Genomic DNA, 57671 nt, shown 5'->3' on the forward strand with positions numbered 1-57671 from the left:
CTACAGGTTTAGCTGCTGCTTTGGCTGCTGGCTTCGCTGCTGCTTTTTTCGCTACAGGTTTAGCTGCTGCTTTGGCTGCTGGCTTCGCTGCTGCTTTTTTCGCTACAGGTTTAGCTGCTGCTTTGGCTGCTGGCTTCGCCGCCGCTTTTTTCGCTACAGGTTTAGCTGCTGCTTTTGCTACAGGTTTAGCTGCGGCTTTGGCTGCTGGCTTCGCTGCTGCTTTTTTTGCTGCGGGTTTAGCTGCTGCTTTGGCTACTGGCTTCGATGCTGCTTTTTTCGCTACAGGTTTAGCTACTGCTTTGGCGGCCGGCTTCGCTGCTGCTTTTTTCGCTACAGGTTTAGCTGCTGCTTTGGCTGCTGGCTTCGCTGCTGCTTTTTTCGCTACAGGTTTAGCTGCTGCTTTGGCTGCTGGCTTCGCTGCTGCTTTTTTCGCTACAGGTTTAGCTGCTGCTTTGGCTACTGGCTTGGCTGCTGCTTTGGCCGCTGGCTTGGCTGCTGCTTTAGCTGCGGGCTTGGCTGCTGCTTTAGCTGCGGGCTTGGCTGCTGGCTTTGCTGCTGCTTTAGCTGCTGCTTTAGCTGCTGGCTTGGCTGCTGCTTTAACTGCTGGCTTTGCCGCTGCGGCTTTCTTGTCCACGGATGGTTTTGGTGCTGTTGCCATTATGTTTCTCCTTCATGTGAGATGGAAAAAATTAAATAAAAAATTAAAATCCGCTCAAAATCCGACAAGCGGATTATTCATCGGCACAAACACGAGGTCTGTTTATGCCAGTGAATTTGGCACCGGCTGAACTGCTGCATCCCCTCTATTGATGCAGCGCTTCAGCCATATGGTTGTTCAGTTCCTTGAAAAAAAGGACATACATTTCAGATGTATCAAGGGTTAGGCCTCAATGAACTATGCTAACAACCAAAAACGCCCGCATAAAAACGCCGGCGCCGGTATGCTGTGAAAAAAAACTGTCCCCAAAACACAAACGCGCAATACCCAGCCTCGCCGGGTATTGCGCTACAAATAGTTCAGAACCTATCGGTCTATAACTGTTCATTCAGTTTGGTGAAACCTCTCGTGTTTTACGAAAGTGTATCGTGAGTAAAACCTTTTGAGATCCACCGGGAATAAATTATTCCCAGTTTAATGCCCCGCCGGTTTGATACTCAATCACACGCGTCTCAAAAAAATTCCGTTCTTTTTTTAGATCGATCATTTCGCTCATCCACGGGAAAGGATTTTCTTCGTGTGGAAACAATGCGTCGAGACCGATTTGCTGTGCGCGGCGATTTGCGATGAATCGTAAATAGCCTTTAAACATTGGCGCATTCAAGCCTAGCACTCCTCGCGGCATTGTATCCTCTGCGTAACGATATTCCAACTCTACCGCACGTAAAAACAACGCTTTAATTTCATCGCGAAATGCCGGAGTCCACAAATGTGGATTTTCCATCTTGATGGTGTTGATCAAATCAATTCCAAAATTGCAGTGCATCGATTCGTCACGCAAAATATATTGATATTGTTCAGCCGCACCCATCATTTTATTTTGACGACCTAGCGCTAAAATTTGCGTAAAGCCGACATAGAAAAACAGCCCTTCCATCAAGCATGCAAACACAATTAAAGAGCGCAACAATGTCTGATCATCCTCGGTGGTACCGGTCTTAAATTCAGGATTGGTCAGCACATCGATGAAGGGAATCAGGAACTGATCTTTATCACGAATCGATTCTACTTCATTATAGGCGTTAAAAACTTCGCCTTCATCCAAACCAAGTGATTCAACGATATATTGATAGGCATGCGTATGTATCGCCTCTTCAAATGCTTGGCGCAACAGATACTGACGACATTCTGGCGCAGTGATATGGCGATAAGTTCCAAGCACAATATTATTCGCAGCCAGTGAATCTGCGGTAACGAAGAAACCTAAATTGCGCGTGACCAATCTGCGCTCATCATCGGTCAGACCATTGGGACTTTTCCAAAGTTCAATATCGCGCTGCATATTGATTTCTTGCGGCATCCAGTGGTTTGCGCAACCGGCCAGATATTTATCCCAGGCCCATTTGTATTTGAATGGCACCAGTTGATTTACATCTGTCTTGCCATTAATAATCCGCTTATCGCTGGCATTGACACGACGCGCCAAATCTTCAGCGGTAGGCACAAACTTATCGGCTGGCTGCACCGGATTGAGTACCGCATCCATCAGCGGCAACGGTGCTTGCGCAGGTCGCGCTATTGGTGCTGCAGTTACAGCTTCATCATCCCAAGAAAGCATTTTTGTCCTAAATATTTATTTACTGATTAATACAATTGTTCACAATTATTCATACTGCTGAGATCAAATTGTATGACGCTGGCGCTAACGGCGAATTGACCAGCGTCACACGATTTCCCGGCGGATCGATTACTGACAAGCTTCACACTCTTCAAAGCCAGCGTCACCCGGACGCAGATAGCAAGCAGCGCCGTCTGCTTCCGGCGCACTTGCCGCCATCCCGCCATTGCCACCGTCAACCGCGACCGCATTCAAGGCGCCAGTCTTACTTGTCGATTTCTCGGTGTGCGTGGCACCCATAGTACGAAGGTAATAAGTGGTTTTCAAACCGCGTAGCCATGCCAGTTTATAAGTTTCATCGAGTTTTTTACCTGAAGCACCAGCCATATAGATGTTCAACGACTGCGCCTGATCTATCCATTTCTGGCGACGCGATGCCGCTTCAACCAACCAACTAGGACTCACCTCAAACGCGGTGGCATACAACTCGCGCAATTCTTCAGGAATGCGGTCAATTTTCGCCAAACTGCCATCAAAATATTTCAGATCAGAAATCATGACTTCATCCCACAAGCCGCGCTGCTTCAAATCCCGCACTAGGTGCTCATTGATCTCGGTAAATTCGCCAGACAGATTCGACTTCACGTACAGATTTTGATAAGTTGGTTCTATACAAGCTGAAACACCAATAATGTTAGAGATCGTCGCCGTCGGTGCGATCGCCACACAATTAGAATTGCGCATACCGTGTTGCTTAATGCGTTCACGCACTACCGTCCAATCCATCGCCGACGACTCATCTACTTCCAGATATCCACCGCGCTCCTCCGCCAATAACTTGACTGAGTCTTGCGGCAGGATGCCTCTATCCCATAAAGATCCGCGATACGAGCTATAAGTACCGCGCTCTTCAGCCAATTCGCTAGAGGCCAAATAAGCGTAATAACACACCGCTTCCATCGAGGTATCGGCAAAAGCCACCGCATCCATACTGGCGTAAGGCACACGCATCATATGCAGGCAATCCTGAAAACCCATGATGCCAAGACCGACCGGACGGTGACGCATATTTGAATCGCGCGCCTTATCCACTGCATAGTAGTTGATGTCGATCACGTTATCCAGCATGCGCATCGCAATACTGATGGTTTTTTTCAATTTAACGTGATCGAGTTTGCCATCCTTCATATGCGCTGGCATATTCACCGAGCCCAGATTACAAACCGCGATCTCGCTTTCATTGGTATTGAGCGTAATTTCTGTACACAGATTCGAGCTATGCACCACGCCTACATGCTGCTGCGGTGAGCGGATGTTGCATGGATCTTTAAAGGTAATCCAAGGATGGCCAGTTTCAAACAGCATAGACAGCATCTTGCGCCACAAGTCGAGTGCCGGGATTTTCTTGGATAAACCCAATTCGCCGCTGGCTGCCTTCGCTTCATAAGCGGTGTAAGCCAATTCGAATGCTTTACCAAACTTATCATGCAGGTCGGGGACATCGGATGGCGAGAACAAGGTCCAGTCGCCTTTTTCCATGACGCGCTTCATGAACAGATCCGGGATCCAGTTGGCGGTATTCATATCATGCGTACGACGTCTGTCGTCGCCGGTATTTTTACGCAAATCAAGAAATTCTTCGACGTCCATGTGCCAGGTCTCGAGGTAGGCACATACCGCACCCTTGCGCTTACCACCCTGATTCACCGCGACCGCAGTGTCGTTGACGACTTTCAGGAAAGGCACCACGCCTTGTGACTTACCGTTGGTACCTTTGATGTGTGCACCCAGCGAGCGCACTGGTGTCCAGTCATTCCCCAAACCACCAGCGTATTTGGCCAATAATGCGTTCTCTTTGATGGCATCATAAATTCCACCCAGATCATCAGCGACCGTTGTCAGGTAACAAGATGACAGTTGCGAACGCAAAGTCCCTGAGTTAAACAAAGTCGGTGTAGAACTCATGAAGTCGAACGACGACAACAAGTTGTAAAACTCTATGGCCCGCGCTTCACGGTCAGATTCATTTAAAGCCAAGCCCATCGCAACACGCATATAGAAAGCCTGAGGCATTTCTATGCGGCTGCCGCGTATGTGTAAGAAATAGCGGTCATACAGAGTTTGCAAGCCGATGTACGAAAACTGCAGATCACGATCAGCCACCAGCGCTTGTGCCATTCTGGCCAGATCGAACTGACCTAGCTTCACATCGAGCAACTCGGCATCTATACCCTTTTGGATAAAGGCAGGGAAATAAGTCAGGTATTCAGCAGCAGCGTCTTTTTGCGCCACTTCCTTACCAAAAACTTCTTTACGGATCGTATGCAACAGCAAACGAGAAGTTACCTGGCTATAGGCCGGCTCTTTTTCCATCAGCGCACGTGCCGCCAAAATTGCTGACTTATGCAATTCTTCGACCGGTACGCCGTCGTACAAGTTTTTCAGCGTCTCTAACAGAATGGCTTCCGGATCGGCTAATTTGTCGAGGCCAACACAGGCTGCGGTAATTAAAGCACGCACTTGCGTCACATCCAGCACCTGCGGTTGACCATCAACCATCACGCGTATCTGCAGTTCACTGGCCTTGGTATTGGATAATTGTTGCGCCTCGAGTTGCAGACGACGCTCTTCCATATGCTTGGCACGGTACAAGACGTAGGCACGCGCCACGTCGTGTTCGCCGGAACGCATCAGCGCCAGTTCTACCTGATCCTGCACGTCTTCGATATGAAAGGTGCCACCGGCCGGTTGTCTGCGCATCAGGGCAGCCACAGCGACGGCGGTTAACTGCTCAACCAATTCCCGGATACGAGCCGATGCGGCACCCTGCCCACCATTCACCGCAAGAAAAGCCTTAGTCAGGGCGATCGCGATTTTAGAAGGTTCAAAACCAACGACCGCACCGTTACGGCGAATAATTCTGTAGTCGCTGTAATTTACAGTGCTAGAAGAAAACGCATGTGTCGCTATGCCAGATTGCAGGGGTGCCAGATCAGACAGGCCAGACGAAGATGATTCCAGGGGAGAGTGCATTTGAACTCCAAATTCAAAATTTATCGATATTGCCAGGGCGAGGTTGCCACTGTTTTTTTAATTCTGGTGCTGCTTGTTTTTTATGTTTTTACTGCTGTTTTTATTGCTATTTCATCTCTCGCTTACTTGATTTCCTCAAATAATGGAAGCCTAAATTGGCTTCAGCGAGAAATAAACAAAACCACTAGATGTAGTGCGTATTTTTTTATTTACACTAATTCTAGTGGCACAGGCCGATACACGCAACCGCTATTTTGTTAAAAAAGAGGATTTTTTACCAACAGATAAATTATTTATTTGATTGACTTTTTTAGAGCTTCAAAGAGTGCTTGCTACAGTGTGAGTAAGCACTAACAAATCTTAAATTTCTGGGAAAGCGAAAATCACCTATTTCTCAAACCGCACAGTCCGACTTCCCCATCCTCGCGGGTCAAGCGGTCGCCAAGCCAATACGGTCAGGGTCCTTTTCTTCAATACGCCTCAACTTGCGATGTATATGCTGCAGCAATGATCAATAAGTGGGTTACAAGATGCAGCTTTCTCTTTTTTTGTCGATGGCGGCGTTCGCCATGGTCTCTTCGATTACGCCTGGTCCGGTTAATCTCATCACCTTGTCCGCGGCGGTAAACTTCGGTTGGCGGGTGGCATTACGCCATGTCTGGGGTGCCACCCTGGGTTTTACCTTCTTATTGGTTTTGCTGGGTTTGAGCGTGCATGTGGTATTGCATTTTCTGCCGCAATTGAGTCTGGCCTTGCAGTGGGCGGGCGTGGCTTTCCTGGTTTACCTGGCGCTCCGTCTGGCTAGCTCACAGAGTCAAATCGAACGTCAGCAGAATGCGCCTGCACCTAGTTTTTTGTCCGGGGCATTATTGCAGTGGCTTAATCCTAAAGCCTGGATCGCTTCCATTTCGGGGGTAGCCGCATTTACGGCTGAGGGTGCGACACAAACGCTGTGGTGGTTTGCGCTGATTTATTTTGTGGTGTGTTTTTTATCGCTGGCGTGTTGGGCTGTGGCTGGCATTTTTTTGAGCACTTATCTGCGCCAGCCACAGTATCTGCGAGCATTTAATCTCTGCATGGCAGCGCTATTGCTTGCCAGTGCCGCCTATCTACTCATGTCCTGAGATATAGCCCCGGGGTGATAGCGACGTGGCGCTTGAAAACGCGCTGAAAATGGGCTTGATCGGCGAAGCCACAATCGGCGGCGACATCAGCAATCGCCCGCCCTTTTTTCAACAGACCTTGTGCACGCTGCACTCTTTGATTGAGTAAAAAGGCATGCGGCGTCAAGCCGTATTGCCGCTTAAAGGCGCGTATCAAATACGAGCGCGAGAGTTGGCTTGCCGCGCAAATATCTTGCAGGGCAATATCATCCACACAATGGGCGGCGATATACTCGGCAGCACGACTGAGTCTGTGATTGCTTTTTAGATCTAACTTTACGGTATCAAACTCTTGATGCAGGCGAATTAAAAAATCCACCATCGCGCTCTCTTTGGCGAGTCGTTCAGCCGGTTGCCACAAGCTCGCCAGCAGATTATTCAAACCCTGGAACACCCGACTCTCCTGGCTTAAGGTTTGCGAAAACATCTGCAAATCTTGATGCAGACTCACGCCGATTTCACGCTGCACTCCAGCCAACCAGGCGCTATCGATGAACAACATGCGATACGCCCAGACACTGTCGTCGCGCGGATTACAAGCATGCACGTCGCCAGGATTAATCATCACCACACTGCCAGCGCCAGCCAAGGCACGCCGGCCGCGATTCAGGTATTGGGCTTGGCCGTTTAAGACCGTGCCTATGGAAAATGTGGCGTGAGTGTGCGGATCGTAACAGGCGCGGCTACCCGAGACCGCCCGTGTTTCTATAAATGGCAAGCTGGGGTCGCGCCAAAAAGTTCCCTGAGTTGCCATACATCACTCCCGATTCAAACAAGACACAAGGCCAGAAAAAATATCCGACTAAATGCGATTAGTCGTCAAACCAGATAATCACAAACTCGACCGTCACCCTGAGACCATCACAACACTCTTCAATACTGGTTTGAGCCCAGCATAGCGGCCCCAGTTATGTCCGCATAAATACATCATGCGCATCCTGGTCATACAAACCATCTATTTGTCGCGGCCCGCCTAGAAGGCGTTCAGCCATAGCCGGATAGGGTAAAGCGCGGTATAAAATCATTGCGCGTTGTACATTTTACCTGCAAGCCGCAGAAGTTAACGCTGAAGATTAATTTGCATTAAATGTGGATTAAAAATAAGCTTACGACAGCGGACTCGCTTCATAAGCTTTTTTCATACGAAGATCATCAAACTCGATGAAGTACCAAAAACTTTACTTCACACTACTGCTGTTGGCCAACGTCACGGCGGTGCGCGCCGATTACCAGCAGGGCTTGCTCGCGTTTCAACGTCAGGATTATGCCACTGCCTTAAGTGGCTGGACCCAAGATGCGCTCTACGGCGACACTCTCGCTTGCGTAGGAGTAGCTGAGATTTATTTACGCGGTTTAGGGGTTAAGGCCAATCCTAAGCAAGCGGCAGAATGGTATCGCAAAGCAGCTACGCTGGGCGATGCCTCGGCCCAATACCAATTGGCCAACCTGTACGAGCAAGGCAAGGGCGTGATACAAAGCGATGAAATGGCGATCGAATGGTATCAAAAAGCCGCCGAACAGGGAGTACCCGGTGCCCAGTATCAACTAGGCTTGCATTATTACGATGGCTTTGGCGTCACGCAAAGTTATCAAAAAGCCGGAGAGTGGTTTAACAAGGCGGCGCTGCAAGGCGATGCCAGAGCGCAATACCGCGCCGGTATTTTGTATAAAAATGCGCAAGGTGGACCACAAGACCTCAAACAAGCCAGAGACTTATTTCTACTCTCTGCGACTCAGGGACATACCGACGCCCAGCTAGAATTAGCCCAGTCATACGCCAGCAATAAGGGACAAAAAACCGATTGCGAGCAAGCTCTGGTCTGGTACAAAAAAGCCGCTCAGCAATGCAGCATCAATGCCCAGTACGAATTGGCGACCTTGTATAAGAGCGGCACTTGCGTCAATAAAGACTTGGTAAGCGCGGTAAGCTGGTTGCAACGCGCATCCGATCAGGGTCACGCACGCGCCCAGTACACCTTAAGCGGCATGTACCAACATGGTCTGGGAGTAAAAGCGGATCCGCTAGCAGCACTCAAATGGGCCATGATTGCACATAAAAGCGGCGCTGCAAAACCCGACGCGACACTCGCATCAAATAAAAAAATCAGCGCCAAAGAACATAAGAAATTAAAAAAAGAAGTCGAGCTATGGCATCCCAAAATACCAAAGTGCGCGCGCACTTAAATGTTAACGGCGCTGCTGCGTCTCAGCGTAGAAAAAATCGACACAGCCTCGCGCACTATCCATGCGCCTTTCCAAGCCATATTGGCCGGCAAGCCGCATGGGGGCTGCGTGTTCCTTTAATGATTTTAGAACCCGTTTAGCCCCTGCCAGATGAACAAAAGCCAGCACGCTTGGCAGGACTCATGAAATAATGCGCCTCACCTCTCCCTCCAGTAAAGCAAACAGATGAATCACGAACTACTATTAGAAGCAGCCTTAAGTGCACGTCAGGCGGCATATGCGCCATATTCACAGTTTAAAGTCGGTGCCGCCGTGCTCACTAAAGACGGCAAGGTATTTCGCGGCTGCAATGTAGAAAATGCCTCTTACGGCCTATGTAATTGCGCCGAACGTACCGCCTTGTTTAGTGCCGTGGCCAGCGGTTACCGTCCGGGTGACTTTTCCAGCATGGCCGTGGTCGGTGCCACGGACGAGCCTATCGCGCCTTGCGGTGCCTGTCGCCAGGTAATGCTGGAGTTGGGCGGTCCTGAGCTGATAGTCATATTGAGCAATTTGAACGGTGACATCAAAAAAACCACAGCAGGCGCGCAATTACCAGATGCGTTTTACCTCAAACCGGCAGAGTCGCACTAGTCAAAACCTGAAGTGCAATGGCAAACAATCAGCAGAGATTGCTGATTTCGCTTACTCTAACGCTGCAATATATATTGTAGGAAACGACAATGTACTAACCGGCAATACATAATCACTCATAGAGGAGAGTTATATGCTGCACCAACAGGATTTCGATAGTTTGTTAGGATCATCCCTATTTGACGAGGGCAATCGTCGCCGCACTTTTATCCAGACTGCCATCGGTGCCGGCTTTGCTGCTGCCACCCTGCCGATCTGTGCTCAGACCGTCGTCAAGACCGACACTTCTGGATTAACTGCCGGCGTGATCATGTTGGAAGTCAATGGTCAGCAAGTACCTGTGTATAGGGCTCAGCCGGAAGGAAAAACCAATCTACCTATCGTGCTGGTGGTCTCAGAGATTTTTGGTGTGCATGAACATATCGCCGATGTTGCACGCCGCTTTGCCAAGCAAGGTTATCTGGCCTTAGCGCCCGAACTATTTGTGCGTCAAGGTGATGCTAGCAAATACGCCAACATGGCTGAGTTAATGAAAGAAGTCATTTCAAAAGTACCCGATGCCCAAGTCATGCAGGATCTGGATGCCACGGTAGCCTGGGCCAAAACTAATGGCGGCAATATCGATAAACTGGCGATCACCGGTTTTTGCTGGGGTGGTCGTATCACTTGGCTGTATGCAGCGCATAACCCACAAGTGAAGACCGGTGCCGCCTGGTATGGCCGTCTGACTGGCACACCTAGCCCGCTGGCACCACAAAATCCACTGGATATCGCCACCAGCATCAAAGCACCGATACTTGGGCTGTATGGCGCCAAAGACGGCGGTATTTCGCTCGAAAGCGTCACGCAAATGAAGGACGCACTGGGTAAAGGAAAAAGTGGTTCAGAACTGATGGTCTACGCCAATTCTGGGCATGCCTTCCACGCCGACTACCGACCAAGTTATGTAGAAGCAGACGCCAAAGAAGCCTGGCAACGCTGTCTGGCCTGGTTTAAAACCCATTTAGCCTAAGCACAAGGCCTTCTGAGCAGGCCGGTAAAAACTGAAAATGTTTTCTCCGGCGCTGCCCCAGGGTAATTCCGGCATCGCCTTGATCTACTCAGGACAGGGGTCTATGTGGCGCTAGGCTGGTAGCTGTAACCGTGCCAAAGCCGAGCGCAACAACGCAGGTATAGGCTGCGGCCGTTGCGACTCACGCGCCACGAACACATGGACAAAACGTCCGGCCGCGCACGCTGTCGTTTCACCCGTTTTAAAGATCGCCAACTCATACGTGACCGAACTATTTCCCAGCTTCGCGACGCGCAGTGCGACCTCAATGCGCTCAGGAAAAGCAATCGCGGCGAAATAATCACAGCTAGAACTAACCACAAAAGCCACGACCTCGCCTTGATGGATATCTAAGCCTCCGGCCTCAATCAGGTAGGCGTTTACCGCGCTGTCGAAGTAGCTGTAATACACCACATTATTCACGTGACCATAAATATCATTGTCATGCCAACGCGTTGTGATGGGCTGAAAATGCAAGTAGGCACTACGCAATGGCGCGCTCTGATTCATCGGTTTATCCTCGGTATGCGGCGAAACCTGTATTGTATGCCGAGCCAGCCCTGACAGAACTGGCTCAGCCAACACTAGCGCATCATCTTGCCGTTTTGATCGACGATACTCATCTCAACAAAGTTTGAGCCATTATGCTGCGAGCTGCCATACTGCAGCGTAATCCCGCCCAGATCAAAATCATTCATAGACTCTAGCGCGCTCACCAGTTTCTGTGGACTAAGATTGGCACCGCTGCGGCGTATCCCTTCAGCTAATAGTTTGGCAGCGATAAAGCCTTCCAGCACCGCAGAGGTCACCGGCGGCGGATTACTGCTAGCCTTTAACGCATGCTGAAACTCGCGTACCACGGGCACGCCGATATTGCGGGGAGCCGGCATCACCTGTATCACCCCAACGCCCCGTCCCAGCTTGCCTAAAGAAGAAAAAAACTCTTCCGAATTGACATTGGAGAGCATCATAAATTGTGGCAAGCGCCCGGCAGTTTTCACTTTTTTGATGAAATCAGCGCAGGCGCTGGGCGTGCACGCCATCAAGATGGCAGCTGGGTTAGCCGCCATAATTGTCGTTACCGCGGCATCAACATTGAGATCTTTGCGGTCGTATTTAGCGATAGCACTTGCCTTGATTTGCCGCGCGCCCAGATGCTTCTCAAACCCGGCCAGGCCATCTTTGCCGAAGGCATCGTCCTGATACAGGATGGCGATATTTTTGATCTGCATCAGCGCCACTGACTCAACCATCTTGGCGGCCTCGTCCTGATAACTGGCGCGCAGGTTGAAGACATAAGGATGCATGGGTTTATACAGCGACTGCGATCCGGAAAACGGCGCCACCAACGGTATTTTATTTTTTTCTAGCAAAGGCAACACCGCTTGCACAGTCGGGGTACTGCGGTAACCCAGTAGCGCCACCGCGTGATCATCCTTTATCAGCTTGAGGGTATTATCTTTCGTCTTTTGCGGATCGCGTTGATCATCGTAAGTAATCAACTCAATCTTCCGGCCATTAACACCACCCTGACTAGTATTGATCCAGTTAAAGAACAACTGAGCCCCTAACATCCCCTCTTTACCAGTGGCCTGTCCCGACAACTCAACCGACTGACCCACCACAATTTTATCCGCTAGGGCTAATGCTGGCACCGCCAACCCTGCCAAGATCAAACCCACAGCTGACTTAAACACAAAATGACTAACAACACGCATAAATGATTCCCGATAAATTTTTTCCAAATATATCGGCTCAAACTTTCAATTTGCTTTCTGCAACAATTGAAAATGTAAGCATGCTTACATCTTATAAATTGAAGCTTCCTCAATGATAAAAAAATGGTTTGTTGTTGTCAGGCGCATGGATAGGCTACTGTTACTATTTTTAACAACATAAATCGCCTGTCTTGATTGACTAGTCAGACACTTCACGAGATAGTTCGGGGGTAAAATTCGCCAACGCTTGTCCTACTGCTCACCCACCAATTCTATATGCTGGTGCGAGTGCTTTAACGATAGACATGTTCCTGATTCAAACCACTATTACTGATGTCTATTTCTGATCCCGCCCAACTATTGCAACGTATTCCAGAGTTACTACAACTCGTCGATGTGCCGCCCATCCGTCGGGCGATTGAGACTGGCGACGCGTTCAAGGTATATCGTGCGCTAATTTTGGCGCGCCTGTTCCGGCGCTTGCCCGAGCATCGCGAACTGCTGAAAATGCTCACCAGCGAACGTCGCCTATTTGCCAAAGCGTATAAAAACAAACCCTATTTTGGCGGCCTGAAATATTTTGGCTTTGGTTTTCTGGGTGCCGCAGAAGGCGATAGCGACAACAGCCACATCGCCCTGCATGCTTTGAGCTTAGGCGCTCGGATACCGCTGATACCGCTCGGTTGTTACGTTGTTAAAAGCACGGGCGAGCGCCAGTGGCACATTTATGCGCGTGCACCTTTGGGCATTTTCATCTGGCTGTACACCCGGGCTCTGGCCCTGGGCCTGGTGACCCTGATTATTTTTGGGGCGGTGCATAACTATCATCAATACAGCACCCAAGACGTGCTGGTACTCAACGGTTTTGACGTTGCCTTAAACGTCAACTTAAACGGCAATAAAATCAAACTTCCGGCGCAAGGACGCGCCTACATCAACGTCAAGCACGGGCTGGTGACGGGTAGCACCGAGATCGATAAAATCGGCGTGATCGATCATTTCAAGCAAACCGTCCGCAGCGGCACCCATTACAATATCTGGAATATCGCTGGTGCCGCCCCGCTGCTTCTCAACACCAGCAGCTACTCCGCTAGCTCGGCCGGGCCGGCACAACAAACCGTGTATTGCGGCAACCGCTATATAGAATTGCCCAAGATCGACTATGCCTTTGTCGAGCTGCCTGCCATCAGCAGTTTTAACCAGCTAAAAGATGGCCAGACGGTGCGCCAACTGATGATAGAGAAATCTGATGCACTGCCTACTCCTGCCGGTGTCACACTGTGTGTCGATTATGCATTTCGACATTCGCAAGAAAAATCTATGGCCGGCGCGCTTGAGGTCTTGGCCATGTTGCACGATTGGGATGCTAAACATGCGCAAGCAGCAATCGCAGCAGCACAACAGGTGTCGAACGCAGAAGCAATACGGGTCGCAACGCTAGCCTTACAAGCAAACCCTGAGAATGTTGATGATGAAAGACGCTATCAAGACGTGATGATAGAAGCTGGTCAGTACCAAACCCTGCTCAATGAATACGCGGAAAAAGCACGTATTCACCCGGAATCGGCCTCGGCACAGTATTTGCACGCGTCGTTGTTGCCCGGAGTCCCGGGCATAGCTGCGATGCAGGCGGCGCACCTGCGATTTCCACAAGACCCCGCCATCTTAAGCAGTCTGGCACGGCGTAAGGCTATACATGCAGATTATTCCGGAGCCTATCAAGATATTCTCAAATTACGCCAGCTCTCGCCTAAGCATGCTGATGCCTTATTTGATACCGAGGTCAGAACCCTGCTGGCGCAAGGACGCAAGTTGGATGCGCTTAATCTCTTAAACGCTGCGGCCCGCGACAAAAGAGCCAGCACCAGAGCCGCTCGCGCGGCTGATTTTGCCTTGGTGGCAAGGCAAGCCAGCGCTGATCCCGAATTCTGGTTCAAGCAATTGACGCCTACTCTGGACAACGCCAATAACGTCGATTTTTACCGCATACGTGCAGGCTTAGCACCGAAACAGGCCGCCAAAACTCACGACACCTTTGTGCAACTGGCGCTAGCATTGAGGAATAATCCTAGCCTTGCCTTACAACTGGCGCGTGCTGTAGATCCTTATCAATTAAGCAGTCTGGCGACTGATCAAATGATTTTGGTGTACGGAGAAGCACTCAGAAATCAGGATGCAAGTCTGAGTAAAATAATGCAAACTGCGTTGCATTTATCTAAAGATGAAAACAATTTACTTTCCAAATTTATGCAGGGCGAGGTAATCGATCTGGATCAGTTCGATCTGGCGCTAGAGATGCAGGCGGCCGCGTATCTAATACGCTCACGCAATCCGCAATTGAGCGATGCCGAAAGAGCTGGCTTACGGAGTATGGCGGCAAGGACTGACTTTATGCGTGGCCCGGTCACTACCGCATTGACGCAATGGCCAGCGAGGAACTAGTCATGACTATCTCGACCAATACAAACAGAACAGCGCCCTCAAGCTCTAAAGCCTATCTGAATAACAATAGCAAAGTACGGCCGCGCGCGATTCTGGTATTAGGCTTATGGCTGGGATTTTGGCTGTTAGCGCTGGGCCTGATCGTGCTGTTATTATCGCTACCCTTCGCCCAACTTTACTATCGTTCTTCACTAGAATTGTCCGGCTTTGTCGCCGCTTTCGCGGCACTTTGCCTGGCCTATGCACTGCGACCGCGTTGGCGCTTTTCCAAGCGCGTCAAAACCAGTTTGCCACCGCTGGACAGAAGCAAGGCCGAACCCTTGTATGCGATGGTCGAGCACATCGCCGGCAAATTAAAAATTAACACGTCTATCGATATCCATTTAATCGGTGCCGCCAGTGCCTTTATCAGCTGCGAGCGCAACTGGTATGGCAAGCTGTTAGGCTTACGTGTCGGCATCGGCCTGCCCTTGCTAGGTAACCTCTCGAACGCGGAACTGGGCTCGGTGTTAGCGCATGAGTTCGGGCATTTTGTAGCCGGTGATCTGGCGCTTGGCCCCTGGGTGTATCGCACCCGCAAATCGCTCACTACCACGGTGAATAATCTGGATGACTCGCTGTTTTTTCTCGATCTGATTTTTCGTTATTACGGACAATGGGTATTGCGACTGTCTAGCAGCGTATCGCGGGCTCAGGAGTTTTCTGCCGATGCGTTTGCAGTGCAGTGTTTCGGGGTTAAAGCGACCCGCGCGGCATTGGAAAAAATCCATTTAATCGAACCGATGTGGAGCGCCTATTTGGATCACGAATTGCGCCCGGCCATCACACGCGGCTCACGTCTGCCGGTGTTTGAAGGTTTCCGCCGTTTCTGCAAACCCAGTCTAAAACGCCCCGAAGTGCAGGCCAGCATCACCCATGCCGAGGCACGCCCGACCGCATTCGGCGACAGCCATCCCTCGCTGAGCGAGCGCATCGCCGCGATACAACCAGGCGCAAGTCCGAGCTTTCCGCCACTGGCCGATTGCCTGCAATTAGTCGGCGGCGAACTCGCCGCAGAAACTGCCTGGTACAGCATGTTCGAACACGAAGCCCTGATCACTAGCGACTGGGATAGTTACGGCAGTCAGATTTTGCAGCGACAGATAGAACAGCGTTTCGCCAATAGCTGGATGGCACCGGATAAACTCCCCTTCACCGAACTGGTGGGAATGGCGCAACAAGCCGAACAGTTATGGGAAAAATTGCGGCCAGAAGGCGTCAGCTTTTTATCGCGTCTGGGCAAGCGTAATCACGTTTTGGAAATTCTCGAAGAATGGATCACCGCCAGCCTCTGCCATCGCGGTTTCGCGCTGCAAGTCAGACCAGGCCAAGCCCTACTCTTAAGTCGCGGCACACAAACCGTGCAGCCAGTCGAGCTATTAAATGCGGCACTCGACTGCAAACTGAAATCGGCATCCCTGAAACAATATGAGATCCCTGAACAAGCTAGATGAGCTGCTGAAACATGTTTTTCAAACCGTGTGCGCAATCACCATGCAGGTTTACAGGGCTTTTGCTGCTGCGAGCCGCATGTGGACTGCGTTTAGCTTTTACAAAGTCTCTTTTTGAATATCTACGGCGCGGCGTAGCGGAGACTCAAGGAGCAAAGTACGCGCGAAAAAAAAGCGCATTGTGCATGCGCTTTTTCACGTCTTGTTGCGTCTCAGACTAAACGTTGCCAGATCGCGCTGGTGGCGGCGGCTTGATTGAGTGAGTAAAAATGCAGGCCAGGTGCGCCGCCAGCCAATAGGCGTTCGCACAGATGGGTGACCACATCCAGACCGAAGGCCTTGATCGAGGCGCTGTCGTCACCGTAACTGGCTAATTTTAAGCGTACCCAGCGCGGGATTTCCGCGCCGCACATTTCTGAGAAACGCAGCAACTGATTACTGTTCGTGATCGGCATAATACCCGCCACGATAGGTGCAGTCACGCCAGCCTTTTGGGCCAGCTCTACGAATTGAAAATACGCATCGGCATTGTAGAAATATTGGGTAATAGCGGCATTCGCGCCAGCCTGCATCTTGCGCACGAAGCTGTTCAGATCGTCTTGCGGCGAGCGCGCTTGCGGATGCATTTCCGGGTAAGCGGCCACTTCGATATGAAACCAGTCGCCGGTTTCGGCACGGATAAATTCTACCAGTTCATTGGCATAGCGAAATTCACCACCCATGCCGTAACCGCTAGGCAGATCGCCGCGCAAGGCCACTAGCCTACGAATATCGTGCGCCTTGTATTGCTGCAAAATATCGCGTATCGAGGCGCGGGTACCGCCTACGCAAGACAGATGCGGGGCGGCGTCATAACCCTCGTTACGAATTTCCACCACAGTGTCTAGCGTGCCTTGCTGCGTAGTACCGCCAGCACCGAAAGTGACTGAGAAATACTTGGGCTGCAAAGCGGCCAGCTTGGCGCGCGTGATGCGCAGTTTTTCTGTGCCTTCCGTCGTCTTCGGCGGAAAAAATTCTATGCTGAAATTGTGAGCTGACATTATTTTTGCAGAAGTAAAGTAGTGAGTGTCCAGGAGATCACGCTATACAGCAATGCACCGCCGACCGCCGACCAGAATCCGGCCACATGAAAACCGTTGACCATATTGGCCACCATCCAAAACATCAAACCGTTGATGATAAAGATAAACAGACCCATGCTCAGCAAAGTCACCGGCAAGGTCAGCAATAACAAAATAGGACGCAAGATGGTATTGACGAAACCGAGTACCACGGCCACCAGCAAGGCAGTCCCGAAGCTATCGATTTTTACGGAATGGATCAGGTAGGGTAAGGCGAGCAAGGCAAGCGCATTGATCAGCCAGGTTGCTAACAGCAGCATGAAGTCTCCTAAAAACGTAGTCGAATCAAACAAGGGATAAAACCCCGGGCCAGTAAAGACCCGGGGTTTTAAGGCATCAATAACGGTAGTGTTCAGGCTTGTAAGGGCCAGATTTGGCAACACCGATATAGTTGGCTTGCTCGTCAGTCAGAACGCTCAATTGTGCATTGAGTGTTTTCAATTGCAGACGCGCGACTTTTTCATCCAGATGCTTAGGCAGAGTGTAGACGCCGACCGGATACTGCTTGGTGTTGACGAATAACTCGATCTGGGCAATGGTTTGATTCGCGAACGAAGAACTCATCACATATGATGGGTGACCGGTACCGCACCCGAGATTAACCAGACGGCCTTCTGCCAACAAGATGATACGTTTTCCGTCAGGGAAAATCACGTGATCGACTTGTGGCTTGATATTATCCCACTGATACTTCTTGATGGAAGCGACGTCGATCTCATTGTCGAAGTGGCCGATATTGCAGACGATGGCGTTATTCTTCATCTTCAGCATATGATCGTGGCTGATGACGTGGTAGTTACCGGTCGTAGTGACAAAGATATCGCCAAATTCGGCCGCGTATTCCATCGTCACAACACGGAAACCTTCCATTGCGGCCTGCAGTGCGCAGATCGGGTCGATTTCTGTGACCCATACTTGTGCCGACAAGGCACGCATGGCTTGGCTGCAACCCTTACCGACGTCACCGTAACCGGCGATCACGGCAACTTTACCGGCGATCATGACGTCAGTAGCGCGCTTGATACCATCGACCAGAGATTCACGGCAACCGTAGAGATTGTCGAACTTCGATTTTGTCACGGAATCATTGACGTTAATCGCCGGGAAGGCCAGTTTGCCGTCTTTATGCATTTGATACAAACGGTGCACACCGGTGGTGGTTTCTTCGGTCACGCCCATGATATGCGGCAAACGTTTCGAGTACCAGTCCGGTTCCGTTTTCAGGTGCGACTTAATCGCATTGAACAGGCAGATTTCTTCTTCGGAACCAGGATTGGCCAATACCGAAATATCTTTCTCGGCACGGCTACCCAGATGCAGTAGCAACGTGGCATCGCCGCCGTCATCCAGAATCATATTCGAGAAAACGACAGAGCCGTTTTCATCGTTCGGCCATTCAAAGATGCGATGGGTGAAATCCCAGTATTCGTCCAGATTTTCGCCCTTGAAAGCGAACACTGGTGTGCCGCCGTCGGCAATCGCCGCAGCTGCATGATCTTGGGTCGAGTAAATATTACAGGAAGCCCAACGCACTTGCGCGCCCAGTGCTTTCAGGGTTTCGATCAGCACTGCGGTCTGTATCGTCATGTGCAAAGAGCCGGTAATACGGGCGCCGCGCAAAGGCTGAGTAGCAGCGAATTCTTCGCGGATTGCCATCAGGCCAGGCATTTCGGTTTCGGCGATACTGATTTCTTTGCGGCCCCAATCTGCCAGGCTGAGATCGGCAACTAGGTAGTCTTGCGTCGTGTGTTGAGTAGTCATTGTGGTGGCGTTCATCACGCCCTCCTTTCGATTGAAAAAAGTAACGTGAGCGCGGTTTTCTGATTCCAAGCCTGGCAAAATAGCAAGATTTTGTCGCAGCGCTCCTTGGAAGACCTGAAGTATAACGCAAATGCCAGAGATGTCGCGTAAAGCTGCCGATTCAATTGACAAATCAAATGCAAATCATGCAGTGATGCGATGCAAGCAGCTCGCCGTAGATATCTAAAAAACAAGACATAAAAAACCAAAAGCCTGAATTCAGTTGCGTACTGAGTTCAGGCTTTTCGCTGCGGCCAAGCACCGTATAATAGGATAATTATAGGGAGTATGCTTAAAAACACTAGGTATTGCGCATATGTATAAAGCGCGTTAAAAATATACTCACCCTAGTATATTCGATACCCCATTAACTCAATGGCCGTCGAAATTACATACAGTGTAAAGCGGCAAGCCACTCGCTTTAATTAATTCTGAGCCGCCCAACTCTGGCAGATCAACGATCACGGCTCCCTCTACCACGGTCGCACCGAGTCGCTCCAATAATTTACGTCCCGCCATCATGGTGCCGCCAGTAGCGATCAGATCATCGATCAAGACCACGCGATCACCTGCTTTGCAGGCGTCGGTATGCAACTCTACCGTGGCGCTACCGTATTCAAGTTCGTATTGTTCAGACACCGTGGTGAACGGCAATTTGCCTTTTTTACGGATAGGCACAAAACCGAGATTGAGTTCATAAGCCACAACCGAACCGATGATGAAACCCCGTGCGTCCAGGCCCGCAATCATGTCGAGCTTGGCATCCATATAGCGATGTACGAACATATCAATCAACACCCGGAAAACTTTGGGGTTTTGCAATAAAGGGGTGATATCACGGAACATGATGCCTTGTTGCGGCCAGTTTTCCACCGTGCGGATATGCTCTTTAATGTAGTCAGATGGGTTTTGCATAGTGTCTGGTTTCTTCATAGTGTAAAAAAATAAGCCGCTATTTTACCAGCCGCAGCTCGGCTCTAGCGACGCTTTCGGCGCTGCCGCGCAACACGATAACATCGGCCTCCTGCAAGATCAGACCTAACTCTGGCGGTAAGCGATTTTTACCTCTGCGTATCGCCGTTACATCGACTTCCAGTTCAGCCAGATTGAGCTCTTCCAGACTCTTGCCCAGGCTTTTAGAGTGCCCACTAAGCACCACAGTATGCAGACGCAACTGCATATTTTCGGGACCGTCGGCGATGTCGCTGGCACCATGAAAAAATCCACGCAAAGATTCGTAACGCTCATCTCTGGCGGTCTGCACCTTATGCACCACGCGCCGCAAAGGTACACCCAACAAGACTAGCGCATGCGAGGCCAACATCAGACTGCCCTCCATCAACTCGGGCACCACCTCGGTCGCACCAGCGGCACGTAATTTATCCAGATCGGTATCGTCGTGACTACGCACGATGACAGGCAAACTGGGATGCAGCTCGTGCACCAGATGTAAAATTTTCAACGCCGATTGGGTGTTGGTATAAGTGACCACCAAAGCTGCGGCACGATTGATACCGGCCGCCAGCAAACTTTCGCGCCGTGCCGCATCACCATACGAGACATTGGCACCGGCAATTTGCGCCTCGCGTATCCGGTCAGGGTCGAGATCGAGTGCATGATATTCAATGTTTTCTTCCGCCAGCAAACGCGCCAGACTTTGACCGCTACGTCCAAAGCCCGCAATAATCACATGTTTTTTGGCGCTCATGGTACGTGCCGCAATTTGGGTCAATGCCAGCGATTGCATCATCCATTCATTGGCCGATAATTTCATCACAATCGCATCCGATTTTGCCAAAATAAACGGTGAGATCAACATCGATAAAACCATAGAGGCGAGTATCAATTGCAATAGCAGCGGATCTAACAATTTCAGTGCGCCCGCCTGATTGAGTAAGACGAAACCAAACTCACCGGCCTGCGCCAAACCTAAACCAGTGCGCAAGGCGACGCTGGTGGTATTGCCGAAAAGCCGGGCCAAAGCAGTAATCAAGCCGAATTTCAACAACACGGGCACCACCAACAACAGCAACACCAGCCAGCCATGTTCGATCACCAATCGCAAATTAAGTAACATCCCGACCGTGATAAAAAACAAGCCTAGCAACACATCGCGAAAGGATTTGATGTCCTCCTCTACCTGATGCTTGTATTCGGTTTCAGAAATCAACATACCGGCGACGAATGCACCCAGTGCTAGCGACAAGCCAGCGCGCTCAGTCAGCCAGGCAGCACCCAAGGTAATGAGTAGCAGGTTTAACATGAACAGCTCTTGGGAGCGGCGCTTGACCACGATGCTAAACCAGCCTCGTACTAATTTCTGCCCCAAAAACAACAGCAAAAACAATACTAAGGCAGCCTTGCCACCTGCCCATGCCAAGGTTTCAAGCAGGTTGCCGCTATGCGCCGCCAAAGCCGGCACCAAAATTAACAGCGGCACCACGGCTAAATCCTGAAACAGGAGCACGCTGATTATCTGTTTGCCGTGCGGGCTTTCCAGCTCCATCTTCTCCGTGAGCATCTTAGAGACGATCGCGGTGGACGACATTGCCAAAGCGCCGCCTAAGGAAAAAGCGGCCTCCCAACCTATCTTGAACTGTCCTGGTAAGTAATATGCCGCGGCCAAGCCACACAACATCGCCATCACAATAGTAAGTATTACCTGCGCCATTCCCAAGCCAAAGACGGCACGCCGCATAGCCATCAGCTTGGGCAAAGAGAACTCCAGGCCGATAGAGAACATCAAAAACACGACACCAAACTCCGCCAATTCATGCGTGGCCGAACTTTCTTGCGCCATGCCCAGACCATGCGGACCGACCATCACCCCAACTACCAGATAACCTAATATAGGAGGCAATTGCAGCATGCGAAAAGCCACGACCCCAAGGACGGCGGCGCTTAAAAGTAGAAGTGTGGTGTCAAGTGCAGTCATATTTCTTATTATTGCCGATTTAGAGTGTGTCCAGACCAACAAATAACGAACAATATTCATTCTTCCGTAACTGGCAGAGTTCTTGCTTAGTCATTTTGGTTTATACTTAGCGGATGAGTACACAAGCCACCCCAACTCGCCCAACCGCCCCCCTCGCCCAGGCCGATGCCGCCGCGCACGCCTTGCAACTGGCGTGCGAGACACTGCAGATAGAAGCCGACGCGATACTCGCTCTTAAACAGCGACTGAGTGGCATTGATGCCGCTGCATTTACTCAGGCAATGTCACTCTTACTCCAATGCGAAGGCCGTGTAGTGGTTTCTGGTATAGGAAAATCCGGCCATATTGCGCGCAAGATTGCCGCCACTTTCGCTTCCACCGGCACTCCTGCATTTTTTGTTCATCCCGCTGAAGCCGCCCACGGCGACCTTGGTATGGTGACGCGTCAGGATGTGTTTATCGCGATCTCGTATTCTGGCGAAGCATCAGAATTAATGTCGATATTACCGACTATCAAACGTCTGGGCGTGAAACTGATCGCCATGACTGGCAAGCCTGATTCTAGTTTGTCCAAACTAGCTGACGTCCATTTAAACGTCCATGTAGATAAAGAAGCCTGTCCCTTGAATCTGGCACCGACCGCCAGCACAACGGTGACGCTGGCCTTAGGCGATGCACTGGCCGTTGCAGTCCTGGATGCACGCGGTTTTCGCGAAGAAGATTTTGCCCGCTCACATCCGGGCGGCACGCTGGGCCGCCGCCTGCTCACTCATGTGCGTGATGTCATGCGTACCGGCGAGGCTATTCCCCAAGTGGCGCCCGAAACTAAATTAACCGCTGCGCTGCTGGAGATCACTCAAAAAGGCATGGCGATGACGGCCGTGGTCGATCCCGAGCAACGCATCATAGGCGTATTTACCGATGGTGACTTACGCCGACTAATGGAAAAAACCCAGGATTTTTCACAAGTATGCATCGCCGACGTGATGCGCAAGAATCCACGCAGCATACGCCCCGAGCAACTCGCAGTAGAGGCGGTAGAAGTCATGGAAACCCATCGTATCAACCAATTATTAGTGGCCGATGACAGCGGTAAGCTGGTCGGCGCCCTGCACATTCACGATCTGACTCGCGCCAAGGTGATTTAATGACACTCGCTGCCCTGAAAAAAGCTGCCCAGGTAAAATTGATGATTTTCGACGTCGATGGCGTCTTAACCGATGGCTGCCTGCATTTTGGCCCAGAGGGCGAAATCATGAAAAGCTTCAATGTGCTCGACGGCCAAGGCATCAAATTATTGCAACAATCTGGCGTAATCACCGCCATCATCAGCGCACGCCAGTCGCCGATTGTTGCCAGACGCGCTGCCGATCTCGGCATTACCCATGTCATGCAAGGCATACATGAAAAAAAAGCGGCGTTTCTGGAGTTAATCTCTATTTTGGGTATCAAAGCTGAGCACTGCGGCTTTATCGGTGATGACGTGATCGATTTACCGGTGTTATCACGAGTTGGTTTTTCTGCCAGCGTACCGAATGCGCATGCCGAAGTAAAGTCACGGGTTCATTACCTCACATTGGCCCACGGCGGCAATGGTGCTGCGCGTGAAGTTTGCGATTTTATTTTACAAGCTCAGGGCCGCTACGATAGTGTCTTAGCTAATTTTCTGGCATGAAATATCATTTAACCGCTGATCAGTTTCGTATTTGGTTAGGCGTAGTCTTGCTAGCCTTAGTGGCACTTGCTAGTTTTTGGATACTCAAAACTCTGCGTCAAAATGGCGATGATGCAAACGCCCGTAGCAGTGTGCGTAGCGAACCTGATTACTATGTCGAAAAATTTAATTTTATACGCCTGCCAAATAATGGCCAGGCCAATGTCAGCATAGTCGGCGACAAGCTCACCCATTATCCTCGCAGCGACGATCTTGAAATCCAGCAAGCACGCATCAATAGTTTTTCCGCTGATAAATCACCGGTTAATATCCGTGCTTTGCGTGCAGTGATCGAGCAAAAATCAACACAAACGACCCCAATTCGCGAACATGATCAAATACATTTACTAGGCGACGTGCAAGTTGAGAGACCGGCTACTAGAACTTCGAGCTTCATGCAATTAAATTCAGATTATCTTTTAGTCTTACCAGATGAAAATACAATGAAAACCGATACTGCCGTGACGATGATCACAACAACATCGGAAATTCACGCGGTCGGCATGACGGCGGACAATAACACCCAGCAAGTACAATTACTTAGCAAAGTAAGGGCGCGCTTTAGTCGTGCCGGTGCCGCGCAAAAACCTCTATCGTGAAGTAAACAGGAAAAATTTTATATGTATGCCACCCGCAATTCAGGCTTGAGCTATCTTGGCCAACTAGCGATAACATTTTGCTTTCTAGCACCTATTTGTTCGGCCTATGCGGAAAAAGCAGATAGCCAGAAAGAAACCAATATCGAAGCTGAACTATCCAATTCAGATGGTAAGAGAAACATCACTACATTAACTGGCGATGTAGTACTGACACGTGGCACTCTCATCGTCAAATCGGACCGCGCCATCATTACGCAAACTGCGGACGAGCACATGAATGTAGTGTTAACCAGCAATCCGGGAAAGCAAAATTTTTTCCGGCAAAAACGCGATGGTGGGGATGATTTGTGGGTAGAAGGTGTGGCCGATCGCATTGAATACGACGATAAAACTGAGTTGGTCAGGTTTATCTCGAAAGCCCGTGTCAAGTATTTAGAAGGCAAAAAAGTCACGCAAGAGCAAGAAGGGGAATTTCTTTCCTACGACAGTCTCAATGATGTGTTTCTCGCCACAAATACCACTACCGGCACCCATGTGCCTGGGGCTGGGCGTGTGAAATTGACGCTGCAACCTAAACCGGCAAAGCCAGTCAACATGAATACTCCAGCCAAATAATTATGACTAGTACACTCGTCATCCAGGGTTTACAAAAACGCTATGGGGCGCGCCAGGTAGTGCGCGATGTTTCTTTAGAAGTAAAAAGTGGCGAAGTAGTCGGCTTACTAGGCCCGAATGGCGCTGGTAAAACCACGTCCTTCTACATGATCGTGGGCCTGGTCCCCTCAGATGCAGGAAAAATCGATATCGACGGCGTTGATATCTCGCGCATGCCGATACACCAGCGCGCCAAACTCGGCTTATCTTACTTACCGCAAGAGGCTTCAGTATTTCGCAAGTTGTCGGTGGAGGACAATATCCGCGCTGTACTCGAACTACAAACCGATGAACACGGAAAATCTCTGAGCAAAGCTGCCATCGAGCAACGTCTCGATGCCCTACTCGACGACTTACAAATCGAAGGTTTGCGAGAGAATCCAGCGCTATCGCTATCTGGTGGTGAGCGCAGACGGGTAGAAATTGCCCGCGCACTGGCAACCAATCCCCGTTTCGTCCTGCTTGATGAACCGTTTGCCGGGGTCGATCCGATTGCCGTCATAGAGATACAGCGCATCGTGGTTTTTTTAAAAAATCGCGGCATAGGCGTCTTGATCACAGATCACAATGTGCGCGAAACCTTAGGCATTTGTGACCACGCTTGCATCATTAATCAGGGTGCCGTATTAGCCAGCGGTAGTCCAGAAGAAATCATCAGCAACGAATCGGTCAGGCGCGTCTATTTGGGAGAGCATTTCCGCATGTAGCGGAAATCACACTCAGCATGAAGCAAAGCCTGCAGCTACGCACCTCGCAACATCTGGCACTCACGCCACAATTGCAACAATCGATACGGCTACTGCAATTGTCCACGCTGGAACTGCATCAAGAACTAGAAAACTTGCTGATAGAAAATCCCATGCTAGAGCGCGTCGATAATCCACTCGATAGCGCGGTACGCTTGTTGGCGGACGGCGCCATTGGCAGTACTGAATCACGGTCTGAAACGGAGTTCGGCGTCAGTTCTGCTGAAGATCAGAGTAACGCCAATACCGACTCCAGCGAGATCTCAGAAGTTAGCAACGCGGCCGATAGTGTCAGCCCTAGCGAAACCGAGTGGAGTTTTGACGATGCTCCGCAAGGCAGTAAATCCTCGGAAGAGGATGAGGGAAGACCGCAGTTAGAAGCGGCGCATATTTCACTTAAAGAACATTTGCTGGAGCAAATGCGTCTGAATCTGCGCGAACCGCGCGATCTGGCCTTGGTGGAACTGGTAATCGACGCCCTCGATGATAGCGGTTATCTGATAGAGAGCCTGGAAGATATTCATTCCAGCATCCCTCTAGAACTATTGGTTGAGCCTGAAGAGCTGAGTTTTGCCTTGCTCATGGTACAAAGTTTTGATCCTGCCGGTGTTGGCGCACGTAACTGCTCCGAGTGCCTGGCGCTGCAGATCAAACGCCTGCCCAAAATCGCTTTCGTCACCCGACGCCTCGCACTTGCCATCGTAGAAACACAATTAGGTTTATTTGCACAACGCGATTTTGCTCGCTTAAAGAAGGTTTTTAATTGTGACGATGAGGATTTGCGCGAGGCACAGGTGGTGATACGTTTATGCAAACCCAAACCTGGCGCCGAGTTTGCAGTCAGTAGTTCCGACTATGTGGTGCCGGATGTAATAGTCAAAAAATCTGCTGATGGATGGCAAGTGTTATTGAACCAGGACATCATGCCTAAGCTGCGTGTCAATAGCATGTACGCCAATATCATGAAGCAAAATCGTGGGGATGGCAGTCTTAATCCCCAGTTGCAGGAAGCACGCTGGCTGATCAAAAATATGCGGCAACGTTTCGAGACGATTTTACGGGTTTCGCAAGCAATAGTCGAAAGACAACGGAATTTTTTCACACATGGAGCGGTCGCGATGCGCCCTCTTGTTTTGCGCGAAATTGCTGATACACTGGGTTTACATGAGAGTACAATTTCTCGTGTGACCACTCAGAAATACATGCTGACCCCACATGGTATGTTTGAGTTGAAGTATTTTTTCGGTAGCCATGTCGCCACTGAAACAGGGGGTGAAGCATCATCGACGGCGATACGAGCACTCATCAAACAATTGATAGGAGCAGAAAACCAGAAAAGCCCACTCTCTGATAGCAAGATTGCAGACATGCTGGGTGAACAAGGGATGGTCATTGCGCGCCGCACAGTCGCCAAGTACCGCGAAGCCCTTAAAATTCCACCGGTCAGTTTGCGAAAATCTTTGTAAAAATTGTTCTTGAAATTTTGCGTTAGATTGCTATATATGATTTAGCTCAAACAGGTTTTTCAGATTGGGCGCATAGTAATAGCGATAGTGTCATCAAGTAACATCACCATAGGAGCGTTTTATGAATCTCACCATCAGTGGTCATCACCTTGAAGTAACTCCTGCAATTCGTGAACATGTACAAAACAAGCTAGAACGTATCAGGCGACACTTCGATCAAGTCATTGATATCGCCGTCATCCTGACGGTCGACAAGCTCCGAGAAAAGGACAAACGTCATAAAGCAGATATTAATCTGCACATCAGCGGTAAAGATATTCACGTTGAAAGTCTGGCGCAGGATCTGTATGCTGCCATCGACACACTGATAGACAAACTAGACAGGCAAGTCATTAAACACAAAGACAAAATTCAGGAACATCCGCATCAAGCGATCAAACATATTCCTGATCCAGCCTCAGTGTAAAACTATCAACCCACAAAGGGAACCCAAAACTAGGACGCTTCAGCGTCCTTTTTTGTTGGCAAAAGAGATATGTGCATCTGCAAAAAAAACATCTTGTGCAATCGTTTTTGTAGGGCTGCGATTGTCTCTTTGCACCTTTCGAATCTCTTCACAGATTCATTTGATTAGCGGACAAATTTCGATAAAATGGCAATCTAAAATTTCGATAAAACATGGGCACAAGAACATCCTGCACTCGCTGCTGATTAAATTTCAAAATGGCAGCATGCCTAACACGCACTATTCATGCGGGTTTCCAGCCTATCTCGGCTGCAAGCCGCATGCAGATTGCGTGACCAGGCTGGCACTAGTTGATTTTTCTTATCCCATCCCAATCACCTTCACTAAATACCAGATCCTATGAGTAATCATATATTAAGCTCAATACAGAACCGCATAGGGTTCATCACCCTAGATAGACCGAAAGCCCTCAATTCTTTGTCCCTAGAAATGGTACGCAACATCACCGCCACACTGTTACAGTGGCAAGAGAATGACGAAGTTGCGGCTGTTTTCATTCATAGCAGCAGTGAAAAATCATTTTGTGCCGGTGGTGACATACGCTTTTTTTACGATGTTGGTACTGCCACCCCAAAGGGAGACAGCGCCCTGTTAGAAGATTTTTTCAGCGAAGAATACGCCTTAAATCATTTAATCCATTTCTATCCTAAACCTTATGTCGCATTACTAAACGGTGTGGTCATGGGCGGTGGCATGGGGATCGCCCAGGCAGGAAAAAACTGCCGCCTGCGGATAGTCACAGAGCGTACTAAGATGGCGATGCCAGAAGTGAATATTGGCCTATTCCCGGATGTGGGCGGCAGCTACTTCCTAGCGCGTAGCCCTGGCGAAATTGGTACTTATTTAGGGATGACTGGTGACATCATCAATGCGGCCGATGCCATGTATGCAGAATTGGCAGATGTGTATATTCCTACGACTGCCTTAACCACTTTGATGGACTTACTGCGCACTACTAACAGCGACGATATTCGTGTGCTGATCCGTGAGTTTGCGACGCAATATGCCGATCAGGCAATACCAGAACAAAGTACGCTGGCGAAAAATCGTGCTGCAATAGACTTGCACTTTGCAGGCAAAGATGTAAAAAAAGTCTTGCAATCACTAGCACTCGATCAAAGTGAATTCGGCTTACAAGCCAGCGCACTGATGCAGAAACGCTCGCCCTTGCTGATGGCTGTCACATTAGAACAATTACGTCGCGGTGCCGATATGACAGTAGCAGAATGTTTGCGCATGGAGCGAACTATGGTGCGCCATTGCTTCAAACATGGCGAGGTGCTGGAAGGAGTAAGAGCCTTGGTGGTGGACAAAGACAATGCACCACGCTGGTCTCCAGCAACGCAGGAGCTAGTCGATGAATCCTTGATACTCGGTTTTTTTGAGCCGGTTTGGCCAGACTACGCTCACCCTTTGCGCGATCTGCTATAAGCGATCAGTCAATCGCAATGCGTGGGAGTTTCTATGCGCGTTGCGATTGATGCTAGGGCAGCTTGAATTGCGTTGCGGAAAGCCTGGCAGCCATCACTTCAGCAAGCCAAATACCTTGCCTATAATTTTACTGCCCGCACCGATAGGATCCTGACGTATCGCTTTTTCTTCTTCAGCGATCATCAGATACAAGCCATCTAAAGCGCGTTGCGTCACATAGGTTTCGACACTGGCTTGCTGTGCGGGGACCACACCAAATTTATGCGCTTGTCCCATTACAGTATTGTACTGAGCAGAGAGCCCCGCCTTATCGGTAACGCCCTTCACCATAGGTAAAAATTTCACACCCAAAGCGCTTGCGGTTTTTTGCTTGAAAAAATCTGTGACGGAAGTATCGCCGCCGGTGAGTATGTTCTTGGCATCCGTCACCGACATAGATTTGACCGCATCGAGCAACAAGGGCTTCGCCATAGGCACGGCAGCCTCGGCTGCACGATTCATAGAAACGACCAATTCATCGAGTTGCTTGCCTTGCCCGGTCATCCTTAAGATAGGCAAAGCTTGTTCTAGCACCGAGGGTAATGCTATTCTGACCTTATCATTATTATAGTAACCATTTTCAGCCCCAAGCTTGGCAACTGCCAGCTCTGACCCTTTATTTAAGGCGGCCTTTAAACCGGCGCTCGCATCTTGATTACTCAGATCGTCGAACGAGAAAGCCCAGGCCGACATTGCCACACTAAGCAAAGCACCCGCCAGCAAAAATCCTGAGTTTTTCACATTAAATAAATGCGCTAATTGCATAGGAATCCCAATCAAAAAAAATACAGTTAAGTGTAAAAACGACCTAGATTTCTTCAATAGAAAACAGTCGTCGATGTTCTCTGATCGCATAGCGGTCGGTCATGCCTGCAATATAGTCTGCGATTTTGCGTGCCTGCAGGGCACGGGCATCCGACGCGCTAGACTTAACTTGATAATCCGGGGGCAGCAAGATAGGTTCAGCCATCAGGGCATCAAATAATTCTCTAACGATGCTCCTGCTTTTACTGGTCATGCGATTTACTAAATAATGCCTGTACAAATTTTCCCGCAAGAACTGCTTTAGGATGAGTGCCTCTTGATACATGCTGTCGGAAAAAGCGATCATCTTAGCGTGCGCCCTGACTTGGTCTACCGATGTCGGGGCACAATCTGCGATACGCTGCTCGGAAGTCTGAATTAAATCAACGATCAAACGATCTATCATCCGCCGTATAGTTTCAGAAATTGCACGTCGACCGTTGATTCCAGGATAGGCCAAATCAACCTCATGCCTATGCCGTCCATAAAAATCCAATTCCATCAATTGCGACTCCAGCAATAAACCGGAGCGTAATCCATCGTCTATATCGTGATTATTGTAGGCAATTTCGTCTGCCAGATTGGTTAACTGCGCTTCCAGTGTAGGCTGAGTCTTATCTATGAAACGCTGCCCTACGTCACCGAGATTTCTAGCATGCGCTAAAGAACAATGTTTAAGTATGCCCTCACGCGTTTCGAAACTAAGATTTAAGCCATCAAAAGCGCCATAACGCTCCTCCAGAGCATCGACCACCCGCAAGCTCTGCAAGTTATGCTCAAAGCCATCGAATTCCTGCATACAGGCATTTAATGCGTCTTGCCCCGCATGCCCAAACGGTGTGTGACCAAGATCATGTGCCAGCGAAATCGCCTCCACCAAATCTTCGTTTAGGTGCAGATTGCGGGCAATTGAACGCCCTATCTGCGCCACCTCCAGGCTATGCGTGAGACGGGTGCGAAACAGATCGCCTTCGTGATTGACAAAGACTTGAGTTTTATATTCTAGCCGGCGAAACGCGCTGCTGTGTATGATCCTATCGCGATCGCGTTGATATTCAGAGCGGGAACCAGGCTTGGGCTCAGCATGAAGTCGGCCGCGTGAAGTACCCGATTGGGCCGCGTAGGGAGCGAGTCGGGCGTCGGAGAACATAGGCTAGCAATCTAAAAGCAACTTTTAAATACTGGCTCGCAAGCAAGCGAGTAAGGTTTCTTTCGGCACTCCGGTGATAATTGGTGCGCCCAAGGGTTTAAGTAGAATAAACTTGATTTGTCCATTCTCATTTTTCTTATCGACTTCCATCAACTCCAGCCAGCGCTGCTCGCCCAGATCGGGAGCTAGCGTAGGCAGACCGGCCGCCTCCACCAACTTCTGCACTCTGACTTTGCTAACGTAATCGATATAACCCATACGACAGGATAAATCTGCCGCCATCACCATACCGCAACCTACTGCCTCACCATGCAGCCATTTACCGTAACCCAAACCAGATTCAATCGCATGCGCAAAGGTATGTCCAAAGTTGAGTATGGCACGCAAACCGCCTTCGCGCTCATCTTGGCGCACCACGTCGGCCTTGATCTCGCATGAACGTGAAATTGCATAGGCCAGCGATTCCGGATCTTTATTGCGTAACTGAACGATATGCGACTCTATCCATTCAAAAAACGCGGCATCGATAATTGCACCGTGTTTGATCACCTCAGCTAACCCGGCTGATAATTCACGATCTGGTAAGGTATTGAGCGTTGCGGTGTCGGCAATCACTGCCTGCGGCTGATAAAACGCGCCTATCATATTTTTACCGAGCGGATGATTGATGCCAGTCTTGCCACCGACCGATGAATCTACCTGTGATAGCAGTGTAGTCGGAATCTGTACAAAGGGCACACCGCGCATATACGAGGCGGCTGCAAAACCCGTCATATCGCCAATTACACCACCACCTAAAGCCAGCAAAGTAATCTTTCTATCGCACTTAGCAGCCAGTAAGGCATCAAAAATCAGCATCAGGCTAGCCCAGGTTTTATGCTCTTCGCCATCCGGCAAGATGATGCTGATTACTTGCTTGCCCAAGCCACGCAAACGTTCTTCCAGCGCAGCCAGATACAAAGGTGCGACCACGGTATTAGTGACTATCGCGACGCGTTGGCCCTTAATGTGCTGACGCAAAACATCGCTAGCTGCCAGCAAGGTAGCACCGATTGCGATCGGATAACTACGTTCGCCGAGTTCAACTCTGAGGGTTTGGAAAGAAGCTTGTTGCTGCATGAGTAAAACGTTTTCTGAAGAGAGCGCACCGGGTATCAATGCCAGTTGCGTCAAAATGGACTGCACAAGAAATTGCACATTGGGTCTGCCGGTTTCTATTACCAAATGGGCGATTTGCTGATACAGAGGTTCGCGTTGTGCTTCGAGTTCTTCTAGCTTCTTACGTGGATCAGCGGTACGCAGTAGTGGCCGATTTTTATCATGGCGGGTACGCTGCAAAATACTGTTAATGCCGGCTCGTAGATAAATTACAGTACCGCGCTCATGCAAAAAGCGGCGACTAGCCTCGTCGAGGATAGCACCGCCGCCTGTTGCAAGAACTACACCGTCTTGCGCCGTCAGATCCTTTACCACTTCAGCTTCACGCTGGCGAAAACTAGCCTCACCCTCGACCTCAAAAATCACAGGAATCGAGACCCCGGTACGGGACTCGATTTCATGATCAGTATCAATAAAGCGTTTGTTAAGTTTCTTCGCAAGGGCCCGGCCAACCGTAGTTTTGCCTGAGCCCATGAGACCGACTAGAAAAATGCTGCTCAATTTTTATTGCGACCTAAATTCAAAGGAAGTAATTGTCCCGCGCGGTGTCGCCACCTTGATCGTCACAAATCCATGAGCACAGTTGGCATCCGCTTTCACTGTCACTGCGTGCTGTGTGCCACCAACATTACTGGTAGAAGGAATCGGAGCCCCATATATCGCTAACAATGACAATTTATCGGCATCACCGGCGGTCACAGTGGTACCAGATGGCATTGGATTATTATTCAAATCAGTTAAACGAAAATCTAAAGATTGACTGCTACAATTGGCACCAGCAACACCCGCAATTACCCTTGACGATGCCCCAGTCCAATCGACACAAGTTGACCCACTACAATTCAAGCGTATTAACCTAGCATCTGATCCGCTAAATGTAAATTCAACTTGCCTACGAATATAGTTGAGACCCCACCTCCCATCCCCAGCGCTAGTATAATCAACGTGATTGTATGGTATAGGACGATCCTCATTTGCAAACTGGTAAACCCCATCAAAAGTTCCTCCTGATAGGCGACCTGTAGTAGCTCCAAGCGTGCCCGCATCCAAAAATGCATCCCCCATATCGCTGAAGTTGTCATTTCCTGCGTTAGGTGGGCAAACATCGACTAAGGGCCGATAAGCTGCTTGCGATACAGGATTACCAGCAGCATCAATTGGGGCTACGCAATAGTATTGGGATGTGCCCTTTTGACTAACGAAATCCTCTACCCCTTGAGCATAAGCCATAACAGTAACTCGTCCATTTAAAGGCCTAAATTCCTGACTCTTGAACTCGACACTACATTTACCGTTGATAGTATTACATGCACCTTGCGCAGATGTCCCAATAGCACCACCCTCAGTAATAAAGTTGACAGTGGTACCGTCAGAGACTTTATTTCCATACTGATCTGCCATCGCAACCGTAACAACCGCGATTTCATCGGAATATCCCCATCCCTCTAAGTTATATTTGGTTGCACTGAAATCCATAAACTTTTGAATTGGTAATCCAGCAGAAATTGTTAGTGCATCCGACAATCCAGAGATAGTTTTATTTTGACGTGTGGCAGTCGCCTGCACTTTAACTGGGGTAGGAACGACACCTGACGAAACCGTCGTCGAGACATTGCCGCTTGCATCCGTGACCGCTTTAGCGGGCAACACTGTTAACCCACCCGTGCTAGTTGTGGTAGAAAAATTGACCTCGACTCCTGATAGCCCAACATTATTTTGGTCCACCAATTTAAACGTTACCAATGCCGACTCTTTACGGCCCAAACCACCAGAACCCTTCAAAACCAAAGCGGTCCCAGGACTATCTGTACCAACGAACTGTATAGAACCGATTGCCGAAGGTTCTACAGCTAAAGAGATAGTTTGAGTTGAAGCACCCAAAGACACAGTGACAGTATCGTTACCCAACAGACATCCTAGGTTGGTATATGTGAGCGGATAGGTACCTGATATCGTTGGCACACCTAATTTAAGATCTGCCTTTGTACCGCATAAGGAAGTTACCAGCAAACCTGGTGCACTTGTCGCAGGAGCACCTTTGGACGTAACTGGAATATTTATCAGCACAGTACTAAAGGCCGGCAAAGGAACTGGTGGAGTTGTCGAAAATGATAAGCCCCCCAAAGTAAAACTTGCTGCGCCAACTGTAACTCCACTTGAATACTTAGCAGTTAGCGCGCCACTAACAGCCTGTCCTTCCAGAACAAAAGCGCCACTCGCGCTCAAACTCGAGGGCTGAATTTTGATAGTAGCGATGCCACTTGAATCGGTCAAAGCAGTTCCGGTTGCAGGGATAAATTGCGCCAAACTAGGATCACCAATAATGGTTAACAGCGCGCCGACCAATGGAATGCCTTTGCTATCTACAAATTTTGCGGTAATAGTGCCGGTATCGGTTCCTGATATCATAGTAATTGGCACACCAGCAGCATCAGTTAAAGTCCAGCTTAACAGGGCTGTAGCAGTGCCTGTGCCACCGGTACCACCTGTCGATCCAGCCGACCCGCCGCCGCCGCCACACGCGCTGAGAGTCAACAACAAGGCCGTAGCCAGCATTACATGAAATAATTTACCCACAGAAAACCTCTTACTAAATTGATCATTAATATTCATAATATACCTCAAAGCCTTATTTAGCCGTGAGTTTATCCGTCAGTACTTTTGGAGTAATAAACACTAATAATTCTGTTTTATTGTTTTTCTTAGCCGTTGTTTTAAACAAATAACCGACCAAGGGTAGATCACCGAAGAATGGGACTTTGGCGATATCATCACGCTCTTCCTGAGTGTAGATACCACCTAGAACAACAGTGCCACCATTTTCAACCAAAACCATGGTTTTCACCTGTTTGGTGTTAATTACAGGACCTCCACGAGTATCTTCACCGCGACTATCCTTATGTACATCGACATTCAGAATAATATTGCCGTCAGGTGTAATTTGCGGCGTGACATCCAAGCTCAAAGTCGCTTTACGGAAAGAAATAGAAGTTGCACCACTGCTGGTCGATACTTGATAAGGAATTTCAGTGCCCTGCTCGATATGGGCTGGCAGTTGATCCGCGGTGACGATACGAGGGCTAGAAATGATTTTCCCGTTACCATCAGCTTCTAATGCGGACAGTTCTAAGTTAAGAAAACGATTTGCAGCAGCCGAAAACAAACTGACAGCCAAACTACCTGGGTTTAATCCATTCAGGCCAGCTGCTGGTAAATTAACGAACTGCGTATTCGGCGCATAACTACCATCGGTGACTTTTGCCTGACCGGTTTGCTCACCCACCCCAAGGTAATTACCAGTTACGGCACCACGTTGATTGCCTGAAAGTTGATAACCGGCATCTCCGCCACGGGCATTGCGCAAATCAAGAAAACCAAGTTTAGCACCCAAATTTCGATTAAATTGATCATCAGCTTCAACGATACGAGCCTCAATCAACACTTGCTTGGAAGCGATATCAGTCTTCTGCACCATCCTTCTGACCTCTTCTAACTTGGACGGAATATCTGTTACAAAAAGCTGATTAGTACGAGTATCGATTACAGCGCTACCGCGTTTAGACAACATGCGGTTTCCGGTTGTGCCGCCATCTTGCACAAACACCTGTTTAAATGACTCAGCTTTTTGATAATTCAGTTGAAAAGACTCTGTACGCAAAGGTTCTAGATCTGCGATTTGAGCCTTTTGCTCCAATTCTAATTTTTCTTTTGTCAGCAATTCGTCTTTTGGCGCGATCCACATCACAGAGCCATTTTTGCGCATGTCCAGTCCCTTGGTTTGCATCAGCACATCAAGCGCTTGATCCCAAGGCACATCTTTAAGGCGAAGAGTGGAATTACCAGTGACAGTATCGCTAGCGATAATATTTAAACCACTGAATTCTGCGATAATCTGCAATAACGCACGTACTTCAATATTTTGAAAGTTAAACGACAAGCGCTCACCGCGATAACCCTGAGTACCTTGTGTCAATTTATTCGGATCTTCCTTAATTGGTTTAACTTCGATCACCAACTGCGTATCGCTCTGATAGGCACTATGCTCCCAAAGCCCTTTCGGCTCTATCGTCATGCGGACATTTTCGCCTTGTTGTGTAGTCGTGACGGTTTGCACAGGAGAACCAAAATCAGCCACATCCAGACGCCGACTTAACACTGAAGGCAAGCCTACTTTCATGAAATCGACAACAATTTTTTGCCCTTGCTGACGCACATCAACAGCGACTTGATTACTAGGTAAATCAATCACGACTCTGCCTTCGCCTTGCACACCACGACGAAAATCAATATCCTTCAAATTCTGCTTTACGTTGCCAATAGAAGGAGGCGCAACCGGCAAGCCAACAGAATTAACTGCGGTTGCTATTCCTCCGGAACCGTCTATCGTCATCACAACAACATTACCTTCTATGGTTGTGGCGTAATTCAATGGTTTATTCAAATTAAAGACCAAGCGTGAACGACCGGTAGCTTCTACAACATTCACGTTGCGCAACTCTCCCATGCCCATGTCAATCGAACTTTTTCCCGTTGCATTCGAGGTATCAGCAAAATCCAAAGCAATCCTCGCTGGATTAGATACCGAAAACCCTATTGGCGCTTTACCAATGGGGTTTTTCAAAGCAATCTTAATAATAATATTGACGCCCTGCTGATTTGCAGTAATCGACTCAATACTATTTGATTGGGCATTCGCGATCGCGCTTAGGCTCAGCAAACCCATCAGACATAATTTAAGAAACACAGCGCTCCTTTTGCTAGCATTTATCAAGGTATTCATTTTTTTGTCTCCTGCAACTCTAGGGTGGCTTTACGTTCTATCCATTCTCCTGCAGCATCCTGGACGATTTCTTTAAGTTCCAAATTAGAATCAGTAATTTTAGTGATCAATCCGAAATTGGGACCTATGTAATTTCCCACTTTAGCCTGAAAAACAGATTTGTCGACTTGTATCAAGGCGTGCCGTGCAGTAGAACGCTCTATAACACCGACCATTTTTAATTCGTCGAGAGAGTACCCCTCTAAAACCTCCTTGCGACGCTCCATATCTGGTCGCAGGCCATTATTTGACTCTGCCTTCATTCTTGCAAGCGCAACCAGCAGTTTAGCTGGATTAAAAGGATCCAAATCTGACTTCCCTGCGTAGATCACAGGAACATACACTTTTGGCTCACTCACTTTTGAAACAACAACGTGAGTTTCTTTCTTTACAGATTCCATCCATTGCTGCAATTCAGCTACACCATTGTCACCGCAACCAGCAAGAGTCAGAAGTGTGACTACCGCCATTATTTTGGCACACCAAAATTTGCTCACTTTTTATCTCCCTTTTTCGCAGCTTTTTTCAACTCAGCCTGCGCAGAGATTTCTTCAGGATCCAAATATCGAAAAGTTTTAGCAACCACATCTAACACCAACTTTGCATCCTTGTCCGTACTCAAACTTAAATTATTCAAAGTAACAATACGCGGCAACTTGGCGACATCACTAACAAACTCCCCCATATCGTGGTAATTGCCAGTCAATTTCAGGTCAATTGGCAATTCGGCATAATAATCCTTGGCTACCACCTGTCCTGGTTTGAACAATTCAAATTGCAAACCCCTACCTAAACCAGATTGATTTATGTCTGAAAGTAGAGCGTCCATTTCAGCTTTACTTGGCAACTGTTTTTCCATAGTGGCGACATATTGCAACACCAATTTTCTTTGCTCTCTCAATGCGTCAAGACTAATTGCCTGTTGTATTTTCTGTTTAAAAGTTTCTTTTAACTTTTCCTCTTCGACCTGTCCAGCCTCTTGTTCATCAAGCTGACCACTCCAATAAAAAAACCAGCCGAGCACAACAACCAAGGACAAGGAGGCAACAGCAAGCAAAGCACGCGGCAGTATCGGCCACAAGCCTGGATGCAAGCCACTCAAATCACGAAACTGCGCGTTGATCGAATCGCCCATTTCTTTCAGATTTTGCATATATTAACTTTCATGCGCGCTCAAGGCGTTTTAGGAAGAGAGGGTTGCGTAGCGCTACCTACAGCCACAGCACTTGCGGCACCGGATTCTTGCTCACGCGGCCGCTTGATGGCAACATTCATAGAAAACTCCACGACTCTCTTGGCATCACGCCCCTGCCCTAAGTTTACGGAATGAATTTCAAGCAAATCTGGCTTATAAACCCAAACTGATTTACCGCCTAAATTGCGAATAAAATCTGAAACGCGCTGATTAGATTGCGCGTACCCAGTAACCAAAACACGCTGTCCCTCTTGCTTTAGCGTCTTCAGATAAACACCTTCAGGTGTCAACTTTACAAATTCATCCAACATAAAAACAGGTTGATTTCTATCCCCCTGCAAATCTTCAACAGCTTGCTGCCGCGCCTTCAGACCATCAATTTCCTGGCGCAGAGTCGCAACCTCCTTAATTTTTTCATCCAGCTTTAGATTTTCGGCCTTAATATAATTATTTCTATCAAGTTGGGCTGTTATCTGCCGTGCAAAAACAGCACCAACAACCAACACAACCAAAGCACCTATCACGGCAGCGAACAACAACAGTGAGTAAAAATTACTTTTTAACTGCTTGCGCTTCTCTTCTCGATGAGGAAGTAGATTAATTTTAATCATTATCCAAATCTCCGCATTGCCAAACCACAAGCTACCAGGTAAGAAGGCGCGTCACTACGCAACATTTTTTCACTCACATTATTCGACAAGTCCATCCCCTTAAACGGACTCACAACAGACGCGGAAATTTTTGTGCGCTCAGCAATAAGATCAACCAAGCCGGGTATTACAGCACAACCTCCCGCGAGATAAATCTGATCAACACGGGTAAACGGGGTCGACGTAAAGAAAAATTGTATCGCCCTGGTCACTTCCAGAGATGCGCTCTCCAAAAATGGCTCCAACAACTCCATTTCATAGCTATCAGGCAGATCGCCTTGCTTTTTCTTCGCTTCAGCCTCTTCAAATGAAAGGCCGTAATTGCGAATAATGTCTTGAGTCAACTGATTTCCGCCAAATTGCTGATCACGCTCGTAAATCACTTCACCATTTAGCAAGATAGAAATATAAGTAACTTTTGCTCCGATTTGAAACAGAGCATAAATTTGATCACGTCCGCCATTTGATTGCGCCTCGATCAGTCGGTTAATTGCAGCACGTGCCGCATACGACTCGATATCCATGATTTTCGCTTGCAAACCCGCGGATTCAATGACCGCTACGCGATCTTCAATCTTTTCTTTACGCGATGCTGCCAGCATGACCTCAACATCTTCTTCTGCATTGGCAGCGGGTCCTATGACGCAAAAGTCCAGGCTAACCTCATCCATTGCGAAAGGAATATATTGATTCGCCTCAGACTCAACCTGCACCTCCAAGGCTTGCTCACTCAAATTTCCCGAGAGTATGATTTTTTTAGTGATAACGGCCGAAGCTGGCATCGCAAGAGCAGCGTTTTTTACGCTACAACCACTGGTTTTAATCAATTTGCGAATTGCGTCAGAAACTTGTTCTATATTTTCTATGTTTCCGTCCACAACCGCACCCTTCGGCAATGGCTCTGAGCCACACCGTTCCAGTCGAAATCCTTGCTCGCCACTACGCGAGAGCTCGACAAGTTTGACGTCAGACGTGCTGATATCCAAACCGACCAAGGGCGGATTTTTTCTTCCAAGCAATGATGCCAGATCTAAAGCCAAGGATATCCCCTCAAAAAAACATCATTCTATTCTTAATAGTATTGCGCAAGAAACTATTTGGTAACAAATTATTACTCAAGACAATATTTAACGGCGACGCTAAGAGTATAAATTCTTTTAAAAACAGCGCATTGGCATACAATTATCTGAGCCTACATGAAATCCTAGCAATAAGCCTGTACTAATGTAAAGGATTTTCCGCAAAGCATCACACATATGCGTTGCCAAATATCCACTGGAGCGCTTAAGGTCTTGCAATTTTTACCAAGACATCTGCTAAGGCTATAATAAGCATTGCTCTTTCACATCAACACTATTCATCTATGCCAGTTACCAGACCTCATCAAACAATAGAACATGCAGCAACAAAAACCAAGTCTAGCAACTTGGCATTACGTATTTTGTTAGGCTTAGGTGGGCTTATTCTCGGCGGACTAGTTGCAGTGGTATTGTTAGTAGGTTTTGCCTTGACTATGGCTTACCCCAATCTGCCTGAGCTAGATGCGATTACCAGCTACAAACCCAAGATGCCTTTACGCGTATTTTCTGCGGATAATATGTTGATCGCTGAATTTGGCGAAGAGCGACGCAATGTAGTGCGATTCGCCGACATTCCTGAACTCATGAAAAAAGCGGTGTTGGCGATTGAAGACGATAGATTTTACGAACACGGTGGTGTTGATTATTTAGGCATATTGCGTGCATCAGTCCACAATATGGCTGGCGGCCCAAAGCAAGGCGCATCGACCATTACCCAACAAGTTGCCAGAAATTTTTTCCTATCCAGCGAGCAAACGTTCAAACGAAAAATTTACGAGGTATTACTCGCGTGGAAAATTGAACAAAATCTGAGTAAAGATCAGATCCTCGAGATCTACATGAATCAAATTTATTTGGGGCAGCGCTCCTATGGTTTTTCGTCTGCGGCGCAAATCTACTTTGGTAAAAGTTTGAAGGAAATTAGTATCGCTGAAGCGGCGATGCTGGCCGGACTTCCGAAAGCACCATCGTCCTATAATCCTGTTGCCAATCCCAAGCGTGCGGCAGTGCGTCAGCAATACATCTTGCAAAGGATGAAGCAGCTGGGTTACATCACTGAAGCCCAATATGAATCGGCCAAAATCGAGCAATTACAAATCAAAACCGATAGCGCTGAATTTGGCATCCATGCTGAATACGTTGCTGAAATGGCGCGGCAACTCGTGTATGAACAGTACAAAGAAGAAACCTATACACGCGGCTTAAATGTGTACACAACCATCACAAAAGCCGATCAGGATGCCGCTTATCTGGCGTTGCGCCGCGGTGTGATGGATTACGAACGACGCCACGGTTACCGTGGCCCGGAAGCCATCATAGAGATACCCGCAAATAAAGAAGAAGCCGAAAGCGAAATAGAATCAGAGCTAGCGGATCATCACGATAGCGATGATCTGGTTCCCGCCATGGTACTCAGCGCCGATACTAAGTTAGTCAAAGCAGTACTTTCTTCGGGCGAAGAAATTCAGATCAGCGGTGCTGGCCTAAGCTTCGCCGCGAGTGGTCTACTTGCTACGGCACCGGCAAATAAGCGCATACAACGCGGCGCAGTGATACGCGTGGTACAAGAAGGTGCCAACTGGAGCATTACCCAGATACCTGAGGTGCAATCTGCATTTGTCGCGGCCAGCACCACAGATGGAGCGATTAAAGCTCTGGTCGGCGGTTTTGACTACAACATCAATAAATTTAATCACGTGACGCAAGCATGGCGGCAACCTGGCTCAAGTTTCAAGCCTTTTATCTATTCGTCGTCCCTGGAAAAGGGCTTATCCCCCTCAACCATCATTAACGACGCACCTATCAGTTTCGACGCAGGACAAACCGGTGGGCAAGCATGGGAACCAAAGAATTATGATGGCAAGTATGAGGGCCCGATGAGTATGCGTAAGGGCTTAACCAAATCAAAAAACATGATTTCGATACGCATACTGCAAAAAGTCGGTGCAAAATACGGGCAGGAATACACTAGCCGTTTCGGTTTTTTGCCAGAAAAAAACCCTCCTTATTTGACCCTGGCATTGGGCGCTGGAGCTGTGACGCCATTGCAAATGGCTGGCGCGTATGCGGTGTTTGCGAATGGCGGATACAAAATCAATCCCTATCTGATTTCAAAAATCACCGACACCAGCGGCAAAGTATTGTCACAAGCCATGCCTGATCTGGCTGGCGACGAAGCCAATCGCGTTATCGATGAACGTAATGCCTTTTTGATGGACAGTATGTTAAAAGATGTGGTCCGATATGGTACCGCGACTAAGGCCATGGTTTTGAAGCGCCCTGATCTTGCAGGAAAAACTGGCACCACCAATGATTCTATCGACGCCTGGTTTGCCGGCTATCAAGCGAAATTGGTAGGAATAGCTTGGATAGGCTATGACCAACCAAAAAATTTGGGGAATAAGGAAACTGGCGGCGGCTTGGCTTTGCCGATCTGGATCTCGTATATGCAAAGAGGTTTGAAAGAGATCCCGATAGAAGAGCGGGCGATACCCAAAGGAATTATCCAGGCAGAAGGAGACTACTTCTACGCGGAAAATCCACCAGGCTCAGCAATCCGTAATTTAGGTGAGCCCGAACAAGCGATTATTGAAGAGTAGATAAGTAAGACTTACGCAAAATTGGTGCAGTCAAGTGCCTCGCCTTACCGTACTTTATGTACAGTAAGGCGAGCGCAAAGACGCCCGTGTAATTTTGCTTAGCGTCGACAAAGTAACGCGTTCAGGCGGCACCTTGTTCATTAGCGATAGAGGACAAGGTGCTGAAAAATTCTGAGTTATCGCGCGTGTTGCGCCACACCTGACCATCATGTTTATAGTGAAAACCGCCAGACCTTGCTGCCAGCCACATCTCTTGCATCGCAGCCTGACTATTGACAATAATTTTTGATCCGTTGTTGACGAATTCAATTTCTAAAACATTGCCACTGCGCTTGCAATCCACATCAAGCTCATCATTATCAAAAGCGCGTTCGAAAATTTGCTCAACTTGTTGCAGACACTCATCGGCCATTTTCAAAAATTCTGTTTCGGTCATGTTACACTCCAGCGCATCGATAAACCGCCATTCTATACGCTGTTGAACATTTTGAAAAAACCTACTCTTATTCTGGCCCTGAGCATCTGCAGCGGGATCGCCGCCCTCAGTGGCTGCGGGCAAAAAGGCCCGTTGTATCTATCAGTCAGGCCAACTGCCGTCAGCGCCCCCAAGCCAGCAGCACCAGCAGAAGCACCTAAGGCAACTGCCGCCTCAGCCAGCACGATAGAAGAAAAAAGCGATGAGATAGCAGTGCCGCAAAAGTAAACGCTTTAGAACGCTTTGGCAGTGTGCGTGAGGTGGGCGCGCCAGCGCCAAAAAACCCTGATCGCCAACAAGCTAAAGACGATCACCGCAAACAGCAAGGGCTGCGAGAAATCATGCTTGCCCGCTTTCATCCAAAAATAATGCAGCACCGCTAGCGGCGCAATCACATACACCAGTCTATGCAAGAGCTGCCAGCGCTTGCCACCAATACGTTTGATCATGCCATTGCTACTAGTCAGTGCCAGTGGTATCAGCAACACAAAGGCAGAAAATCCTACTGTAATAAAGGGGCGCTTCAAGACATCGGCCCACATTTCTTCGAATTCAAAGAAATGATCGAACCACAGAAAAGTCATGAAATGCAGGAAGGCATAAAAGAACACATACAAGCCCAGCATGCGCCGCAGACGTATGATCCAGTGCCATTGCAATAGCTTACGCAAGGGTGTCATTGCCAATGTGATGCACAAAAAATACAGGGTCCAGTCACCGGTATTTCGGGTAATAAATTCGACCGGATTGGCACCAAGTTTATCCAGATAGGTGTAGGTCAGCAAACGCAAGAAGGGTAGCAATGCCACGGCAAATAATAGCCACTTGATGCGCGCCAACTGCTGATTAGTCACGTTCATATTAAAAGAATTTCTTCAAATCCATGCCGGCATACAAAGCAGCGACTTCGCTGTAACCGTTAAACATTAAGGTCTTACGTTTGCGGCTGAGCAGACCATCTTCACCGATGCGACGCTCGCTCGCTTGCGACCAACGCGGATGATTTACGTCTGGGTTCACATTCGAGTAGAACCCATATTCAGCAGGTGCAGCGATATTCCATGCGGTGCGCGGCTGCTCTTTGGTAAAGCGTATTTTGACGATGGACTTGGCTGATTTAAAGCCATACTTCCATGGCAAAACAATGCGCACAGGCGCGCCATTTTGATTAGGTAATACTTCACCGTACATGCCTAAGGTGAGTAAGGCCAGAGGATGCATCGCCTCGTCCAGACGCAGACCTTCCACATACGGCCACTCAAGTACAGGGCTACGTAAGCCTGGCATTTGCTTTTTGTCTTCAAGCGTGATGAACTCGACGAAACGCGCATTGCTATTCGGTTCGACCTTCTTGATGAGTTGCGACAAAGAATAGCCCACCCAAGGGATCACCATAGACCAGCCTTCCACACAGCGCAGGCGATAGATACGTTCTTCCAGCGGTGCTAATTTCAGCAAACTATCCAGGTCCAGCGTCATCGGCTTCTTGATTTCGCCCTCAATAGCGATACTCCATGGGCGCGGTTTTAAACTACCGGCAGTCATCGCCGGATCGACCTTGTCAGTGCCAAACTCATAAAAATTATTGTAGGTGGTGGCGTCTTTATACGAGGTTTTTTTCTCCATCAAGGCATAGGCAGGATTGACGGCAGCTGCCAATTTTTGTGCTGTTGGCGATTGCGCAAAAGCCTCACGGTTGGCCATCTCCAGCAAGGAAGCACTGGCAATAGAGCCCACTGCGATTTGTCGAATAAAGTCACGACGCGATTCAAACACCGCACGCGGTGTGATTTCTGAGGAAAATGGTAAATCGATACCATTAGGATTACGTTGGATCAGCATGATGACTCCGTGGGCAAGGCGATGGAAATTCGACAATATCAGCGTGTAGGACAGCAAATATCGTGCTTAGTTTCTCATGAGTCGGGCAGCTCCGCTGATCCTTACATTTTCCCAGATAAAAAGAGCATTCGTATGAAAATTGCTAAAAATCGATATTCCGGAAATCCCCCATCTGATGCGGTATTCTTTTTACCAAGCATTTGAACAACACAGCTAACGGAACGCAGCGCAATTCTGTAGCCCACCATCCCCGCCAGCGCGCATATTCCATGCGCCTTTCAGGCCAGCATGCTTGAAGAAGCGCATGGAATATGCGCTGTGGCATGGGCACCAAGTTATTTCTATACAGCACTTCACCGATGCTTAACGCAGGGCTTTTCCGGTAATCGCGATGCTGCTTGCGGTGCAGCTTTGTCCGGTATTTTTAATGAAATAGATAGCGCGCGTACCACCATGCCTGAGCATGGCGGCATGAAACACCACGCTACTGCCGTCACGCGAGATCAGCACTCCCCTTGAATCGATCCAGCGCCCGGCGATCTCGCAACGCTGCTTACCATTAAGAATTTCCATGGTGCTATAACTACCTTGATCACCGTAGTAGAGATGTTTACGCAGGCAAGTTAAGGGGCTACGATCGGCACATCGAATATCGAAAGTAGTCTTATCCACCAGGGCGCTCAAACCTTGAGGCAGTTCACCGGCGAGATTGCGAAATGCCGGTGGCGTCCACGGCTCTATGATAAAAACAGCATCTTTGATCACATTGACACGGGTTGCGGATCGGTAGCTCATGCCATTCAATATAGTTTTCTCGCTATGCTGAAAACGCTGCCATAGGTTAATGCTATTCTTGGCATCCTGCCCCTCCAGAAACACATAATTCTCGTCGCTGACCTCTAAAGGAAACCGCAGATTGTAGGGACTTTGATAAATCAGCCTGGCGCTATCGTCGCTCAGATTAATTTTTAATAGTTGATTCACCTGCTTATCCCAGGTCGTCACCAAGATCTGCGCATTATTATTGGCGAACGTAGTAGAAAGTGTATTCGGCGGTAAAGCGACTTCGCGAATAGTCGCGACTTCGCTGCCTTTGAGGTCTAGCAATTTTGCATGCAACTTACCTGAACTATCATTCCAGCTAACTAAAAGGCGTTGCCCATTCGGGCTGAGCGCTAATTGGGTATTGTCAGGAATCTCTCTCGAAGTACCGTCGTAAGACGGCGAGACGCAGGCGCTTAAGCTCAGCGTGCACAAGAGAATAAAAATGAGGCGACTCAGATTAAGTTTCAGCGCTGTCTGGCAAAAAAAGGGGAGCTGCATATATCGTCCTCAATGTAGTCGGCCCAGATTCTGGCTTATGTAAAATTTAAACATGCCTGGCCCAGCGCGCATATTCCATGCGCCTTTCAGGCCAACATGCTTGAAGAAGCGCATGGAATATGCGCTGTGGCGGTGCCTGTTTTAAGATTTCAAATACTGCACCACGCGCTATGGCTGCGATTAGCGAGTCAGCTCGCTAATCGCCTTCCCTGCGGGGTCACGCCAAAGTCACATCCGCGTCACATCGCACTCTTATACTCAGCAAATCCGCCTAAGTTTCCCCACCAGGAGAGGATTTCGCCCGCTGCGCTATAGGCGTATGTGGGCTTTTTTTATGGTTTGAACAGTTTGAGTAGTCGTTCGCCCAGGCTATCCTCTATGTCCAGGGCTTTCACCCCATTGCCGCCCTCGGCTTGGTATTCGGCATAACTCCATTTACCATCGATGCTCACCACATTCTCTGGGGTGGCGCGTATCACTTCCGGCTTGCCGGCCAGCGCAGTGCGCATGCTGTCTATCCAGATCGGCAACGCCAGGGTGGCGCCGAACTCACGTCCGCCCAAGGATTTAGGATCGTCGTAACCCATCCAGGCCACCGCCACGATATTGCTAGCGTAACCGGCAAACCAGCCGTCCATGGCATCGCTGGTGGTGCCGGTCTTTCCGGCAAGATCGTGCCGCCCTAGTCGTTGCGAGGCCGCGGCACCAGTGCCGGAGCGGGTCACCTCACGCAGCATGCTGTCCATGATGTAGGCGTTGCGCGCATCGATGACTCTGGCTTCTTCCGGCGCGACGGCAGGTACTTTGGCTTCAAACATAATTTTGCCGCGGCCATCGGTGACCTTCTGTATCAGCCACGGACTAACCTGATAACCACCGTTGGCAAATACCGCGTAAGCGGCGGCCAACTGCACCGGCGTCACCGAGCCAGTGCCCAGCGCCAGCGTCAGATTAACCGGGTGCTTGGCAGCCTCAAAACCAAAGCGTGGCAAGTAGTCGCGCGCATAGCTCGCACCTATGGCTTTTAGAATTTTTACCGAGACCACGTTTTTCGATTGCGCCAGCGCAGTCTGCATGCTGATGGGGCCATCATATTTGTCGTCGTCATTGCGCGGATCCCAGCGCAGGCTTTCGTTGGTGTCGGCCGATAAGGGACTATCGTTAATCATGCTGCCGGCAAAAAACCCCTTCTCCAAAGCTGCCGAATAGATGAAGGGCTTCATGGACGAGCCGGGCTGACGCCAGGCGCTGCTGACATGGTTGAACTTTTTGCGATTGAAATCAAAACCGCCGACCAGCGAACGATACGAACCATCCTGAGCATTGAGGGAAACATAAGCGGCATCGACTTCCGGCAATTGGCTGATCTGCCAGCGCGCCTTGCTCTTACTGTCTTGCATGACACGTATCACTGCACCTGGGCGCAGCTTCAGATCGCGGTTGGCTTTCGCTTGCAGAGCCGCGTTGGCAAAGCGCAAACCGTCGCCAGAAATCTGGATAGACTCGCCTGTGGCTAGTTCGGCTTTCACCAGTTTAGGGTTAGCCTCAGTCACTACTGCGGCGAATAAAAGATCGCTGGCCGGGTGCTTGAGCAAGACTTCATCGATCGCATCGTCGCGCTCATCTTCATCGCCAGGCAACTCGATGAATGCCTCGGGCCCACGATAACCATGGCGTTGATCGTAGGCCATGACGTTGCGGCGCAAGGATTCATAGGCAGCCTCTTGCTCGGCCTTGTTGATGGTAGTGTAGACCTTGATACCCATGGTGTAGGTTTCTTCCTTGTATTGCTCGAAGATACTTTGTCTGACCGTCTCAGCCACATAGGCGGCGTGCGACTCAAATTGCAGGCTGCTGTTGATATGCAATTGCTCATTGCTGGCTTGCTCAAATTGCGCATCCGTGATGTGGCCCAGCCTGCGCATACTTTTCAGTACCAATATCTGGCGCTGCTTAGCCCTTTGCGGATTGACTGCCGGATTATGTCTGGCCGGATTTTGCGGTATCCCTCCCAACATTGCTGCTTCGGCGATACTCAACTCTTTGAGTGATTTACCAAAATAAGTCCGTGCAGCACTCGAAAAACCATGGGTACGCTGACCCAAATAAATCTGGTTCATATACAGTTCAAGGATCTGATCCTTGCTCAACGCCGTCTCTATCCGGTAAGACAGCATAACTTCCTTGAGCTTACGCGACAAAGTTCTTTCCCGGGTTAAGAAAAAATTGCGCGCCACCTGCATCGTAATGGTCGAGGCGCCCTGCTTCACGCCCCCCGTGACGTCCGACAAGACGGCCCGCGTCACGCCGATAAAATCGATGCCACCGTGCTCGTAAAAACGCGAGTCTTCGATAGCCAACAAAGCATTTTTTAGTACATCGGGGATCTCTTTGATCGGTACAAAGTCTCTGTGTTCCTCGCCAAATTCACCGATCAGAGCATTGTCCGCCGTGTAAATGCGCAGAGGTATCTTAGGTTTGTAATCGGTGACCGCATCAAGCGAGGGTAAATCAGGTGCCAGCACCAGCAGAGCAAAAGCGAGCAGCGCACCACAGACAACAGCGATCAAGGCAGCGAGACTAAGTAGCCATTTCATTTTGTTTATTTACCTAAAAAATTTTGATGATTTTTTTAATGCGAAATGCGATTGACGCTTCGGTGGAACTCTATTCTTCCAATGCCTGCAACAGATAAAGTTTTTGATAGATACCTTGATTCAGTACCATTAGTTCTGCGTGGCTGCCCTGCTCGCTGAGTTTGCCGTGATTTAAGACGATGATATTGTCGGCATCACGGATCGTCGAGAGCCGGTGGGCAATCGCAACGATGGTCACCTTGCCGCGTAAATCGGTGAGCGCCATTTGCACGATTTGCTCAGTTTCGCTATCGATATGCGAGGTAGCCTCATCCAGGAACAGGATGCGTGGCTGACCAGCCAGGGCACGGGCAATCGCGATCAATTGTTTTTGTCCGGTCGAGAGTCGGGCACCGCCCTCCCCTAGCGGGGTATCGTAACCGTGTTCCAGCTGCAAAATAAAATCATGGACCCTGGCCGCCTTGGCGGCGCTAATAATATCGGCCTCGCTGATGGCGCGCCCCATGGAGATATTTTCACGCGCATTGGCGGCCAGCAAAAACGGCTCTTGCGGTACCAGGCCAACGCTGGCGCGAAAGTGCTCGTCGCTATAACTGGCGAGTGGCTGACCATCGACATCGATACGTCCGGCTTGTGCGGTATAAAAACGCAACAGCAAACTGAGTAAGGTCGATTTACCACTCCCGGTATGACCGACGATGCCGTAAAAACTTCCGGCCGGAATCGCTAGATTAATATCATGCAATACCGGTTGATCAGGATCATAGCCAAAGCTCAGATGTTGCAGACGCAGTTCACCACGCAAAATTTCTGCATCGCTGTGTACCGCAGTGGGCACCGCTTCATTGAGTAAGGTATTCACACGGGCTGCCGACACCACGGCTTGCTGAATTTGGCCGAACTGCAGGGTAATCTGTATCAATGGATCGACCACGCGTGCAATATAGCTGACGAAGGCATACAAGATCCCGACTTCTATGCCAGAAAAACTGCGCTGACTAAACACATAAATGACTGCAACCAACAGCACGGTATTGAGTAAATCCAGGGCCGGCCGCAATAGCCAGGCATTGGCGCGCAACTCGTCCAGACGCGCACCATAGTGCTGACGATTGGTGTTTTGAAAGCGTTGACCGAAACCGGTTTCGGCATTACAGGCTTGCAGTGCGCTCATGCCGTTGATACTTTCGGCCACCTGGGCATTGATCTCGCTACGCAGCTGTCTGGCACGCGTCACGGCCGGTGCACTCCAGCGCTGATAAAACCAGACGATGATCACCACCGCCGGGATCAGCATCGTCACGATCAGCATCAGCCGCCAATCTAGCCACGCCATTGCCGCCAGCGCGCCTATCACGACGATAGAGCTATCGAGCATTACAAATAAAACTTGTACATACAGGTTCTTGACCGCCTCGGTATCGTTAGTGACTCGGCTCACCAGTTGCCCGGTAATTGCCTTGTCAAAAAATGCCATAGGTAGGCGCAGTACGTGCGCATACACTTGTTCGCGCAAGCGCCTTACCGAACGCATCGCCACCCCGGCCAGACGCACCAGTTGCAGATAACGCAGCCAGGTGGCGATCCAGCCAGTCAACACAAAGCTCAGCAACAGTAACAACACCATGCTGTTATCCATCTGATGCGGCAATAAGTAATTATCGATAAAGGCCTTGCCGAGCAACGGCCCGACCGCCTCCAGACCCGCCGCCAGCACCAAAAACAAAATGCCTAGCCAGACATGGCGTTTTTCTGGCTGCGCCGAATTCAGTAGCAATTGCACTGCCAGTTTTTTTTCTGAGACCGAACTACTCACGCCACTTTTTTTGTCTTTTTTCATCACTGCATCGTCTTTAGGCGGCATCGAGGCTAGCCTCCAATTGTTGGTAGCGCCACTGGCTGGCATACCAGCCGTCTGCAGCCAGTAGTTCGGCGTGCCTGCCTTGTTCAACTATTTTCCCTAGTCGTAGCACCACGATGCGATCGGCGTCCGCTACCGCACTTAAGCGATGACTGACGATAATCGCACTGCGCTCTGGATGCTGTGCACGCAAACCGGCCAGATGCTGCAGGATACGGGTTTCGGTATCGGTATCGACCGCCGACAAGGCATCATCAAGCAACAGCAAGGGGCTGTCTGTCAACAACGCACGCGCAATCGCGACGCGCTGACGCTGACCACCGGACAAGGTCACGCCACGCTCCCCGACCGCAGTGTCGTAGCCCTCCGGGAAACGCAAAATATCTTCATGCACCGCCGCCAGTTCGGCCGCGTGCATGATTTGTGCGCGCGTCGCATCGGGATTGCTCAAGGCGATATTACTGGCGATTGAGGCTGAGAATAAAAACGGCTCTTGCGCCACCCAATTAACGGCATTGCGCAGACTGTTCAAGCGGTAATCAGCCAGGCTATGCCCACCCCATTGCACGCGTCCTTGTTGCGCTTCAAACTGGCGCAATATCAGCCGTATCACACTCGATTTACCCGCACCGGTAGGCCCAACAATGCCCAGTGTCTGCCCCGCAGGCAGAACAATACTGACATCATCGAGCGCAGCATGCTGCTGCCCTGGATAAGCAAACACGATGTTCTCGAAACTCAGGGTGCCGTGCGGCTTCGCCTCTTGCTGGCCGCGATCCTGTATCGCTAAGTCCTGATCCAATACCGGTTGCAGGCGCGCCCATGCTGCCTTACCACGCTCCAGCAAGGACAAGACCCAACCGGCAGCGAACATAGGCCAGATCAATTGCCCCAGATACATGCTAAAACTGGTCAGTACACCAATCGTCATCTCGCCATGCCAGACCAGATAGCCGCCCACTGCCAAGGTCAAAGCGCCTGCCGCGGTCAAGGCACCGCCGACGGCCGGCTCGTAGGCCGCTTCCCAGCTTTGCGACTTCAGGCTCGCTTGCGAGGCTTGCTCAGCCAGTTCAGCAAATTGTGCAGCACTGCGTTGCTCTAAGCCGAGCGCACGCAGAGTGCGCACCCCGGATAAAGTTTCTTGTACCTGATCATTAAGTTTACTAAATCGATCCAGCGAATCGCGTGAGGCATCATGCACATGATGCGTGATGTGCTTAAAGGCCCATCCCATAAAAGGGAAAGGCAGTAGCGCCGCCAGCGCCAGCCGCCAATCGACCCCGAGTAACATCATGCCGATCACCAGCACAAAGGTCATGGATCCATCGAAACCGGCCAGGGCCGCCTCACCGGCAGCCAACTCGATGGCATCGGCGTCGTTGGTGCCCAATGCCATCAAGTCACCGGTGCGCTGGGTTTGAAAGAAGCCTGGACTTTGCAAACTGAGACGCTGGTACAGACGGGTGCGTAACTCCATCCCTAACTGATAAGAAGCGGCAAACAATTGCAAGCGCCAACCCACCCGCAGAAAATAGATTGCCACGCCCATCAAGACCAGGGTCCCTAATTCCAACATCAGGCTAGCGCTATTGAGTCTATGCGCCACCATGGCATCAATCACGGCCCCCACTTTACGCGGGATCAACACGGTGAGTACGGCGACCGTCAGCAGCATGGCAGCGGCCGCCAGATAATGACGCTGATGGCGACGGATGAATTGTCCTAAAAGTTGATACAGGGTCATGCCTTACCTTCAAAATTGTGAGTACTATGCCAGCACTTGTGTTTCCCGGTTTAAAAAACAAACAATCCGCTCCCCCTTGCGAGTGAGCGGATTGTAGTGGATTTTCGAACGAAGAGAAAAAGCTCAGCGCACTATCGCACTACATGTGCCGCATTATCCCACTTCAGCATGTTCCACAGGAAGCTATAGGTAATTGCGCTCATATCGGCGCGCTGCGCATTGTTGGCAGCACCGCCGTGACCGCCCTCGATGTTCTCGTAGTACCAGACGTTCGCATGGCCCTGATCGAGCATTTTTGCCGCCATTTTACGCGCATGGCCGGGATGAACCCTATCGTCGCGGGTCGAGGTGATGAACAGGACGTTAGGATATGTCACCCCGGCTTTGACGTTCTGGTAAGGCGAGTAGCGCTGGATATACGCCCATTCTGCCGGCACATCCGGATTACCGTATTCACCCATCCAGGAAGCGCCAGCCAGCAACTGATTAAAGCGCTGCATGTCTAACAAAGGCACCTGACTGACGACCGCATTGAACAGTTCAGGATGCTGCGTCAGTGCCACACCAGCCAATAAGCCACCATTGCTGCCGCCCATTGCGCCCAGATGTTGCGGGCTGGTGATCTTGCTGGCGATCAGATCTTCTGCCACTGCGGCAAAATCATCATAGGCGCGTTGACGGTTTTCTTTCAGCGCGGCCTGGTGCCAGCGCGGTCCGAATTCTCCACCGCCACGGATATTTGCCACCACGTACACGCCACCTTTTTCCAGCCAGGATTTACCCAGAGCGCCCGAGTAAGACGGCGTCAGGGAGATCTGGAAGCCACCATAGCCGTACAAGAGCGTTGGGTTATTGCCGTCGAATTTCACATCCTTGCGACGTACCATGAAATAAGGCACTTTGCTGCCATCCTTGGAACTGGCGAACTTTTGCACGGTTTCGTAAGCGCTGGCATCAAAAAAAGCGGGCGACGATTTCAGCAATTCGCGCTCATCGCTTCCTGCATGTGCCAATTGGTAGACATTCGGGGTCAGATAATCTGAATAGCTAAGCAGATAGTCATCCGAACGGTAGGCGTCGACTGCACTGATGGTAACTTTCCCCATGGTCGGCAAACTAACCTGACGCGCCGTCCATTTGCCGTCTTTGAATTTCCATTCAGTCAAACTGCTTTTGACATTTTCCAGCGACTGCACCAATAGAAAATTACGGGTGCTGGTGGCGCCGGTAAATGAGGTACTGTCGGATGGTTGAAACAAGATGGTGAAGTTGCGATCGCCTTTTTTAAACGCCTCGAAATCTATCGCCAACACGCTGCCAGAGCTAAAGGTTTTACCGCCGGTAGTCCAGGCTTCATTAGGCGTGACGATAAATTGCGTAGCGAAAAAATCGATACCTGTCTGCGCCGGCACGTCGAGCTTGCTCAGTTTACCACCCTCGCGTAAAAAATTTTCGGCGGTGTAAAAAGTTACGCCCCGGCGCACCAATTCATGATGTACACCGCCATGATCGCTGCTTTGCGCAGAAACGCCCATGTCGGCCTGTTCGCCCTCCAGCAAAGTGCGGGCTGTGCTTAAAGGCGTGCCGCGTTGCCATTCCTTGACGATGCGTGCGTAGCCGGAGTCGGTCATTGTGCCGGTACCGAAATCGGTAGCGACAAACAGATGATCCTTATCGCGCCACTCCACCGTCATTTTCGCTTCAGGCAAGACGAAACCATTCTTGACGAAACGTTTGCCGGCCAAATCAAATTCGCGCAGGCTGACCGCATCGGCACCGCCGCGCGACAACTCTATCAGGCAGCGATCAAACTCAGGCTCACGACAGATACTATTCTTAAATACCCAGTTTTGATTTTCGGCTTTGGCCAATGCATCGATATCGAGTACGGTTTCCCACTTCGGCTGCGCCTTGCGATATTCTGCCAGACTTGTCTTGCGCCACAGTCCGCGCGGATGCTCAGCATCGGTCCAGAAGTTGTAGTAAGACTTGCCCATCTTGCGTATGCCAGGAATTCTATCCTTAGAATCCAACACCACCTGCAAATCAGCACGTAGCTTAGTAAAACCGGCGTCGCCATCGAGTTTGCCGCGCGTAATCTGATTGCGTGCCTTGACCCAATCGAGCGACTTCTCGCCGCCTACCTCTTCCAGCCACTGGAATTGATCGGCAACGCTATCGGCTGGCGCAGATATTTTTACATCCTGAGTATTAGCTTGTGCCTGTGCCAGATGGGCGGCACTCAGCATTAGCGCTAGCGTCATCAGTTTTAATTGTGGTCTCATGGTTTTCCTTATGGTTGATACAGAGCCGAGCGCCGAGCGCATCCGCATCTGATAGTGAGCTGAGACTGGCGGTGCTGGTAATAAGTTCCTGCGCGCGGTAAATTGCAGCGCACCTGCTAACTGATCGTAACTACTTGTAAATCCGTGTTAAAACATACTACCCACTAGTATATTTTCACTGCGCAATATTCATATGCGCAATACGCCGATTTATTTTAAAAATCAGGGGAGTATATGATTTTGCGTATTTGCAAGGCGTATGACGAACTCTCACGACACCGCACCAAACTATAATTTTGGCTGAGTCTTTTGCGCAGCGGGCACATTGCGCCGTATCCAGCTTTGCATATCTAGCCAGATGCGCTGCACCTCGGCGTCGGGCGGCATTCTTAAGGCATTGGGCAGCTCTATCGTGACGACAGGGATATTTTTATGCATGCCGCTGTAATTGCCCAATGAGCCGGGATAGACGCCGACCCGGTTATACCAGAGCCGGCCGAAACTCTTGGGCGGCTTGGCCGGACCATCCAGATCTAGCACGCCAAATGGCGCATGCACCGAGATGATTACATCCGGCTTAAATTTTTCTATCGTGTCGTAGACCCAGCGGCTCTCGGGCTCGGAAATAGGTAACTTGCCAGGATAACGGCGCGGATCGCTACGCGTGGTATTGGCCCAATATTTGGGGGCATCTTGCTGCCAGTTGGGAGTAGGGAAATTGCGGTTCAGATCGACTCCGCGCGCATTCACACGCTTGGGCTTGGCAGCCAGCAAACCGTCGGGATTAATGACCGGCGCGACCTTCCATTGAAACTCTTGCGTATTACTTTTTCCTTGCAGCTGCAGCCACTTGAACACCACCGAAGAGGCGGTTTGCTCATCGCCATGAATACCACCGAGTAGCAAAACTTTGAGCGCCTGCTTGTGACGCGGATCGGCCGCGACATCTTTAGTCAAGATCGGAAAACCATTGAAGGAAGAGATACCTGAGGTCTGCAACTTACTAGCCAGGCATTCGTTCTCGCTGACCTTAGGCAAACGTGTCGCCAGCACTGCGCACCAGTCAGTGACTGCTGCTGGCTTGCTGGTGGGATTTGAGCTTGATGCGGCATTAGACTGGAGAGGCAGTGTCAAACTAAGACTTAACACTGCCACCCGCAAGACTGCAATGGACTTACCGCTTACTTCACACCATTGCATCTAAGTTTTCCAAAAATTAAAGTCCTGCAGCAGCACGCAACAAAGTCACTTTATCTGTGCGCTCCCAAGTAAACTCAGGCTCTTCGCGACCGAAGTGGCCATAGGCAGCAGTCTTGGTGTAAATCGGACGCAACAAATCGAGCATCTGAATAATGCCTTTTGGACGCAGGTCAAAATATTCGTTGACCAGTGCAGCCAATTGCTCATCCGGGATAACTCCTGTGCCTTCTGTGTACACGGTAACGTTCATAGGACGCGCGACACCGATCGCATACGCCACCTGAATCTGACATTGTTTGGCCAGACCAGCGGCAACAATATTCTTCGCCACATAACGTGCCGCGTAGGCTGCAGAACGATCGACCTTAGTAGGATCTTTACCGGAGAAGGCGCCGCCGCCGTGAGGGCAAGCACCACCGTAAGTGTCAACGATAATTTTACGGCCAGTCAGACCGCAATCACCTTGCGGACCGCCGATCACAAAGCGACCGGTAGGGTTGATGAGAAACTTGGTATCTTTTAACCATTCTGCAGGCAGCACAGGACGGATAATTTCTTCAATCACCGCCTCGATGAAAGAAGGCTTCATCTTCTGCCCATCACTCTGCTCCGGGCTATGCTGAGTCGAGAGCACCACAGTATCGATACTGTGCGGTTTGCCATCGACATAACGCATAGTGACCTGACTCTTGGCATCCGGACGCAAGAAAGGCAGGCGGCCATCCTTGCGCAACTGCGCCTGACGCTCCACCAGTCTGTGCGCGTAGTAAATCGGCGCAGGCATCAACTCTGGAGTTTCATCACAGGCGTAACCAAACATCAGGCCCTGGTCACCGGCACCGATATTAAGATGGTCGTCATGTGCGTGATCAACGCCCTGGGCGATATCATTCGATTGCTTGTCATACGCAACCAGCACCGCACAGCCTTTGTAGTCAATACCGTATTCAGTGTTGTCGTAGCCAATACGCTTGATGGTATCGCGTGCAACCTGGATGTAATCGACGTTGGCGTTGGTGGTGATCTCACCAGCCAATACCACTAAACCGGTGTTGACCAGAGTTTCGGCAGCGACCCGTGAACGTGGGTCTTGCTCAAAAATGGCGTCAAGAATCGCATCAGAAATCTGATCAGCTACTTTATCGGGGTGACCTTCAGAAACCGATTCTGAGGTAAAAAGAAAATCATTAGCCATCGCAAGCTCCTAAAATTAAATGACCGTATTGACAATGCCGCAGTCAGGTAAAGAACCTGCGACGCTTTAGCGAAATTTATTACCCGTCTCGCAAGTTGTCTGTATTAACTCGGCGGGGGCAGCTCTCGTTGTTCTCAACGCGCTGCCAATATGTGATATTTTACGCCTCTTATTCACGCCTTGTCGAATACCCCTAATTTTTCTTAGCTTTTTTCCTAATTTATTGAGCGGCGTCATGCTTGTTATTCTTTTTCGATTTTTATCCATTTTCCCGTTGCCGGTACTCCATACCTTAGGCAGCGCGCTGGGCTGGCTGGTGTACTTGCTCTCGGGCGGCTACCGGCGTCGCATGAAAGAGAATCTGGCACGGGCCGGCTTTAGCGACAGTCTGAGCGAGGCGATTAAGGAAGCCGGCAAGACCCTGATGGAGCTACCTTTTATCTGGTGTGCCAAACCTGCGCGCGTATTACGTACCGCCAGCGTAGAGAATTGGGAACTGGTACAAGCCGCCCTAGACGCAAAAAAAGGCGTGATTTTTTTGACACCGCATCTGGGTTGTTTTGAAATCGTGGCGCAGACCATCGCCGCCAAGACGCCGCTCACGGTGCTGTATCGACCGCCGCGTAAAGCTGCACTCAAACCTCTGATAGAAGGCGCGCGCGCCAGAGATGGC

General features: G+C 49.7%; 47 protein-coding genes and 1 riboswitch (1 of these 48 only partly in view). Of the genes, 17 read left to right on the plus strand and 30 right to left on the minus strand.

Translation table 11 applies throughout. The features are described 5' to 3' along the window. The 3 genes from ACO0K8_RS16830 to ACO0K8_RS16840 form a co-directional block, all read right to left on the minus strand. The coding region (locus tag ACO0K8_RS16830) for a hypothetical protein (protein WP_422947817.1) at positions 1-658 on the minus strand (658 nt) is incomplete at its 3' end. 463 nt (positions 659-1121) lie between these two features. Further along, on the minus strand, positions 1122-2276 hold the full coding sequence (locus ACO0K8_RS16835; RefSeq protein ID WP_422947818.1) for a ribonucleotide-diphosphate reductase subunit beta: 1155 nt from the start codon (positions 2274-2276) through the stop codon (positions 1122-1124). 129 nt (positions 2277-2405) lie between these two features. Next, positions 2406-5309 carry a ribonucleoside-diphosphate reductase subunit alpha gene (locus tag ACO0K8_RS16840; RefSeq protein WP_422947819.1) on the minus strand — a complete coding sequence of 968 codons (2904 nt, stop codon included), beginning with the start codon at positions 5307-5309 and terminating at the stop codon, positions 2406-2408. Between the two features lie 530 nt (positions 5310-5839). Here ACO0K8_RS16840 and ACO0K8_RS16845 point away from each other — a divergent pair. Then, positions 5840-6433 carry a LysE family translocator gene (locus tag ACO0K8_RS16845; RefSeq protein ID WP_422947820.1) on the plus strand — a complete coding sequence of 198 codons (594 nt, stop codon included), beginning with the start codon at positions 5840-5842 and terminating at the stop codon, positions 6431-6433. Here the strand turns inward: ACO0K8_RS16845 and ACO0K8_RS16850 are convergent. Beyond that, entirely contained in the window at positions 6423-7226 is an 804-nt protein-coding gene (locus ACO0K8_RS16850; protein ID WP_422947821.1) for an AraC family transcriptional regulator, read from the minus strand. The two genes, ACO0K8_RS16845 and ACO0K8_RS16850, sit on opposite strands and share 11 nt — an antisense overlap. A gap of 407 nt (positions 7227-7633) precedes the next feature. Between ACO0K8_RS16850 and ACO0K8_RS16855 the strand changes: the two genes are divergently transcribed. The 3 genes from ACO0K8_RS16855 to ACO0K8_RS16865 all read left to right on the plus strand — a co-directional run bounded on the left by ACO0K8_RS16855 (position 7634) and on the right by ACO0K8_RS16865 (position 10301). Then, the gene (locus tag ACO0K8_RS16855; protein ID WP_422947822.1) at positions 7634-8656 is read left to right on the plus strand and encodes an SEL1-like repeat protein; all 1023 of its coding nucleotides are present in this window, start codon (positions 7634-7636) and stop codon (positions 8654-8656) included. A 225-nt stretch (positions 8657-8881) separates the two neighbouring features. After that, entirely contained in the window at positions 8882-9289 is a 408-nt protein-coding gene (locus tag ACO0K8_RS16860; RefSeq protein WP_422947823.1) for a cytidine deaminase, read from the plus strand. A 133-nt stretch (positions 9290-9422) separates the two neighbouring features. After that, positions 9423-10301, plus strand: coding sequence for a dienelactone hydrolase family protein (locus tag ACO0K8_RS16865; RefSeq protein ID WP_422947824.1), 879 nt, complete (start codon positions 9423-9425; stop codon positions 10299-10301). Positions 10302-10412: 111 nt separating this feature from the next. Here the strand turns inward: ACO0K8_RS16865 and ACO0K8_RS16870 are convergent, their stop codons facing one another. Next, positions 10413-10850 (minus strand): acyl-CoA thioesterase, encoded by a 438-nt coding sequence (locus ACO0K8_RS16870; protein ID WP_422947825.1) that lies wholly within the window; start codon positions 10848-10850, stop codon positions 10413-10415. Positions 10851-10924: 74 nt separating this feature from the next. After that, a complete protein-coding gene (locus ACO0K8_RS16875) occupies positions 10925-12058 on the minus strand; it encodes an ABC transporter substrate-binding protein (protein WP_422947826.1) in 1134 nt (377 codons plus the stop codon). A gap of 333 nt (positions 12059-12391) precedes the next feature. Here ACO0K8_RS16875 and ACO0K8_RS16880 point away from each other — a divergent pair, with 333 nt between their 5' ends. Both ACO0K8_RS16880 and ACO0K8_RS16885 read left to right on the plus strand, forming a co-directional pair. After that, complete coding sequence (locus ACO0K8_RS16880) at positions 12392-14500, plus strand: hypothetical protein (protein WP_422947827.1); 2109 nt, start codon at positions 12392-12394, stop codon at positions 14498-14500. Positions 14501-14502: 2 nt separating this feature from the next. Next, the gene (locus ACO0K8_RS16885) at positions 14503-15993 is read left to right on the plus strand and encodes a M48 family metallopeptidase (RefSeq protein WP_422947828.1); all 1491 of its coding nucleotides are present in this window, start codon (positions 14503-14505) and stop codon (positions 15991-15993) included. Positions 15994-16202: 209 nt separating this feature from the next. Here the strand turns inward: ACO0K8_RS16885 and metF are convergent, their stop codons facing one another. From metF to ACO0K8_RS16910, 5 genes are all read right to left on the minus strand, one after another. Next, positions 16203-17030 (minus strand): methylenetetrahydrofolate reductase [NAD(P)H], encoded by an 828-nt coding sequence (gene metF, locus ACO0K8_RS16890; RefSeq protein WP_422947829.1) that lies wholly within the window; start codon positions 17028-17030, stop codon positions 16203-16205. Further along, positions 17030-17371 carry a phage holin family protein gene (locus tag ACO0K8_RS16895; RefSeq protein ID WP_422947830.1) on the minus strand — a complete coding sequence of 114 codons (342 nt, stop codon included), beginning with the start codon at positions 17369-17371 and terminating at the stop codon, positions 17030-17032. Before ACO0K8_RS16895 ends, metF begins: the two co-directional genes overlap by 1 nt. A gap of 76 nt (positions 17372-17447) precedes the next feature. Further along, a complete protein-coding gene (ahcY, locus tag ACO0K8_RS16900; protein WP_422947831.1) occupies positions 17448-18887 on the minus strand; it encodes an adenosylhomocysteinase in 1440 nt (479 codons plus the stop codon). 25 nt (positions 18888-18912) lie between these two features. Next, positions 18913-18985: riboswitch (S-adenosyl-L-homocysteine riboswitch) on the minus strand. Positions 18986-19283: 298 nt separating this feature from the next. Continuing rightward, complete coding sequence (locus ACO0K8_RS16905) at positions 19284-19826, minus strand: adenine phosphoribosyltransferase (RefSeq protein ID WP_295760094.1); 543 nt, start codon at positions 19824-19826, stop codon at positions 19284-19286. A 37-nt stretch (positions 19827-19863) separates the two neighbouring features. Next, positions 19864-21846 carry a cation:proton antiporter gene (locus ACO0K8_RS16910; protein ID WP_422947833.1) on the minus strand — a complete coding sequence of 661 codons (1983 nt, stop codon included), beginning with the start codon at positions 21844-21846 and terminating at the stop codon, positions 19864-19866. Positions 21847-21959: 113 nt separating this feature from the next. On the opposite strand from ACO0K8_RS16910, the gene ACO0K8_RS16915 reads away from it, so the two are divergent. From ACO0K8_RS16915 to ACO0K8_RS16950, 8 genes are all read left to right on the plus strand, one after another. After that, the gene (locus tag ACO0K8_RS16915) at positions 21960-22994 is read left to right on the plus strand and encodes a KpsF/GutQ family sugar-phosphate isomerase (RefSeq protein ID WP_422947834.1); all 1035 of its coding nucleotides are present in this window, start codon (positions 21960-21962) and stop codon (positions 22992-22994) included. Continuing rightward, a complete protein-coding gene (locus ACO0K8_RS16920) occupies positions 22994-23521 on the plus strand; it encodes a KdsC family phosphatase (RefSeq protein WP_422947835.1) in 528 nt (175 codons plus the stop codon). The genes ACO0K8_RS16915 and ACO0K8_RS16920 overlap by 1 nt, the downstream gene beginning before the upstream one ends. Then, positions 23518-24159, plus strand: coding sequence for an LPS export ABC transporter periplasmic protein LptC (gene lptC, locus ACO0K8_RS16925; protein ID WP_422947836.1), 642 nt, complete (start codon positions 23518-23520; stop codon positions 24157-24159). The genes ACO0K8_RS16920 and lptC overlap by 4 nt, the downstream gene beginning before the upstream one ends. Before the next feature lie 21 nt (positions 24160-24180). Further along, positions 24181-24774: a lipopolysaccharide transport periplasmic protein LptA gene (gene lptA / locus ACO0K8_RS16930; RefSeq protein ID WP_422947837.1), complete on the plus strand. Its 594-nt coding sequence runs from the start codon at positions 24181-24183 to the stop codon at positions 24772-24774. A gap of 2 nt (positions 24775-24776) precedes the next feature. Continuing rightward, positions 24777-25520, plus strand: coding sequence for an LPS export ABC transporter ATP-binding protein (gene lptB / locus ACO0K8_RS16935; protein ID WP_422947838.1), 744 nt, complete (start codon positions 24777-24779; stop codon positions 25518-25520). A 17-nt stretch (positions 25521-25537) separates the two neighbouring features. Next, positions 25538-27025: an RNA polymerase factor sigma-54 gene (locus ACO0K8_RS16940; protein WP_422947839.1), complete on the plus strand. Its 1488-nt coding sequence runs from the start codon at positions 25538-25540 to the stop codon at positions 27023-27025. Between the two features lie 121 nt (positions 27026-27146). Further along, entirely contained in the window at positions 27147-27491 is a 345-nt protein-coding gene (gene hpf / locus ACO0K8_RS16945; RefSeq protein ID WP_422947840.1) for a ribosome hibernation-promoting factor, HPF/YfiA family, read from the plus strand. 399 nt (positions 27492-27890) lie between these two features. After that, complete coding sequence (locus ACO0K8_RS16950; protein WP_422947841.1) at positions 27891-28982, plus strand: enoyl-CoA hydratase/isomerase family protein; 1092 nt, start codon at positions 27891-27893, stop codon at positions 28980-28982. Between the two features lie 93 nt (positions 28983-29075). On the opposite strand, the gene ACO0K8_RS16955 is transcribed toward ACO0K8_RS16950, so the two are convergent. The 9 genes from ACO0K8_RS16955 to ACO0K8_RS16995 form a co-directional block, all read right to left on the minus strand. Then, entirely contained in the window at positions 29076-29714 is a 639-nt protein-coding gene (locus ACO0K8_RS16955) for a DUF4197 domain-containing protein (protein ID WP_422947987.1), read from the minus strand. A 115-nt stretch (positions 29715-29829) separates the two neighbouring features. Beyond that, positions 29830-30975: a deoxyguanosinetriphosphate triphosphohydrolase gene (locus ACO0K8_RS16960; RefSeq protein ID WP_422947842.1), complete on the minus strand. Its 1146-nt coding sequence runs from the start codon at positions 30973-30975 to the stop codon at positions 29830-29832. Positions 30976-30999: 24 nt separating this feature from the next. Continuing rightward, on the minus strand, positions 31000-32607 hold the full coding sequence (gene aroKB, locus ACO0K8_RS16965) for a bifunctional shikimate kinase/3-dehydroquinate synthase AroKB (RefSeq protein ID WP_422947988.1): 1608 nt from the start codon (positions 32605-32607) through the stop codon (positions 31000-31002). A gap of 30 nt (positions 32608-32637) precedes the next feature. Continuing rightward, on the minus strand, positions 32638-34746 hold the full coding sequence (locus tag ACO0K8_RS16970; protein ID WP_422947843.1) for a hypothetical protein: 2109 nt from the start codon (positions 34744-34746) through the stop codon (positions 32638-32640). Positions 34747-34762: 16 nt separating this feature from the next. Continuing rightward, positions 34763-36856 carry a type IV pilus secretin PilQ gene (gene pilQ, locus ACO0K8_RS16975; RefSeq protein ID WP_422947989.1) on the minus strand — a complete coding sequence of 698 codons (2094 nt, stop codon included), beginning with the start codon at positions 36854-36856 and terminating at the stop codon, positions 34763-34765. 53 nt (positions 36857-36909) lie between these two features. Further along, a complete protein-coding gene (locus ACO0K8_RS16980; protein ID WP_422947844.1) occupies positions 36910-37449 on the minus strand; it encodes a pilus assembly protein PilP in 540 nt (179 codons plus the stop codon). Beyond that, complete coding sequence (locus tag ACO0K8_RS16985) at positions 37446-38105, minus strand: type 4a pilus biogenesis protein PilO (RefSeq protein ID WP_422947845.1); 660 nt, start codon at positions 38103-38105, stop codon at positions 37446-37448. Before ACO0K8_RS16985 ends, ACO0K8_RS16980 begins: the two co-directional genes overlap by 4 nt. A 20-nt stretch (positions 38106-38125) precedes the next feature. Then, complete coding sequence (locus ACO0K8_RS16990) at positions 38126-38758, minus strand: PilN domain-containing protein (RefSeq protein WP_422947847.1); 633 nt, start codon at positions 38756-38758, stop codon at positions 38126-38128. Then, the gene (locus ACO0K8_RS16995; RefSeq protein ID WP_422947848.1) at positions 38758-39837 is read right to left on the minus strand and encodes a pilus assembly protein PilM; all 1080 of its coding nucleotides are present in this window, start codon (positions 39835-39837) and stop codon (positions 38758-38760) included. Before ACO0K8_RS16995 ends, ACO0K8_RS16990 begins: the two co-directional genes overlap by 1 nt. Positions 39838-40160: 323 nt before the next feature. On the opposite strand from ACO0K8_RS16995, the gene ACO0K8_RS17000 reads away from it, so the two are divergent. Beyond that, a complete protein-coding gene (locus tag ACO0K8_RS17000) occupies positions 40161-42476 on the plus strand; it encodes a penicillin-binding protein 1A (RefSeq protein WP_422947849.1) in 2316 nt (771 codons plus the stop codon). 121 nt (positions 42477-42597) lie between these two features. Here ACO0K8_RS17000 and cyaY read toward each other — a convergent pair whose 3' ends face one another. After that, positions 42598-42912: an iron donor protein CyaY gene (cyaY, locus tag ACO0K8_RS17005; RefSeq protein WP_422947850.1), complete on the minus strand. Its 315-nt coding sequence runs from the start codon at positions 42910-42912 to the stop codon at positions 42598-42600. Positions 42913-42963: 51 nt separating this feature from the next. On the opposite strand from cyaY, the gene lptM reads away from it, so the two are divergent. After that, the gene (gene lptM / locus ACO0K8_RS17010; protein ID WP_422947851.1) at positions 42964-43179 is read left to right on the plus strand and encodes an LPS translocon maturation chaperone LptM; all 216 of its coding nucleotides are present in this window, start codon (positions 42964-42966) and stop codon (positions 43177-43179) included. A gap of 5 nt (positions 43180-43184) precedes the next feature. Here lptM and ACO0K8_RS17015 read toward each other — a convergent pair whose 3' ends face one another. The 9 genes from ACO0K8_RS17015 to metK form a co-directional block, all read right to left on the minus strand. Continuing rightward, complete coding sequence (locus ACO0K8_RS17015; RefSeq protein ID WP_422947852.1) at positions 43185-43811, minus strand: sulfite oxidase heme-binding subunit YedZ; 627 nt, start codon at positions 43809-43811, stop codon at positions 43185-43187. A 1-nt stretch (position 43812) separates the two neighbouring features. Beyond that, positions 43813-44793, minus strand: coding sequence for a protein-methionine-sulfoxide reductase catalytic subunit MsrP (gene msrP / locus ACO0K8_RS17020; protein WP_422947853.1), 981 nt, complete (start codon positions 44791-44793; stop codon positions 43813-43815). 363 nt (positions 44794-45156) lie between these two features. After that, on the minus strand, positions 45157-46116 hold the full coding sequence (locus ACO0K8_RS17025; protein WP_422947854.1) for a hypothetical protein: 960 nt from the start codon (positions 46114-46116) through the stop codon (positions 45157-45159). A gap of 332 nt (positions 46117-46448) precedes the next feature. Beyond that, positions 46449-48713: a penicillin-binding protein 1A gene (locus ACO0K8_RS17030; RefSeq protein ID WP_422947855.1), complete on the minus strand. Its 2265-nt coding sequence runs from the start codon at positions 48711-48713 to the stop codon at positions 46449-46451. Positions 48714-48783: 70 nt separating this feature from the next. Further along, entirely contained in the window at positions 48784-50553 is a 1770-nt protein-coding gene (locus tag ACO0K8_RS17035) for an ABC transporter ATP-binding protein (protein ID WP_422947990.1), read from the minus strand. 13 nt (positions 50554-50566) lie between these two features. Next, positions 50567-52318 (minus strand): ABC transporter ATP-binding protein, encoded by a 1752-nt coding sequence (locus ACO0K8_RS17040; protein WP_422947856.1) that lies wholly within the window; start codon positions 52316-52318, stop codon positions 50567-50569. Between the two features lie 131 nt (positions 52319-52449). Then, positions 52450-54603: a prolyl oligopeptidase family serine peptidase gene (locus tag ACO0K8_RS17045; protein ID WP_422947857.1), complete on the minus strand. Its 2154-nt coding sequence runs from the start codon at positions 54601-54603 to the stop codon at positions 52450-52452. Between the two features lie 288 nt (positions 54604-54891). After that, a complete protein-coding gene (locus tag ACO0K8_RS17050; protein WP_422947858.1) occupies positions 54892-55803 on the minus strand; it encodes a M14 family zinc carboxypeptidase in 912 nt (303 codons plus the stop codon). A 16-nt stretch (positions 55804-55819) separates the two neighbouring features. After that, on the minus strand, positions 55820-56998 hold the full coding sequence (gene metK, locus ACO0K8_RS17055) for a methionine adenosyltransferase (RefSeq protein ID WP_422947859.1): 1179 nt from the start codon (positions 56996-56998) through the stop codon (positions 55820-55822). A gap of 235 nt (positions 56999-57233) precedes the next feature. On the opposite strand from metK, the gene ACO0K8_RS17060 reads away from it, so the two are divergent. Beyond that, positions 57234-57671 carry the 5' portion of a lysophospholipid acyltransferase family protein gene (locus ACO0K8_RS17060; RefSeq protein WP_422947860.1) on the plus strand. It continues 411 nt past the right edge of the window, so only the first 438 of its 849 coding nucleotides appear in the window; its start codon is at positions 57234-57236; its stop codon lies beyond the right edge, outside the window.

It is taken from the genome of Undibacterium sp. Ren11W, from assembly GCF_049340485.1.
In the GTDB taxonomy this organism is placed as follows: domain Bacteria; phylum Pseudomonadota; class Gammaproteobacteria; order Burkholderiales; family Burkholderiaceae_D; genus Undibacterium.

Coding starts and splice junctions, on each gene's coding strand:
- ACO0K8_RS16955 (WP_422947987.1), bottom strand. CDS start 29,714: ATGTCGGCCTGGGCTTTCTCGTTCGACGATCTGAGTAATCAAGATGCG.
- ahcY (WP_422947831.1), bottom strand. CDS start 18,887: ATGAACGCCACCACAATGACTACTCAACACACGACGCAAGACTACCTA.
- ACO0K8_RS16845 (WP_422947820.1), top strand. CDS start 5,840: ATGCAGCTTTCTCTTTTTTTGTCGATGGCGGCGTTCGCCATGGTCTCT.
- ACO0K8_RS16895 (WP_422947830.1), bottom strand. CDS start 17,371: ATGCTGCTGTTAGCAACCTGGCTGATCAATGCGCTTGCCTTGCTCGCC.
- hpf (WP_422947840.1), top strand. CDS start 27,147: ATGAATCTCACCATCAGTGGTCATCACCTTGAAGTAACTCCTGCAATT.
- metK (WP_422947859.1), bottom strand. CDS start 56,998: ATGGCTAATGATTTTCTTTTTACCTCAGAATCGGTTTCTGAAGGTCAC.
- ACO0K8_RS16865 (WP_422947824.1), top strand. CDS start 9,423: ATGCTGCACCAACAGGATTTCGATAGTTTGTTAGGATCATCCCTATTT.
- lptA (WP_422947837.1), top strand. CDS start 24,181: ATGTATGCCACCCGCAATTCAGGCTTGAGCTATCTTGGCCAACTAGCG.
- ACO0K8_RS17035 (WP_422947990.1), bottom strand. CDS start 50,553: ATGAAAAAAGACAAAAAAAGTGGCGTGAGTAGTTCGGTCTCAGAAAAA.
- ACO0K8_RS16915 (WP_422947834.1), top strand. CDS start 21,960: ATGAGTACACAAGCCACCCCAACTCGCCCAACCGCCCCCCTCGCCCAG.
- ACO0K8_RS16920 (WP_422947835.1), top strand. CDS start 22,994: ATGACACTCGCTGCCCTGAAAAAAGCTGCCCAGGTAAAATTGATGATT.
- ACO0K8_RS16940 (WP_422947839.1), top strand. CDS start 25,538: ATGAAGCAAAGCCTGCAGCTACGCACCTCGCAACATCTGGCACTCACG.
- ACO0K8_RS16850 (WP_422947821.1), bottom strand. CDS start 7,226: ATGGCAACTCAGGGAACTTTTTGGCGCGACCCCAGCTTGCCATTTATA.
- ACO0K8_RS17050 (WP_422947858.1), bottom strand. CDS start 55,803: ATGCAATGGTGTGAAGTAAGCGGTAAGTCCATTGCAGTCTTGCGGGTG.
- ACO0K8_RS16840 (WP_422947819.1), bottom strand. CDS start 5,309: ATGCACTCTCCCCTGGAATCATCTTCGTCTGGCCTGTCTGATCTGGCA.
- ACO0K8_RS16885 (WP_422947828.1), top strand. CDS start 14,503: ATGACTATCTCGACCAATACAAACAGAACAGCGCCCTCAAGCTCTAAA.
- pilQ (WP_422947989.1), bottom strand. CDS start 36,856: ATGGGTTTGCTGAGCCTAAGCGCGATCGCGAATGCCCAATCAAATAGT.
- lptB (WP_422947838.1), top strand. CDS start 24,777: ATGACTAGTACACTCGTCATCCAGGGTTTACAAAAACGCTATGGGGCG.
- ACO0K8_RS16870 (WP_422947825.1), bottom strand. CDS start 10,850: ATGAATCAGAGCGCGCCATTGCGTAGTGCCTACTTGCATTTTCAGCCC.
- ACO0K8_RS16855 (WP_422947822.1), top strand. CDS start 7,634: ATGAAGTACCAAAAACTTTACTTCACACTACTGCTGTTGGCCAACGTC.
- lptC (WP_422947836.1), top strand. CDS start 23,518: ATGAAATATCATTTAACCGCTGATCAGTTTCGTATTTGGTTAGGCGTA.
- ACO0K8_RS17025 (WP_422947854.1), bottom strand. CDS start 46,116: ATGCAGCTCCCCTTTTTTTGCCAGACAGCGCTGAAACTTAATCTGAGT.
- ACO0K8_RS16970 (WP_422947843.1), bottom strand. CDS start 34,746: ATGAATATTAATGATCAATTTAGTAAGAGGTTTTCTGTGGGTAAATTA.
- ACO0K8_RS17000 (WP_422947849.1), top strand. CDS start 40,161: ATGCCAGTTACCAGACCTCATCAAACAATAGAACATGCAGCAACAAAA.
- ACO0K8_RS16950 (WP_422947841.1), top strand. CDS start 27,891: ATGAGTAATCATATATTAAGCTCAATACAGAACCGCATAGGGTTCATC.
- ACO0K8_RS16860 (WP_422947823.1), top strand. CDS start 8,882: ATGAATCACGAACTACTATTAGAAGCAGCCTTAAGTGCACGTCAGGCG.
- cyaY (WP_422947850.1), bottom strand. CDS start 42,912: ATGACCGAAACAGAATTTTTGAAAATGGCCGATGAGTGTCTGCAACAA.
- ACO0K8_RS16910 (WP_422947833.1), bottom strand. CDS start 21,846: ATGACTGCACTTGACACCACACTTCTACTTTTAAGCGCCGCCGTCCTT.
- ACO0K8_RS16905 (WP_295760094.1), bottom strand. CDS start 19,826: ATGCAAAACCCATCTGACTACATTAAAGAGCATATCCGCACGGTGGAA.
- ACO0K8_RS17045 (WP_422947857.1), bottom strand. CDS start 54,603: ATGAGACCACAATTAAAACTGATGACGCTAGCGCTAATGCTGAGTGCC.
- ACO0K8_RS17030 (WP_422947855.1), bottom strand. CDS start 48,713: ATGAAATGGCTACTTAGTCTCGCTGCCTTGATCGCTGTTGTCTGTGGT.
- ACO0K8_RS17015 (WP_422947852.1), bottom strand. CDS start 43,811: ATGAACGTGACTAATCAGCAGTTGGCGCGCATCAAGTGGCTATTATTT.
- metF (WP_422947829.1), bottom strand. CDS start 17,030: ATGTCAGCTCACAATTTCAGCATAGAATTTTTTCCGCCGAAGACGACG.
- aroKB (WP_422947988.1), bottom strand. CDS start 32,607: ATGGGCTCAGGCAAAACTACGGTTGGCCGGGCCCTTGCGAAGAAACTT.
- ACO0K8_RS16875 (WP_422947826.1), bottom strand. CDS start 12,058: ATGCGTGTTGTTAGTCATTTTGTGTTTAAGTCAGCTGTGGGTTTGATC.
- ACO0K8_RS16880 (WP_422947827.1), top strand. CDS start 12,392: ATGTCTATTTCTGATCCCGCCCAACTATTGCAACGTATTCCAGAGTTA.
- ACO0K8_RS16990 (WP_422947847.1), bottom strand. CDS start 38,758: ATGATTAAAATTAATCTACTTCCTCATCGAGAAGAGAAGCGCAAGCAG.
- ACO0K8_RS17040 (WP_422947856.1), bottom strand. CDS start 52,318: ATGACCCTGTATCAACTTTTAGGACAATTCATCCGTCGCCATCAGCGT.
- ACO0K8_RS16985 (WP_422947845.1), bottom strand. CDS start 38,105: ATGCAAAATCTGAAAGAAATGGGCGATTCGATCAACGCGCAGTTTCGT.
- ACO0K8_RS16960 (WP_422947842.1), bottom strand. CDS start 30,975: ATGTTCTCCGACGCCCGACTCGCTCCCTACGCGGCCCAATCGGGTACT.
- msrP (WP_422947853.1), bottom strand. CDS start 44,793: ATGCTGATCCAACGTAATCCTAATGGTATCGATTTACCATTTTCCTCA.
- ACO0K8_RS16835 (WP_422947818.1), bottom strand. CDS start 2,276: ATGCTTTCTTGGGATGATGAAGCTGTAACTGCAGCACCAATAGCGCGA.